A 54,949-nucleotide genomic window follows, 5' to 3' on the forward strand; every position below is an offset into this window, starting at 1 on the left:
AGCAGATGACGCAGCTGAGAAAGGCGTTCGGCCTGCTGGCCGCGGCCGTGGTGACCGCGAGCGGCCTGGTCGCCTTCGGCGCGACCGGCCAGGTCGCGGCGGCGGCCGGCGGTACGGGCACCGGGTACCTGCACACCAGCGGCAACAAGATCCTGGACAGCACGGGGGCGACGGTCCGGCTGACCGGCATCAACTGGTTCGGGATGGAGACCGACAACAGAACCTTCCACGGCCTGTGGTCCAGCCGCACCTGGCGCCAGCAGCTCGACCAGATGGCGCAGCTGGGCTACAACACCCTGCGCGTGCCGTTCTCCGACGACGCGCTGAAACCCGGCGCCACGGCCACCGGGATCAACGACTACACCAACCCCGACCTGATCGGGCTGTCCCCGCTGCAGATCCTCGACAAGGTGATCGGCTACGCGGGGACGAAGGGGATGCGCGTCATCCTCGACCGGCACCGGCCGACCAGCGCGGGGCAGACCGCGCTCTGGTACACCGCCGGCGTCCCGGAAAGCACCTGGATCAACGACTGGAAGACGCTCGCCCAGCACTACGCGGGCAACACCACGGTCATCGGCGCGGACCTGCACAACGAGCCGCACGCCGAGGGCACCAACCCGGCCGCGACCGGCGCGTGCTGGGGCTGCGGCGACACCGCCCGCGACTGGCGGCTGGCCGCCGAGCGCGCCGGCAACGCGATTCTCGGCGTGCAGCCGAACTGGCTGATCTTCGTCGAGGGCGTGAGCTGCCCCAGCGGCGGCCTGTCGAACGTGTGGGACGGCGACCCGTCCAACGACGAGGACTGCGGCTGGTGGGGCGGGAACCTGTCGAAGGCGGGCGAGTTCCCGGTGCGCCTGTCCGTGCCCGGCCGGCTGGTGTACTCCCCGCACGAGTACGCCACCTCGGTCTACAACCAGCCGTGGTTCAGCGCCCCCGACTACCCGGCGAACCTGACCGCGATCTGGGACCACTACTGGGGTTACCTGTACAAGCAGAACATCGCGCCGCTGATGATGGGCGAGTTCGGCACCACGCTGGCGAACCCGGTCGACAAGGTGTGGCTGGAAAAGCTGATGGCCTACACCGGCACGGGCGTCAACGGCATTTCGTTCACCTACTGGTCGTGGAACCCCAACTCCGGGGACACCGGCGGCATCCTCAACGACGACTGGACCACGGTCAACCAGGCGAAGCAGAGCATCCTCCAGCCCTACCTCATCCCGCCCGCCGGCGGCGGCACCGACCCGACGTCGACCACCCCGACGACCACGACGAGCGGCGGCGGCACCGGCGGGTGCACGACGGCGTGGAAACTGGACAATTCCTGGCAGGGCGGATTCCAGGGCACGCTGACCGTCACCAACACCGCGACGAGCGCCGCCAATCCGTGGACGGTCGTGTTCACCCTGCCCGCCGGGGCCACCGTCGCCAGCGGCTGGAACGGCACCTTCACCCAGTCGGGCACCACGGTGACGGTGAGCGCGCCGTCCTACAGCCCGTCCCTGGGCGCGGGAGCGGCGGTGTCGCTCGGTTTCACCGCCAACGGCCCGTCGGGCGCGCCTTCGGCCGTCAAGCTGGGCGCGGCGGCCTGCACCGCGTGACCGGCCCCTGGCTGCGGTGCACTGAGGGCACCGCAGCCAGGGCCGGGGCGCGGTGACGTTAGCGCTCGCTAACCTGCCGCTCTAAACTGACCGGATGCCGGCCAACCCCACCCCTCTCGTGAACGGCGAGAAGGCGAGCAGGCGCGAACAGATCCTGTCCGCGGCCGCCGAGCTGTTCGCCCATCACGGCTTCCACGGTGTCGGCATCGACGACATCGGCGCCGCGGTCGGCATCTCCGGGCCGGGGCTCTACCGGCACTTCCGCAGCAAGGACGCGATCCTCGGCGAGATGCTGAACTCGATCAGCCGCTACCTGCTCGACGGCGGCACGGCGCGGGCCGCCCGGCCGGGCGAGCCCGACGACACGCTGACCGGCCTGGTGCGCTTCCACGTCGATTTCGCGCTCGCGCACCCGGCGTTGATCACCGTTCAAGAGCGCAACCTCGCCAACCTCACCGACGCCGACCGCAAGCAGGTGCGCGCGCTCCAGCGCCAGTACGTCGAAGTGTGGGTGCGGGTGATCCGCGAAGCCGTGCCGGACCTGGGAGAACGGCAGGCGCGGTCGGCGGCACACGCCGTGTTCGGACTGATCAACTCGACCCCGTACAACCGCCATCTCGGTGACGACGAACTCGCCGAACTGCTCTGCCGGCTCGCGCTGGGTGCCCTTCGCGCGGCCGGATGACCCTCGGCGGATCAAGGTATCCCCACGAGCGCCGTGGTGGTGTTTGATGGGGCACGTGGACCCCGATTGGAGCGAGCAGGAGCGCCGGCTCGTCGAGAAGGCTCAGCGCGCGTTGACCGCGCTGAGCCTCGGCGACGACGCCGAAGCGCTGGGCGAGGTCGCCCCGTCGGCCGCCGAGCCGCAGGCCCGCGCGGACGAGACGAAGGCCCTCATGCTGCTGCTCTTCGGCGAGTGCAGCGCGATGGTCTCCACGCTCGGCGACGGCGGCAGCGCGCCGGTGAAGGTCCAGGTGTTCGACGAGGACGGCGAAGAGGTCTCGATCGACCAAGCCGACCCGCCGGTGCGGACCGCGGTCCGGACGCTGCTCGCGGAGGTCCACGGCAACACCGAAGCCGCGCAGGAGCAGGTCGAGATCGCCCTCGCCAACGCGGCCCCGGACGAGGTCGACAGCCTCGTCCTGCAGGCGCTGCGCTGGACCATCCGGCTGTCGGTGGAGTGCCTGGACCGCGACCTCCCGGTAGCCCCCTGGATCTCCGAGGCCGTCTCCGACTAGAGGCCGAGCAACTGCTTCACCAGGGCCGCGATCTGGCCGGTTTCGATGAGGAACGAGTCGTGCCCGTACGGCGACGTCACCACCGACGGCTCCGGCGCGCCCGGGATGCCCGCCGCGATCTCCGCCGACTGGTACAGCGGGTAGAGCCGGTCGCTGTCGACGCCGGCGATCACCGCCCGCGCCGTCACCCGGCCCAGTGCGGCCGCCACGCCGCCGCGGCCGCGGCCGATGTCGTGGGTGTTCATCGACTCCGTCAGCACCAGGTAGCTGTTGGCGTCGAAGCGGCGCGCCAGCTTGGCCGCGTGGTGGTCCAAATAGGACTCGACGGCGAACCGGCCGCCGCGCAGCGGATCTTCGCCCTCCTGCGGCGAACGGCCGAACCGCTCGGCCAGCTCCGGCTCGCTGCGGTAGGTGACGTGCGCGATCCGCCGGGCGATGCCGAGCCCGCGAACCGGCCCGTCCACGGCCGAGTAGTAGTCGCCGCCGTGGAAGAACGGGTCACTGCGGATCGCGTGCAGCTGCGGTGCGGCCCAGGCGATCTGCTCGGCCGACGCCCGCGCGGTCGACGCCAGGACCAGCACCGACGCCACCCGCGAGGGCAGCGTCACCGCCCACTCCAGCGCCCGCATCCCGCCCATCGACCCGCCGACGACGGCCGCCCAGCGCGCCACCCCCAGCGCGTCCGCCAGCGCCGCTTCGGCCGCGACCTGGTCCCGCACCGTCACCACCGGGAACCGGCTGCCCCACGGCCGCCCATCGGGTGAAAGCGACGACGGCCCGGTCGAGCCCTGGCAGCCGCCCAGCACGTTCGGGACCACGACGAAGAACTCGTTCGTGTCCACCGCCTTGCCCGGCCCGATCAGCCCGTCCCACCAGCCCGCGCTCGGGTGCCCCGGTCCGGCGGGCCCGGCCGCGTGGCTGTCGCCGGTCAGCGCGTGCTCGACGAGGATCGCGTTGGACGCGTCGGAGTTCAGCGTCCCCCACGTCTCGTAGGCGAGCGTGAACGAAGGCAGCACGCCACCGGCCTCGAGCGCGAGCGCGCCCGGGCCGGTGACGAACTTCCGGCGGCCCGGCGGGTCACCGACCCGCCAGGCGCCGGTCACCGTCACAGTTCCGCCTTGGCCGCCCGGAATCCGGCCTCGAGGTCGGCCTTGAGGTCCTCGATGCCCTCCAGCCCGACGGCCAGCCGGACCAGCCCCGGCGTGACACCGCTGGAGAGCTGCTCCTCCGGGTTCAGCTGGCTGTGCGTGGTCGACGCCGGGTGCACGATCAGGCTGCGGACGTCACCGATGTTCACCAGCTGGCTGTGCAGCTCGGTGCCGTCGACGAACTTCCGGCCCGCCTCCACGCCGCCGCGCAGGTCGAACGACAGGACCGCGCCCGCGCCGCGCGGCAGGTACTTCTGCGCGTTGGCGTGGTGCGGGCTCGACGGCAGGCCGGCGTAGTACACCTTTTCGACCTCGTCGCGCTGCTCCAGCCACTCGGCCAGCGCCTGCGCGTTCGAGACGTGCCGCTCGAGGCGCAGCGACAGCGTCTCGATGCCCTGCAGGATGAGGAAGCTGTTCAGCGGCGAGATCGCCGCGCCGGTGTCCCGCAGGATCTGGACGCGCGCCTTCGCCGCGTACGCGCCCGGGCCGAGCGCCTCCCAGTACTTGAGGCCGTGGTAGCTGGGGTCCGGCTCGTTGAAGCCCGGGAACTTCTCGGGGTTCTTGCCGAAGTCGAACGTGCCGCCGTCGACCAGCACGCCGGCCACCGTGGTCCCGTGGCCGCCGAGGTACTTCGTCGCGGAGTGCACGACGACGTCGGCGCCGTGCTCGATCGGGCGCAGCAGGTACGGCGTCGGCACGGTGTTGTCGACGACGAGCGGGACGCCGGCCTCGTGCGCGACGTCGGCGACACCGCGGATGTCGAGGACGTTGCTGCCCGGGTTGGCCAGCGTCTCGGCGAAGAACAGCTTCGTGTTCGGCCGGACGGCGGCGCGCCACTGCTCCAGGTCGTCCTGGTCCTCGATGAAGGTGACCTCGACGCCGAGCTTCGGCAGCGTGTAGTGGAAGAGGTTGTAGGTCCCGCCGTAGAGCGACGGGCTCGAGACGAAGTGGTCGCCCGCGCCCGCGAGGTTCAGGATCGCCGCCGTGGTCGCGGCCGAGCCGGACGCGAACGCCAGCGCCGCGACCCCGCCTTCGAGGGCGGCGAGCCGCTGCTCCAGCACGTCCTGGGTGGGGTTCATGATCCGCGTGTAGATGTTGCCGGGCTCGGCGAGGCTGAACAGGTCGGCGCCGTGCTGGCTGTCCCGGAAGACGTACGACGTCGTCTGGTAGATCGGCGTCGCTCGTGCCCCGGTGGCCGGGTCCGGCGCGGCGCCCGCGTGGATCTGCTTGGTCTCGAAGGACCACGCCGAAGTCTCGGTCATCGGTTTCTCCTTGCGGCTCAAGGGTTCGCGGAAGGGCTGCCGGGACGAAGCTACTTGCGCCGAACGGCCTACCCAACCCGTCCCAGCTCCTGGGAGCCGACTTGCCTTGCCAACCAAGTCTCTCTGTGTCTAAGATATCTACAAGGGAGATTCACAGGCAGGGAGATAGTTGTGGCGGAGCGGGTGCAGGTGCTGGTCGTGGGGGCCGGGCTGGGCGGGCTGTCGGCGTCGCTGTTCCTGGCGCAGGCCGGGGTGGACGTGCTGGCCGTCGAGCGGCACGCGGGGACGTCGGTCCATTCGCGCGCCGCCGGGCAGAGCTGGCGGACCATGGAGTTGTTCCACTGGGCGGGAATCGACCGCGAAGTGCTCGCGGCGAGCCCGCGGGCGTCGCAGGGGCTGCGGATCACCGTCGCGACCAGCCTGGCCGGCCGGGTGCTGCACCGGCTCGTCCAGGACGGCAGCGAGTTCGACGTCTCGGCGTCGACGACCCTGCCCGCGGGCATGGCGGGCCAGGACGTCGTGGAGCCGATCCTGCTGGCGCACGCGGAAAAGGCGGGCGCGCGGGTGCGGTTCCGGACCGAGCTGACCGGCCTGGAACCGGACGACGACGGCGTCACCGCGACGCTGCGCCACCGGGATTCCGGCGAGGAAACCGTGGTGCGCGCGGACTACGTCGTGGCCGCCGACGGCGGGCGCAGCGGGATCCGGCAGCGGCTGGGCATCGGGACCACGGGGATGGACGCGCTGAGCCACTGCCTCGGCGTGGTGTTCGACGCGGACCTCGGCGACCGCGTCCAGTCCGGCGTGTCCGACCTGTTCTACCTGCAGCACCCGGACTTCACCGCCGGGTTCGTCAACACGGACGTGCCGAACCGGTACGTGTTCGCGCCGGACTACTTCCCCGAGCGCGGCGAACGCCCGGCCGACTTCACCCACGACCGGCTGGTCGCGATGATCCGCGCCGCCACCGACCTGCCGGACCTGGAGCCGGAGATCGTCTGGACGGGCTCGTGGGAGGTCGCCGCGCGGCTCGCCGACCGGTTCCGCGCCGGGCGCGTGTTCCTGGTCGGCGACGCGGCGAAGGTGACCCCGCCGACCGGCGGGATGGGCGGCAACACGGCGGTCGGCGACGCCGCGGACATCGCGTGGAAGCTCGCCGCGGTGCTGCGCGGCGAAGCGGGCCCGGCGCTGCTCGACACCTACGAAGCCGAGCGGCGGCCGATCGCGCGGATGGTCATCGACACGTCGCTGCACAACATGAAGCAGCGCATGCACCCCGATCTCGACGTCTCCGGGCTGACGAAGGCCGAGGACCAGCTGGCGATCACGCTCGGCTTCCGCTACCGCTCGACGGCGGTCCTCTCGGAGGAGCCGGACGACGGCGAGCGCGTCGAGGACGTCCAGGCGCCGACCGGACGGCCCGGCTTCCGGGCGCCCGGCCTGAAGTCCACTGTGGACCTGCTCGGGCATTCGTGGGTGCTGCTGTGCGCGGGCGACGGTTCGCGGTGGCGGCCCGCCGCGGCGGACATCGCGGCGGAGCTGGGCGTCCGCCTCGACTGCCACGTGGTCGAGGACGACGTTTTCGCGGCACGCTACGGGCTTTCGGAAGGCGGCGCTTCGCTGGTGCGTCCCGACGGGATCGTCGCGTGGCGATCCCGCGAGCCGGCCGAGGACCCGGCCGGCGAGCTGTGGCGGGTCCTGACGGCGGTGCTCTCGCGCTAGTCACCGCTCAGCGCCTGCCGAGCGCCCAGTGTTCATCTGGGGCTTCGCCCCAGGCCGGGGGCTTCGCCACCCGGAACACCCTAAACCCAAAGTGGAAGGTCGCCGGGCCCTCCGGCTCCTCTTCGCGCGGCACGTGCAGCACCGAGTAGAACGTCGTCACGGCCGCGAAACTGCCGTCCGGAAAGGACAGTCCGGTCATGTCGCCGCGCCGGAACCGCGCGCCGGGGACGTTCCGCCGCGCCAGTGCCAGTTGTGCCTCGGAGAGGTCGACGCCGAGGACGTCGTGCCGTTCGGCGAGCGCCGCGGTGCTCGGCACCCCGGCGCCGCAGCCGAGGTCGAGCACCGGGGCGCCGTCGTCGAGGCGGCCGGTCAGCTCCGCGGCGAACCGCCGCCGCGGATCGTCCGGGATCCGCGCGCTCCACTCGAGGTACCGCTGGGCGATCCGGTCGTAACCGCTTTCCACGACCCGCCGGGCTTCACTCACCGCACCGACCCTACCGAGCCGTCCACGGGTTTCTCGGCGAGAATGCTCGGGTGGTTTCGGTGCGCAGCGTGGTCGACCGGGTGGGGCCGACGCTGCTGCACGCGCTCCAGGTGCCCGAAGACTCGCCCGCGGTCGCCGACGTCGTCATCGCCGAGCCCGGCGGCACCCTCACCCTGTCCGCGGGCGACCTGGTGCTCGGGGTCGCCACGACCGGCCCCGAAGATGCCGCCGAGCTGGTGAAGCAGAGCGCCGCGCAGGGCGCCGCCGCCGTGCTGCTCAAGCCGCCGCTGGCCGCGAAACCGGCGGTGAAGCGGGCCGCGAAGGCCAGCGGGATCGCGCTGATCCAGGTGCACGCGGCGACGTCGTGGGCGCAGCTGGTCTGGCTGCTGCGGACCGTCCTCGACGCCCTCGCCGACGAGTCCGAGGACCTCGACCCCGGTTCCGGTGACCTCTTCCGGCTGGCCGACGCCGTCGCGAGCGTCGTCGACGCGCCGGTGACCATCGAGGACACCAACTCGCGCGTGCTCGCCTACTCCGCGCGCCAGGACCTGACCGACCCCGCGCGCGTCGCCACGATCATGGGGCGGCGCATCCCCGACGACGTGCTCGCGCGGTTCCGGTCGCGCGGGGTGTTCCGCGAGCTGTCCCGCGGCCGGCAGACGATCTTCGTCCCGGCCCAGCGCGACGGCACGCTGCCGCGGCTGATCGTGCCGATCCGGATGGGCGGCGAGCTGCTCGGGTCGATGTGGGCGGTGGTCGCCGGGCCGGTGTCGGACGAGCGCGCGGCCGCCTTCGCCGACGCCGCCCCGGTCGTCGCGCTGCACCTGCTGCGGCGCCGCGCGCACACCGACGCGCAGCGCCGCGCGTCCGCCGAGCTGCTGCGCGCGGTGCTCGAAGGCAACGCGAACCCGCGCAAGGCGATGGCGGAGCTGGACCTGTCCGACGAGCCGCACCGGGTGGTCGTCATCGAGGTCACCGGCGGCGACGGCCGGGACGCCGAAGGGCTGCGGCTCGCCCTGCTCGAGCGGATTTCGCAGGGCATCGGCAGCCGCCCGGTGGCGACCGAGCTCGGCGGGCTGCTCTACGCCGTGGTGCCGGACCGCCCCGGGCCGGGCGGCTGGGCCGAGCTGCGGCAGGCACTGGCCGCGCAACCGGCGTCCCGGCGCGGCGGGGCCCCGCGCGCGGCGGCGGGCTCCCCCGGCGGGATCGGCGACCTCTCGGCGTCGCGCGCGCAGGCCGACGAAGCCCTCGGCCTGCTGCGCGCCGAAATCCTCACCGAGCGCGTGATCGCCTTCGACGAGGCCTGGACGGCGCTGACGCTGCACCGCGGCGCGACGGCGGCGTCCGCGGCGCGCGTCGCCGAGCTCGGCCCGCTGCGCACCCTGCGCGCGCACGACGAAACGGGCAAGGCCGGCTACGTCGAAACGCTTTACGAATGGCTGCGGCACCCGGGCGACCCGCGAGCGGCGGCGCGGGAGCTGCGGATCCACCCGAACACCCTGCGGTACCGGATGCGGAAGCTCCTGGAGCTGGTGCCGCTGGACCTCGACGACCCCGACGTCCGGCTGGCGCTGCTGACCCAGCTCGTCGCCTTGCGCTGGAGCTGATGGGCCATTCGGCCCAACGGAGGACTCATGCGTTAGGCCGCATGGATCGCGCCGATGGTACGGATTGTCTTTTCCAGCCGAAAGATGGTGGATAACGAAGATCGCGTGCCGCATTTTCTCCTCACCACCCCGGGTAGCCGGGTCGTTGCCAGAGGAGTTCCTCCATGAGCAGTTCGGAGCGGTTCGCTAAGGCCATCAAGCTGGGTGCGGTGTCCGCGCTCTCCCTGGTCGCCCTGGTCGTCCCGGCCGCAGGAGCCGGAAGCGCCGTCGCGGCGCCGAGCGGCGACTGCTTCACCCCCACCACGCCGCGGACCGCAGCAAGGACGGCCACGCCGACACGGTGTCCCCGGCCGAGGCGGCCCGCATCGAGGCGGACATGCAGAGCAAGCTGGCCGGCAAGCGCACGGCGCTGTCCGCCCAGGCGGCCGCGGTGTCGATCCCGGTGTACTTCCACGTGATCACCAGCGGCTCGGCCGGCAACCTGCCGTCGACGACGATCAGCAAGCAGATCTCGGTCCTGAACAGCGCCTACGCGTCGAGCGGCTTCAGCTTCTCGCTGGTCAGCACCGACTACACGAACAACTCGACCTGGTACAACGGCATCACCGACGGCACCTCGGCCGAGCGCAACATGAAGAACGCGCTGCGCAAGGGCGGCGCGAACGCGCTGAACATCTACACGGCCAAACTCGGCGACGACCTGCTCGGCTGGGCGACGTTCCCGTCCAACTACAAGTCGCAGCCGAAGCTGGACGGCGTGGTCATCCTCGACGAGTCCCTCCCGGGCCGCTCGGCGACGAACTACAACGAGGGCGACACGGCAACGCACGAGGTCGGCCACTGGATGGGCGTGTACCACACGTTCCAGGGCGGCTGCTCCGGTTCGGGCGACTACGTGTCGGACACCCCGGCCGAAGCCACGGCGACGTCGGGCTGCCCGGCGAGCAAGGACACCTGCTCGTCGGCGGGCGTGGACCCGGTGCACAACTTCATGGACTACAGCTACGACAGCTGCATGTACGAGTTCACCGCGGGGCAGACCTCGCGGATGAAGAGCGCGTGGTCGGCGTACCGCGCCTGAGTTGTCCGTCTTCCCGCGGCGGAACCCGTGAAGGCCTTCTCTCTCTTGAGGGGGCCTTCACGGCTTTCCGCTGCGTGGTGACTCGCTGTCGTCTTAGGGTCTGCTTCCGCTCGGTGGACCTGCCGATTTGGGGTTTCCCGACCACGGCAGGCCCGCCCCCAGGACGGGCCTGCCGCCGCACTCGCCCCCCGGTCACGCCCAGCCCGCCCCGCGACGACGATCCCCATCCGCATTCCCGAGCCAAGGCCCTTTCCCGCTGCACCGACCACGGCCACCCGCCCCGCCGACGGCGACCCTCGTCCACATTCCCGGGCCGAGGCTCTTCCCCATCCGCTGCACCGACCACGGCCAGCCCGCCCGCGACGGCGCCCCTCGTTCGCATTCCCGAGCCGAGGCCCCTCCCCATCCGCTGCACCGACCACGGCCAGCCCGCCCGCGACCGCGACCCTCGTCCACATTCCCGAGCCGAGGCCCCTCCCCATCCGACTGCGCCGACCCGGCTGTCCCGGCCGCCCCGGCTGTCCACAAACTCCGCCGCCTGTGGACAACCGCGACCCCAGCCCCTCGAATCGGCAGAACCGTCGGCACCGGGCGATAGACTGAGCGGGGCTCGTCCCCCAGGGATGGGTGGGGCGCGATGTCAGGCCCGGCCGCCCGGAAAACCCGCCTCGTAGCTCAGGTCCTTCATCACCAGCCGCGAAGGCCGCAGGTGAATCCAGACCGCCTCGACATCCCCGTGCAGGTACTCACGAAACCGCGGATCCCACCGCCCCTCATCACCCCCCAGGTACCGCACCAGCTTCCGCCGCCCCCGCGCCACGTCGAAGGGCCGCAGCTCCGCCTCCCCACGAGCCAGCACCTGCACGACTTCCCCGGTGGCGAGCTCGCACACATCCACCGTCAAGGCGATCCGCGGCCGCGCGCGAACGAGCCCCGGCAAGCGGGACCACGGCCCGCTGAGGATCCAGAACGCGCCGTCCTCCCACAGGTACCAGGTGGGCCGGACCGTCGGCCCGTCCGTCGCCACCCGCGCCGTGAGGGGGCGGGCCAGGAAGGCGTCGATCATACGACCAGCAACGTCTTCCCCACCGTCGCGCGCGACTCGATCGCCGCGTGGGCGTCCGCCGCCTTCTCCAGCGGGAAACGCTGGCCGATCACCGGCACCAGGCTCCCCGAAGCGGCCGCGGCCAGCGCGGACTCCGTGAACGACCGCATCTGCGCCGGTGACCCGATCGAGCGCACGAGCGAGACCCCGCGGGCCGCAGCGTCCTCTTCGGACACTTCGGCCCACGAACCCCCGGCCAGCCCGTACACCGCCATCCGCCCGCCCGGGCGCAGCAGCCCGAACGCCGCCGTGCCGATCGGCCCGCCCACGCCGTCGAACACGACGTCCACCGGGTCCACCGAAGCCGTCCAGTCCGGCCGCAGGTAATCGACCACCGCGTCCGCCCCCAGCACGCGTGCCACCTTCGCCGGCCCGCCCGCCGCGCCGATCACCGTGGCTCCCGCCGCCTTCGCCAGCTGGACCAGGAGGCCGCCGACGCCACCCGCCGCCGCCTCGACCAGGACTCGATCGCCCGGGCGCACGCTGGTCGCATGCACCAAGCCGGTCGCCGTCCGGCCGTCCGCGAGGAGCGCCACCGCCGCGTCGAGCGCCAGCGCGGGCGGCACCTCGAACACCGCCGCCGCGTCCACCGCGACGCGCTCGGCGTACCCGCCCGAGCCGCCCGTCGACGTGACCACCCGCTGCCCGGCCAGCCCCGGGTCCACCCCGGTGCCGACCGCGCTGATCACGCCGCCGACGCCGTTGCCCGGGATCACCGGCAGCGCCGCCCGGAACGGCCCCGGCGCCCCCGCCCGGAACTGCGTCTCGACGAACGTGGTGTTCGCGAACGCCACCTCGACCAGCACCTGCCCCGGCCCGGGCACCGGGTCCGGCGCCTCCCCCGGGATGAGGACTTCCGGACCACCGAACTCTCTCAACCACACCGCTCGCATGCCCCAACGCTGCAACTTCAAGTGAAGTCGAGGTCAAGGGCCTTGTCCGGACAGCACCACGAATACCGCTCAGAACTGTCCGGACAGCACGATGACACCGCCGTCCGGGTGGTTCACCGTGAGTGGCAACACCGCACCGATTCCGGACGCAGACCGACCCAGGAGGCCGACCGTGCGTATCGCCGTTCCCCGTGAGATCAAGAAGCACGAATACCGGGTCGCGCTGACCCCGGCCGGGGTGCACGAGCTGGCCGGCCGCGGGCACGACGTCTTCGTCGAGACCGGCGCCGGGGTGGGTTCGTCCATCACCGACGAGGAGTACGTCGCCGCCGGCGCGAAGATCCTCGCCACCGCCGACGAGACCTGGGCCGAGGGCGAGCTCGTCCTCAAGGTCAAGGAACCCATCGCCGAGGAGTACGGCCGGCTCCGGCGCGACCAGGTCCTCTTCACCTACCTGCACATCGCCGCCGACCGGCCGCTGACCGACGCGCTGCTCGCCGCGGGCACCACCGCGATCGCCTACGAGACGGTGCAGACCGCGAACGGCGCCCTCCCGCTGCTCGCCCCGATGTCCGAGGTCGCGGGCCGGCTGGCCCCGCAGGTCGGCGCGTTCTCGCTGATGAAGCCCAGCGGTGGCCGCGGGGTGCTGCCCGGCGGCATCCCCGGCGTGCACCCGGCCCGCGTGGTCGTCATCGGCGGCGGTGTCGCGGGCTTGAACGCCGCCCGCGTCGCGCTCGGCCTCGGCTCCGACGTCGAGATCCTGGACACCAACGTCGACCGCCTCCGCCAGATCGACAACGACTTCGGCGGCCGCATCCGCACGGTGACGTCGAACCGGCTCTCGGTCGAGGAGTCCGTGCTGCAGGCCGACCTGGTCATCGGCGCGGTGCTCGTGCCCGGCGCGAAGGCGCCGAAGCTGGTCTCGAACGACCTGGTCGCCCGCATGAAGCCGGGCAGCGTGCTCGTCGACATCGCGATCGACCAGGGCGGCTGCTTCGCCGACTCGCGCCCGACCACGCACGACGAGCCGACCTATACCGTGCACGAGTCGGTCTTCTACTGCGTCGCGAACATGCCGGGCGCGGTGCCCCGGACCTCGACCTACGGCCTCACGAACGTCACCCTGCCGTATGCGGTCCAGCTGGCCGAGCACGGCTGGAAGGCCGCGCTGCAGGCCGACGCCGCGCTGGCCAAGGGCCTCAACACGCACGACGGCGCCCTCACGAACGGCCCGGTCGCGGTGGCCCACGACCTGCCGCACACGCCGCTGGACACCGTCCTCGCCTGAGCTATTCCGCCCGAGCGGGCTCCTGTCGCACCGCGGCAGGGGCCCGCTCCCCTTTCTCCAGCAGCCGCCGCCCGAAGGCGATCGACGGCAGCTCCACCCACCGCCGCAGCCCGCAGGCGAAGAGCAGCGCGACGCCGGAGGTCGCGACGGCCTTGCCCAGTCCGGTCGGCAGGACCAGGCCGGTCACGCCCGCCGCTCCGGTCTGAGCCAGGTAGAGCGCGTACGACCGGTCACCGACGAACTTCAGCGGACGGCTCGAGAGCACCCGCCGGACCGGACCCTGCGCGAGCACCGCCACGAGCAGCAGCGCGGACCCCGCCGCGTAGACGGGGACGACGAACTGCCAGTGCCCGCCGAACCGCTGCCCGAGCGGCTTGACCGACAGCTGCAGCACGCCGAATCCGAGCGCCACCAGCACCGCCGCGGCCGGGCTGGTCAGCGGCCGGAACACGGCGAACCCGCGCGGGTGGTGCAGCGCCAGCCCGAGCAGGCAGCCGACGACCAGCGAGCAGTAGTGCACGCTGAGCTCGGCCCACCGCTGCGACGGCGCGAGCGGCAACGCTCCGAAGAGGACACCGGTCACCACACCCCCGGCGAGCAGCAGGCGCAGCGCGGTCCGGCCGGTGCGGGCGAACGACGTCAGCACGAGCAGGGCGGGCCAGACGAGGTAGAACTTCTCCTCCACGCCCAGCGACCACGACGTCGGGTACGGCGTGTTGTAGTCCACGAGCTCGTTGCCGAAGACCAGGTAGAACGGCATCGCGTCGGCGAGCCGGCTGCTCCGGTAAGCCCCGGCGAGCGTGACGGCCAGCGCCGTCAGGCCCAGCAGCAGGAAGTACACCGGCATGATCCGGAAGACGCGACGGACGTAGAAGCCACGCAGCGAAACCCGGCCGGCGGAGTCCTCTTCGCGCAGCGCCAGCGTGGTGATCAGGAAGCCGGACAGCACGAAGAACAGCTGGACGGCGATCCAGCCCTGCAGGCGGTCGACGACCGGGCCGCCGTAATGGAAGAACACGACGGCCAGCGCGGCGAGCGCACGCACGCCGGTCAGGCCGGGAAACCACGACGAGGCCCGGTATCCGGCGTGGTCGAGAGGCTGCCAGGAGATCTTCATGCCCGCAGCGTCGATCTTGGTCGCTGAACCGGGCCTGAAGCGGGCTTAAGACGTCTTCAGCTCCGGCAGCCGGACGACGAAACGGCTGCGGCCCTCGACCGCCGCCGTGCCGCCGTGGGCGCGGGCGATGTCGGCGACGATCGCCAGGCCCAGTCCGGAGCCGCCCTCGTCGCGGTCGCGGGCGTCGTCCAGCCGGACGAAGCGGTCGAAGACCCGCTCGCGGTCGGCTTCCGGGATGCCAGGGCCGTCGTCGTCGACCGTCAGCACCGCCTGTCCGTCCACAGCGGACACCGTGACGGCGACGCGGGCGACGGCGTGCCGCTGCGCGTTGTCGACCAGGTTGCGGACCAGCCGTTCCAGCCGCGACCGGTGGCCGCGCACCACGGGTGTTCCGGTCACCTCGATCTCCGCTCGGCCCGCCGCGACCGTGCGGACCACTTCGGACAGTGCGACCGGTTCGAGCCGGTCCGGCCCGGCGTGGTCGAGCTTGCCGAGCAGCACCAGGTCGGCGACGAGGTCCTGTAGCCGGGTGACGTCGAGCAGCGCGTTTTCGCAGGACTGCCGCCAGTCGAGCCGGTCGGGGTGGGCCAGGAGCACCTCGAGCTGGGTCCGCAGCGACGCGAGCGGGGTGCGCAGCTCGTGCGACGCGTCGGAGGTGAACCGGCTCTGCCGGGTGACGGCCTCCTCGAGCCGGGCGAGCATGGTGTTCATCGTCCCGGCCAGCCGCGCGATCTCGTCGCCGGTGCGCGGGTCCGGGACGCGGCGGCCGAGGTCGTGCGCGCCGATCTCGGCGACCTCGCCGCGGATGGCCTCCACCGGGCGCAGCGACCGGCGGACGGCGAGCCAGGCGATGACGCCGATGAGCAGCGCGACCGCGGGTACACCCAAGGTGAGCGCGGTGCGGACGGAATCGACCGCCGCCAGCCCCTCCGGATCGAGCTGAACACCGGCGAACACGTCGTACTTGCTGTCGCCGCTGACGTCGTGGACGACGTGCAGGGTCACGTCTTCGTCGAGCCCGCGCAGCTCGGGCGCGCAGCCGACGGACGCCGGTGCGGACCGGTCGTACTGGTAGGGCCGTAGGGTGACTTCGGTGTCGTAGGCGGCCAGCGTCGCTTCGCGCAGGACCGGGCAGGATGCGACCGACCTCCCGTACTTGTCCTTGATTTCGTAGATCGAGTCGCGGACGAGGAGGGCGAGGTCGGCGGGCCGGGCGCCGGTGTTCAGGAGCTGGACGATGGCGTCGGCGTGGGCGTCGGCGAGCTGGGTGGCGGTGTTCTCGAGGCGGCTGCGCGCCTGGAGGACGAACCACACGGACACCGCCCCGAGCGCCACGGCGGACGCGGCGAAGGCCGTGACGGCGACGCGGAACCGGGTGGAGCGCCGGAAGTCAGGCACCCGCGGTCACCACGTGGTAGCCGGCACCGCGGACGGTCCGGATGGTCTCGGCCCCGAACGGGACGTCGATCTTGCGCCGCAGCGCGCTGACGTGCACTTCCACCAGGTTGGCGGTCGCGGAAGCGGCGAAGTCCCAGAGGTTGTCGAGCAGTTCGGTCTTGGTGACGACCTGCCCTGGCCGTTGCATGAGGTAGGCGAGGAGGGCGAATTCCTTGCCGGTGAGGGTGATGTCGGCGGTGCCGCGCCGGCAGGTCCGGCTGGCCTGGTCGAGCTCGAGGTCCCCCAGTTTGAGGACGCCCGGACGGGTGGCGCCGCCACGCCGGATGAGTGCGCGCAGCCGGGAAAGCAGGACGCCGTAGGAGAAGGGCTTGGGCAGGAAGTCGTCGGCTCCGGTGTCGAGGGCCTCGATCTCGTCGTCCTCGCCGTCCTTGGCGGTGAGCATGAGGATGGGGGTGGTGTTCCCCCGGTCCCGTAGCCGCCGGCAGACGCGGTAGCCGTTCAGCCCGGGCAGCATGATGTCGAGCACAATGGCGGCGTAGGGATGTTCAGTGGCGTGCCAGAGCGCATCCCGCCCGTTGTGGGCAACATCGACGGCGTACCCCTCAGCACTCAGCCCGGCCCGCAGCGCCTCGGCCAGCCGCCGTTCATCTTCCACAAGCAAGATCCGCACCGCGCCACGATGCCACACCCCACCAGCCATAACCGGCCACGACCACAACACGGATCCCGCGCACCAGCCGGGACACCAGGCCGCGGCAGGGCTGGAAGCCGAGCAAGAGGCACCGTGGGGGTCCGGGGGGCTCGGCCCCCGGGAGATACGACGAAGTCGACATGAGCGGCGAAGCCGCGATGCAGAGACGAAGGGGCGACCCGCTCAACCAGCCTGGGGGTCACTGGGAGCGGGCCGCCGAGTCCTAGCTTAGAGGGCTTTGGTGGACTTGGCTGCACCGGGTCGGCAAGTCGAACGAATTCTTTACCAAGTTGATCTGGCGGGGGTCGCGAATCCTCTGGTCAGCGCCCCCGGAGCCGGTAGTGGCCGGTAGCGGAAAGTGACGAAGGTCGCTCTCGGGCGTTCCGTGCGCGCGAGCGCCGCCGGTAGGGCAGGATGACGCCGCATCAGCGGGGAACGTTAGGGGACGGTATGCACGACGGCAGTGGCCGGATTGTGGTGCAGAACCTGAGCAAGCAGTTCGGCGCCGTGAACGCCGTGCAGAACCTCAGCTTCACGGTCGAGCCGGGTTCGGTGACGGGCTTCCTCGGCCCGAACGGCGCCGGCAAGACGACGACGTTGCGCATGTTGCTCGGGTTGGTGACCCCCACATCGGGGATGGCGACGATCAACGGGCGGCCGCACTCGCAGCTGGGGAATCCGGCGCGGGTGGTGGGTTCGGTTCTGGAGAACGAGGGGTTCCACCCGGGCCGTACGGCGCGCAACCACCTGCGCGTGTACGCGGCGGCCATCGGGGTGCCGGACCGGCGCGCGGACGAGGTGCTCGGCCTGGTGGGCCTGGGCAGTGCCGCGGACCGGAAGGCGGGCGGGTTCTCGCTCGGCATGCGGCAGCGGCTGGCGCTGGCGACGGCGTTGCTGGGCGATCCGCAGGTGCTGGTGCTCGACGAGCCGACGAACGGCCTCGATCCCGAAGGCATCCTGTGGCTGCGCAACTTCCTGCGTTCCTACGCGCGGGAGCAGCGGCGGACGGTGCTGGTGTCGAGCCACTTGCTCAACGAGGTCGAGCAGCTGATCGACCAGGTGGTGATCATCAGCCAGGGTGTCACGCGGTACTACGGCCCGCTGGAGCAGCTGCGCAAGAGCCAGCAGTCCCGGGTGCTGGTGCAGCCGGCGGACCCGTCGGCGCTGGTGAAGGCGTTGCAGGACAACGGCATCACCGGGGTTTCGCCGACGCCGGACGGCCGGGTCGCGGTCGCCGGGTCGAGTGTCCAGCAGATCGGTGACATCGCGGCGAAGGCCGGGATCGCGGTCTACGGGATGCAGGAGGAGCACGCCGATCTGGAGCGGATGTTCTTCCAGCTGACGCAGGGCCAGTACACCGGCGGTGCTCCCGGGTACCCGCCGCAGCCTCCGCCGTACCAGGCCCAGTACCAGGGGCCGCCGCCCGGTTACCCGCCGCAGCAGCACTACCAGCAGGGCCCGCCTTCGGGCCCGCAGCAGCAACAGCAGTACTGGGGAGGACCGCAGCAGTGATGGGCAACCTGATCAAGGCGGAGTTCCGCAAGACGCTGTCGCTGAACACGTGGTGGGTGCTGCTGATCCCGCTGGCGCTGGTGGCGTTCTGGCTGACGTTCGCGTGGGGCAAGATCACGAACAACTTCGTGGACTACATCGGCAGCTCCGACGCCCGCGAGATCGCCAGGGCGGTCGGCCTGGAGGCGGGTGAGCTGCCGGTCGGGCTGCTGGCGTTCGCGCACGGCGTGAACATCGCGCAGCTGATCCCCGGCCTGTTCGGCGTGTTCGCGCTGGCCGGCGAGTACCGCAGCAAGACGATCACGACGACGTTCCTGACCGCACCGAACCGGGTGACGGCGCTGACCGCGAAGATGCTCACCTACGTGGGCTGGGGCGCCATCTACGGCGTGGTGAGCGCCGGTGTCTCGGCGATCGCGGTGATGGCCTCGGTCGATTCCAGCCGGTGGCCCAGCACGGGCCAGTGGCTGGCCGCGGTCGGCGGGACGATCCTGGCTTCGGTGCTGGTGACGTTGTTCGGCATCGGGTTCGGCGCGGTGCTGCGCAGCGTGCCGCTGGCGGTCGTGCTGTTCCTGGTGTGGTTCCTGATCGTCGAGAACGTGCTGGTCATTTCGCTCTGGGGACCGGCCGACATCCTGGGCGGGATCCTGCCGAACGGCACCGCCAACGGGATCGTGGGCGGGATCGCGGCGGACGCCTTCAAGATCAATTCGCTGAGCCTGCCCGGCGGGGTCGACCACTGGTCGGCGCTGGGCCTGCAGCTGGCCGCGGGCGCGCCCGGCGTGCTCTCGTGGTGGGCCTCGGCGCTGATCTTCTTCGCGTGGACGATGCTCTTCTTCGGCCTCGGCTGGGCGGGCAACCAGAAGCGCGACATCACGTAGTCCCGGACCCCGCGGAAGGCCACCTCGAGCTGCTCGAGGTGGCCTTCTCCGCATTCCGGGAAATATTTTGTCGGTGGTGGCGCTTACTGTCACAACGTGACCATCGCTCCGCCCCGCTCCCGTCAAGAGCTCCCACAGGCCGAGACAGCCGGCTGGATCCGGCGGCTGTCCGCCGCGGCCTGGGAGCACCGCGTGCTCGTCGTGCTGTCGCTGCTCGCCGCCGCGTTCGGCGTCGGGGTGCAGGCCGCGAGCCCGTTGCTGGTGCGCACGGCGGTCGACGACGCGGTGGCCGGGCAGACGGGCGGGCTGCCCGGGATCGCCGGGTTCCTGGTCGCGCTGCAGCTGGTCGCCTTCGGCACCGCGTTCGCGCGGCGCTACCTGGGCGGGAAGCTCGCCCTCGACGTGCAGCACGATCTGCGCCAGCGCGTCTTCAACGCGGTTTCGCGGCTGGACGGCGGCAAGCAGGACGCATTGCGCACCGGCCAGGTCGCCTCGCGCGCGATCTCCGACCTGCAGCTGGTCACCGGGATCCTGATGCAGGTCCCGCTGTCGTTCGGCTCGGTCGTCTTCGCGCTGCTGTCGTTCGTCGCGATGCTGTGGCTGTCCCCGGTGCTGACGCTGATCGCGCTGGTCGTCACGCCCGCGGTCGGCATCATCGTGACCCGCAGCCGCAAGCGCCTCTTCCCGGCGACGTGGTCGGCGCAGCAGCGCGCGGCCGATGTCGCGCAGCAGGTCGAAGAGACGGTCACCGGCGTCCGCGTGGTCAAGGGCTTCGGCCAGGAGACGCGGGAAGTCTCGAAGCTGGAAGCGACCGCGCGCAAGCTGTTCGGGGAGCGGCTCCGCGCGGCGAAGCTGTCGGCGGTCCCCACGGCGACCACCGCCGCGCTGCCCGCCGCCGGCCAGGTCGCCGTGCTCGGGATCGGCGGCGTCCTCGCGCTGAACGGGTCCATCACGCTCGGCACATTCCTCGCCTTCGCCACCTACCTCGCGACGCTGATCGGGCCGGCCCGGATGCTGTCCGGCCTGGTCGTGCAGGCCCAGCTGACCCGGGCCGGCGCCGAGCGGGTGTACGAGCTGATCGACGCGCAGCCGGAGGTGGTCGACGCGCCGGACGCGCGGCCGCTGCCGGAGGGGCCGCTGGGCGTGGAACTGGACGGCGTCCGGTTCGGCTACACGCGCAGCGAGCCGGTGCTCGACGGGCTGTCGGTCAGCGCGAACCCGGGCGAAACGCTCGCGCTGGTCGGCACCGCGGGCTCGGGGAAGTCGACGATCTCGTTGCTGCTGCCGCGGTTCTACGACGTCCACGAGGGTGCGGTGCGGGTCGGCGGCCTCGACGTCCGCGATGTCCCGCTGCGGCAGCTGCGGCAGGCGATCGGGGTGGTCTTCGAAGAGGCGTTCCTGTTCTCCTCGTCGATCCGGGACAACATCGCGTACGGCCGTCCGGACGCCACCGAGGAGGAGATCGTCGCGGCGGCCAGTGCGGCGGAGGCGGACGGCTTCATCCGCGCGCTGCCGGACGGCTACGACACGCTGGTCGGCGAGCGCGGGCTGACGCTCTCGGGCGGCCAGCGGCAACGGCTCGGGCTGGCCAGGGCGCTGATCACCGACCCGCGGATCCTCGTCCTCGACGACGCGACTTCGGCCATCGACACCGTCACCGAAGCGGCGATCCACGACACACTGCGGTCGGTCACCGCGACCCGGACCACCCTGCTCATCGCGCACCGGCGGTCCACGCTGGCCTTGGCCGACCGGATCGCGGTGCTCGACGAAGGCCGTGTCGTCGACGTCGGCACCGAAGCCGAGCTGCTGGCGCGCTGCCCGCTGTTCCGCGAGCTGGTGGCGGGCCCGGGCGACGACGTCGAGGAGAAGCACCGCTGCGAGGGCCTGGACTGCGGCCAGGACGGCGTCACGCCGTCGCTGTGGCCGCGGGACGAGAACCACGACGAAGTCGACGCACTGGCCGAAGCCGCGCGGATGCGCAGCGGCGACCCGAACAGCAGCGGGTTCGTAGGCGGGGGCGGCGGCCTCGACGTGCCGCCGACACCGGAGCTGATCGAGGGTGTGCGCAAGCTGCCGGCCGCCGTCGACGAACCACGGCTGCCGGGGGTGGACGTCACCGCGCCCGACCCGAGGTTCCGGCTCGCCGGGCTGCTGCGCCCGGTCCGCGGGCCCCTCTCCCTGGTGATCGCGCTGGTGGCGGCGGACGCGCTGGCGTCGATCGCGCTGCCGGGGCTGTACCAGTTCGGCGTCGACCACGGTGTCCGCGCCGGTGTCGAGTGGATGATCTGGCTGGCCGCCGGCATCGGTGCCGCGGTGATCGCGGCGGACTGGCTGGTGGTGTTCGCGCAGACGCGGCTGACGTCGCGGGTGGGCGAGACGGTGCTGTACGCGCTGCGCGTCCGCAGCTACGCGCACCTGCAGCGGCTCGGGCTGGACTACTACGAGCGGGAACTGTCCGGGAAGATCATGACCCGGATGACGACGGACGTCGACGCGCTCTCGACGTTCCTGCAGACCGGGCTCGCCACCGCGGTGGTGAGCGCGTTGACGCTGGCCGGGATCACGACCGCGCTGCTGGTCACCGACGCCGGGCTGGCGCTGTACGCGCTGGCGATGGTGCCGGTGCTGGCGGTGGCCACGGTGATCTTCCGGCGGTCGGCGTCGAAGGCGTACAACGAGGCCCGCGAGCGGGTCAGCGTCGTGAACGCGGACATGCAGGAGAACGTCAGCGGGCTGCGCGTCGCGCAGGCGTACACCCGCGAAGACCGCTCCGCGGAGGCGTTCGCTTCGCGCAGCGACGACTACCGGCGCTCGCGGCTGCGGGCCCAGCGGTACGTGGCGACGTACTTCCCGCTGGTCGCGCTGCTGTCGGACCTGGCGACGACGACGGTGCTGGTGGTGGGCGCGAACCGCGTCTCGGCGGGCACGCTGTCGGCCGGGGTGCTGCTCGCGTTCCTGCTGTACCTGCAGCAGTTCTTCTCGCCGATCCAGCAGCTGTCGGCGGTGTTCGACGGCTACCAGCAGGCGAGCGTCGGCCTGAACCGCATCGGCGACCTGCTGCGGACGCCGACGTCGGTGCCGGCGGCGGAGAACGCGGTCGCGGTGCCGTCCCGGCTGCGCGGCGAGGTGTCGTTCAAGGAGGTCGACTTCGCCTACTCCGGCGCGGAGGGCAAGGCGCTGGAGCAGTTCTCGCTGGACGTCGCGGCCGGCGAGACGATCGCGTTGGTCGGCGCGACCGGCGCGGGCAAGTCGACGGCGGTGAAGCTGGTGGCGCGCTACTACGACGTCACCGGCGGCGAGGTCCGGATCGACGGCACGGACGTCCGCGAGTACGAGCTGGCGGGGCTCCGCCGCCGGATGGGCGTGGTGCCGCAGGAGGCCCACCTGTTCTCGGGCACGGTGGCCGACAACGTCCGCTACGGCCGCCCGTCGGCCACGGACGCCGAGGTCGAGGCGGCGGTCCGCGCGGTGGGCGCGCTGGACGGCGTCGCGGCCCTGCCGTCGGGCTTCCTGCAGCCGGTGGGCGAGCGCGGCCGCTCGCTGTCGGCGGGCCAGCGCCAGCTGGTGGCCCTGGCCCGCGCGGAGCTGGTGGATCCGGACGTCCTCCTCCTCGACGAGGCCACCGCGGCCCTGGACCCGTCAACGGAGGCCGCGGTCCTGCGCGCCACGGAGACGGTCGCCCGCCGCCGCACGACGTTCGTGGTCGCCCACCGCCTGGCCACGGCCGCCCGCGCGGACCGCATCGTGGTCCTCGACCACGGCCGGATCGTCGAAACCGGAACCCACGCCGAGCTCCTGGCGGCCAACGGCCCCTACGCCCGCCTCTGGTCCCTCGGCTGACGTGCGGAAAGGGGCATCACCCGTGATCAGGAAGGCATCACCCGTGATTGAGAAGGCATCACGCCGATGCCCCTCCAATCACGCGTGATGCCCCTCCAATCACGCGTGATGCCCCTCCAATCACGGGCGATGCCTCTCGGATCACGCGTGATGCCTTCTTGCGCACGAAAAGTCCGTGGCCGGGTGACCCGGATCGCTGGGAGCATGGCGGGCATGTTCGAAGAGAGGCGGGTTCCCGACCGGCAGATCCGGGCCGTGCAGACCGAGACGACCCTCCGGGTCTACCAGGCCTACTCGCCCGAGATCGCCAACGCCGCGCTCGAGAAGCAGACCTTCGTCGCGCCGTTCAAGCGGGAGCGGATGACGTGGATCAAGCCCTCGTTCCGCTGGATGGCCTACCGCTGCGGCTACGGGCGCAAGCCGGGTCAGGAACGCGTCCTCGCCATCGACATCACCCGCGACGGTTTCGAATGGGCCCTCGCCAACGCCGCGCTCAGCAAACCGCGCCGCGGTCAGGACGCGGCCGCCTGGAAGCAGCAGCTCAAGACCAGCCCGGTCCGGATCCAGTGGGATCCCGAGCGAGACCTCGGCCACACGGCGCTGAACTTCCGCGCCATCCAAATCGGCCTGAGCGGCGAGGCCGTCGATCACTATGTCGACGAGTGGATCACCGCCATCACCGACGTCACCCCCGTCATGCGCGACATCGCCGGCCTCCTAGCCACCGACCGGCCGCACCTGGCCACTGAGCTCGTCCCCCACGAGCCCCCGTACCTACTAAGCCCCGGCCTCGCCGAAGCCATCGACGCGACCGGCTGAGGAAGCAGCACGAAAGTCCGTGGCCGGGTGGCCCGGGTCACTGGGAGCATGGCGGGCATGTTCGAAGAGAAGCGGGTTCCCGACCGGCAGGTCCGGGCGGCGCAGACCGACACGACCGTCCGGGTCTACCGGTCCTGCCCGCCCGCCGTCGCCGATGCCGCGCTCGAGGAGCAGCGGGGCGGGGCGGGGCCGGTCACGCCGTCGTTCCGGCTCGCCGCCTACGACAGCGAGAACGGCCGCAAGCCCGGCCACGAGCGCATCCTCGCCATCGACCTCACCCGCGAGGGCTTCGAACAGGCCCTCCAGGGGCACGTCGAATGGGTCCCGGAGCGAGATCTCGACCACACGCCGCTGAACTTCCAGGCCATCCGGCTGCACGACGAGCTCGCCGACGAGTGGATCACCGCCGTCACCGACGTCACCCCCGTCATGCGCGACATCGCCGGGCTCCTGGCCACCGACCAGCTGCACCTGGCCGTCAAGCTCGTCCCCCACGAGCCGCCGTACCCGACGCCCTAAGGCAGCGCCCGCCAGGCCAGCGACCCCAGCCCGGCCGCCTCGACGTCGGGCCGCGACGCCCACCGGACCGTCCCCGGCCGGACGTGCACCCCCGCCCCGACCAGCCAGTCCGGCTCACCCGGCTCGACCCACTCCATCTCTTCGAAGTCGGCCAGCGTGGGCCAGACGGCGGCGCACGAGTCGCACCGGAGCACGACCGCGCCGGACTCGGTGACCAGCGGCCGCACCAGCCCCTGGTCCCAGAACGACGGACATTCGACCAGCCACATCCGCCCAGCAGAACCCGCGCCGGTGAACGTCGGCCGGACGCGGAGCGAACCGGAAACCAAGAGGCCGAGAACCCTGTACCCGGTCCAGCGCTTAAGGTTCCCTTAGCACATCTTGATCGAGTCAGTGACCGATACCCTAGTGCGCCACGCCTCACACAGGCCGGTTCCATCACATCGCGGTCACCGAGGGGGTTAGCCTGGTAGGCGCATCAGCGGATTCAAGATCGAGATCGAGACGGATAGAGGCGAGCCCCAGCCGTGTCCAGCAGCAGCCCTGCGTCACAGTTCGGCCCCAACGAGTGGCTGGTCGAAGAGATGTACGACCAGTTCCTCGCCGACCCTTCCTCAGTCGATGCCGCCTGGCACGACTTCTTCGCGGACTTCAAGCCGACGCAGAGCGCGCAGGCCAAGGCGGACACCGCCCGGCAGCAGGCCGACGCCAAGCCCGCCACCAACGGCCAGGCCGCCCAGCCGTCGGCCAAGGCGGTGCAGAACGCGGAGTCGGCGGCCAAGCAGGCCAAGCAGGCAGCGCCCGCGAAGACCGAGCAGAAGGCGGCGCCCAAGCCGGAGCCGAAGGCGGCCCCGAAGCCCGCGGCCAAGGCCGCCGAGCCCAAGGCCGAGGCGAAGAAGGAAGAGCCGGAGTCGAAGCAGCTGCGCGGCGCCGCGGCGGCCATCGCCAAGAACATGGACGCCTCGCTGAGCGTCCCCACCGCGACCAGCGTGCGCGCGGTCCCGGCGAAGCTGATGGCGGACAACCGCATCGTCATCAACAACCACCTCAAGCGCACCCGCGGCGGCAAGATCTCCTTCACGCACCTCATCGGCTACGCCATGGTGCGGGCGTTGAAGGACTACCCGAACATGAACCGGCACTACCAGCAGATCGACGGCAAGCCGTTCGCGATCACGCCGGAGCACGTCAACTTCGGGCTCGCCATCGACATGAAGGGCAAGGACGGGTCGCGCAACCTCGTCGTGGCCTCGGTCAAGAACGTCGAGGACATGACGTTCCTGCAGTTCTGGCAGGCCTACGAGGACATCGTCAAGAAGGCCCGCAACAACAAGCTGACGGCCGACGACTTCTCCGGCACCACGATCTCGCTGACCAACCCGGGCGGCATCGGCACCAACCACTCGGTCCCGCGCCTGCAGGCCGGCCAGGGCGCCATCATCGGCGTCGGCGCCATGCAGTACCCGGCCGCGTTCGAGGGCACCAGCGAGAAGACGCTGGTCGACCTCGGCATCAGCAAGATCATGACGCTGACCTCGACCTACGACCACCGCATCATCCAGGGCGCGGAGTCCGGCGAGTTCCTCAAGCGCATCCACCAGCTGCTGCTCGGCGAAGACGGCTTCTACGACGACGTCTTCACCAGCCTGCGCCTGCCGTACGAGCCGATCCGCTGGGTCGCCGACATCCCGGACGGCCCGGTCGACAAGACCGCCCGCGTGATCGAGCTGATCGACGCGTTCCGGATGCGCGGCCACCTGATGGCCGACACCGACCCGCTGAACTACCGCCAGCGCAGCCACGCCGACCTGGACGTCCTGTCCCACGGCCTGACGCTCTGGGACCTCGACCGCGAGTTCCCGGTCGGCGGCTTCGCCGGCCAGGAGCGGATGAAGCTGCGCGACATCCTGGGCGTGCTGCGCAACTCCTACTGCCGCACGGTCGGCATCGAGTACACCCACATCCTCGACCCCGAGGAGCGGCGCTGGATCCAGGAGCGCGTCGAGATCCCGCACGAGAAGCCGGACCCCGCGGTCCAGAAGTACGTGCTCTCGAAGCTGAACGCCGCCGAAGCGTTCGAGACGTTCCTGCAGACCAAGTACGTCGGCCAGAAGCGCTTCTCGCTGGAGGGCGGCGAGACGGCGATCCCGCTGCTCGACACGCTGCTGGACAAGGCCGCCGAGCACGAGCTCGACGAGGTCGTCATCGGCATGCCGCACCGCGGCCGCCTCAACGTGCTGGCCAACATCGTCGGCAAGCCGATCAGCCAGATCTTCCAGGAGTTCGAGGGCAACCTCGACCCGGGCCAGGCCCACGGTTCCGGTGACGTGAAGTACCACCTCGGCGCCGAGGGCAAGTACTTCCGGATGTTCGGCGACGGCGAGACGAAGGTGTCGCTGACGGCGAACCCGTCGCACCTGGAGACCGTGGACCCGGTGCTCGAGGGCATCGTCCGCGCGAAGCAGGACCTCCTGGACAAGGGCGGCGAGGGCTACACCGTGCTGCCGGTCTTGATGCACGGCGACGCGGCCTTCGCGGGCCAGGGCGTCGTCGCCGAGACGCTGAACCTGGCGCTGCTGCGCGGGTACCGCACCGGCGGCACCGTGCACGTCATCGTCAACAACCAGGTCGGCTTCACGACCGCGCCGGAGCACTCGCGCTCGAGCCAGTACGCCACCGACGTCGCGAAGATGATCGGCTCGCCGATCTTCCACGTGAACGGCGACGACCCGGAGGCCGCGCACTGGGTGGCCAAGCTGGCCGTCGAGTACCGGCAGGCGTTCCACAAGGACGTCGTCATCGACCTGATCTGCTACCGCCGCCGCGGGCACAACGAGGGCGACGACCCGTCGATGACCCAGCCGGCGATGTACGACATCATCGACACGAAGCGTTCGGTGCGGAAGACCTACACCGAGTCGCTGATCGGCCGCGGCGACATCTCCGTCGAGGAGGCCGAGGCCGCGCTGCGCGACTTCTCGAGCCAGCTGGAGCACGTCTTCAACGAGGTCCGCGAGCTGGAGAAGCACCCGGCGAAGGCCAGCCCGTCGGTCGAGGAGGAGCAGCAGGTCCCGGCCAAGGTCAAGACGTCGGTCTCGAGCGAGGTCATCGAGCGCATCGGCGACGCGTTCGTCCAGGTGCCCGAAGGGTTCACGCCGCACCCGCGCGTCAAGCCGGTGATGGAGCGCCGCCACAAGATGTCCCGCGAAGGCGACATCGACTGGGCGTTCGGCGAGCTGCTGGCGTTCGGGTCGCTGGCGATGGAGGGCCGGCTGGTCCGGCTGTCCGGCCAGGACTCCCGCCGCGGCACGTTCACCCAGCGGCACTCGGTCTTCATCGACCGCAAGACCGGCCAGGAGTACGCGCCGCTGCAGAACCTGGCCGACGGCCAGGGTCGCGTGATGATCTACGACTCGGCGCTGTCGGAGTACGCGGCCGTCGGCTTCGAGTATGGCTACTCGGTGGCGAACTCCGAGGCGCTGGTGATGTGGGAAGCGCAGTTCGGCGACTTCGTCAACGGCGCCCAGACGGTCATCGACGAGTACATCTCCTCGGGCGAGGCCAAGTGGGGCCAGCGCTCCGACGTCGTGCTGCTGCTGCCGCACGGCCACGAGGGTCAGGGCCCGGACCACACCTCCGGCCGCATCGAGCGCTTCCTCTCGCTGTGCGCGGAGGGCTCGATGACGGTGGCGGTGCCGTCCACCCCGGCGAACTACTTCCACCTGCTGCGCCGCCACGCCCTCGACGGCATCCAGCGCCCGCTGGTCGTCTTCACGCCGAAGTCGATGCTGCGCAACAAGGCCGCGACGTCGGCGGTCGAGGACTTCACCGGCGAGAGCCGGTTCATGTCCGTCATCGACGACACCACGCCGGACCCGTCGAAGATCCGCAAGGTGCTGCTGACCTCCGGGAAGCTGTACTGGGAGCTGGTCGCGGAGCGGGCGAAGCGCGAGGCCGACGACGTCGCCATCGTGCGGATCGAGCAGTACTACCCGCTGCCGAAGAAGAAGCTGCTGGCGGCGCTGGAGCGGTACACGAACGCGGCGCAGGTCGCGTGGGTCCAGGAGGAGCCGGAAAACCAGGGTGCGTGGCCGTTCTTCGGCCTGAACCTGCCCCGGAAGTTCCCGGAGGTGCTCTCGGGCCTGCAGGTCGTCTCGCGCCGCCCGATGGCGGCCCCGTCGGCGGGTTCGTCGAAGGTGCACGAGGTCGAGCAGAAGGCGCTGATCGCGAAGGCGTTCGACTGATCATTCGCTGAAGTGGCGTGAAGGCCACCTCGCGGGCAGCACCCGCGAGGTGGCCCTCGTCGCGTCCGAGACTCTCGGCAGCACTTTCCCCAAGGACCAGGACCCAGCGGCCGGAGACCGCCGACAAGGTGCGGGTGATCCCGCAGGGCGTGCGGACCACTGACCGGGTCGCTCGGTTCGGTGACCGCGATCCGCGCCGGGGTGCCGCTCGCCGTGCACTTCGCCGCCATCGCGGCCGTGCTGTGCGTGCTCACCCTGGTCGCGGGGCGGCACGCGCTGCCCGACCGGTGGACGGCGTCCCGCCGCGCACCCGGCGCGCGGGCCGGCCTGTTCTCCGGGTGGACCCGCGCGGTGCTGGTGCTCGGCGGGCTCGGAGCGGCGGGCGCGTTGTGCGAGGGCACGGTGTCGAGCTGGTGCGGGGTGTTCCTGCACGAGCAGCGCGGTGCGGTGCCGGCCATCGCCTCGCTGGGCTATTTCGTGTTCGTCCTGGCGCAGACCGGCACCCGGATGTTCGGCGACCGGGCGCACCGCCTGCTCGGGCCGGTGGCGTTGCTGCGGTGGAGCATGGCGGCCACCGTGGCCGGGGTGCTGCTGGTGGTGCTGTCCCCGGATCCCTGGACCGGGCTGGCGGGGTTCGCCCTGCAGGGCTGCGGGCTCGCGGTGGTGATCCCGATCACCGCGGGCGCGGTCGGGCGGGAACACGAGCCTCGCCATCGCCCGCTACTCCACCCTGCACCAGGGCGGCGTGCTCGCCGGGCCCGCGTTGTTCGGCTGGCCGGCCCAGACGCTGGGCGTCGGCACGGCGCCGGCCCTGCTCGTGGTGCCGCTGGGCCTGATCGCGGCGCTCTCGTCGGCCGTCGCCACCGCGCAGGCCGGTGTCACCCAGGAGGAATCGGCGGAGCAGCCGCGCGCGGCCTGACGCCACGCCGGAAAACGATTTCGCCTCCGCGGCGTTCCCCGGCATGCTGGCGCCCATGCTGATCCGCCGCGAGACGCCGGCCGACCGGGCCGCGATCCACGCCCTCCACAGCGAAGCCTTCCGGCGCGAAGCGGGCGTCACCCCGGTCGAGGCGCCCCTCGTGGACGAACTGCGCGCCGACGGCGACCTGCTCGCTCCCCTCTCGCTGGTGGCCGTCCGCGACGGCGTCGTCGTCGGGCACGTCTGCTGCAGCCGGGCCCGTCTCGGCGGCGATCCGGCGGCCGCGGTCGGGCTGGGCCCGCTCGGCGTGCTGCCCGCGCACCAGGCGAGCGGCGTCGGCTCCGCGTTGATGCACGCCGTGCTCGGCGCGGCGGACGCCCTCGGCCACGGCCTGGTCGTCCTGCTCGGCAACCCGGCCTACTACACGCGATTCGGGTTCGGCACGGCGTCGGACCTCGCGATCACGGCCCCGGACCCGCAGTGGGGCCGGCACTTCCAGGCGCGGACGCTGGCCGCGTACGAACCCACCCAGGCGGGCGCCTTCGAGTACGCGCCCGCGTTCTCCCGGATCTGAACAGGAGCCGCGCGTGTACACACCGACCTCGTCCGTGGGAGTGCGGATCAACCGCGAGCAGCCGCCGGCCAAGCTGCGCGACCTCGCGCGCCAAGCCGAAGACGCAGGTGTCGACGAGCTCTGGCTGGTCGAGGACTGCTTCTGGGCGGCCGGCATCGCCACGGTCGCGACGGCGCTGGCGGTGACCTCGACGATCAAGGTGGGCATCGGCGTGCTGCCGGCGGTGGCGCGCAACCCGGCGATCGCGGCGATGGAGGTCGCGGCGCTGGCCGAGCTGCACCCGGACCGGCTCATCGCCGGGTTCGGCCACGGCGTCGCGTCGTGGATGCGGCAGATCGGCGCGTACCCGGCGTCCCCGCTGGCGGCGCTGGAGGAGACGCTCGTGGCGGTCCGGCGGCTGCTGGCGGGCGAGCGCGTGTCGATGGACGGCCGGCACGTCCACCTCGACGAGGTCGAGCTGGTCTTCCCGCCGTCCTCGCCGCCGCCGCTGCTGGCGGGCGTCCGCCGCCCGAAGTCCCTGGCGATCGCGGGCGCGGCGGCGGACGGCACGATCCTGGCCGAGCCGGCCGCACCGGAGTACGTCCGGACGGCGCTGGCGGGCATCGCCGCGACGGGCCCGCACGCCCTGGTGACGTACAACTGGCTCGCCCTCGGCGACCGTGAGCGGGCGCGGATGACGGTGGCGGAGTCACTGACCCCCGGATCGCGGGTCCAGGTGGAAGGTCTGCCGTTCGCTGCGGAGCTGCTGGCGCTACTGGATTCGGCGTCCACAGTGGACGAGCTGGCCGCGGGGCTGCGTCCGGAGTGGATCGACCGCCTGGCGATCTGCGGCGACCTGGACACCTGCGCGGCGGCGGTCCGCGCCCTGCACGAAGCGGGCAGCGGGTCGGTCGTGCTGCTGCCGTTGCCGGAGGAATCCCCGGAGAAGGCCATCGAGGACGCGGCCCGCGTGGCGGCGGCCGTGCGCGGCTGACCGGAAAAGGAGTTCGCGGGTCCCGGCCGGCGTGCCACGATGACGCCATGCCGGTCGACCCGCACCTCCTGCTGGCCTTCCTCGCCACCACCGCCGTCGCGATGGTGATGCCGGGGCCGGACATGCTCTTCGTCCTCGGCTGCGGCATGCGCGGCGGCCCGAAGGCCGGCCTGCTCGCCACCGCCGGGGTCGCCACCAGCGAAGCCATCCACGTCGCCGTGGCCGCGGCCGGGCTGGCCGCGCTCTTCGCCGCCGTGCCCGTCGCCTTCACCGTGGTCCGCGTCGCCGGAGCCGCTTACCTCATCTACCTCGGCGTGCAGGCCATCCGGAACCGCAAGCCGCTCGTCGAACGGAAGCCGGACCGCGCCTTCCTGTCCGGCCTGTTCACCAACCTGCTCAACCCCAAGATGGTCACCTTCACCATCGCCTTCCTCCCGCAGTTCGTCGACCCCGGCCGAGGGCACGTCTGGCTGCAGTTCGCCGTCCTCGGGGCGATCATGATCGTGTTCGAGTTCCTCGTCGACGGCACCGTCGGCGTCCTCGCCGGCCGCGTCGGCGGGTGGGTCCGGAAGAAGAAGAACCAGCGGCGGATCGAGGTCGCCACCGGCGGCATCTTCATCGGCCTCGGCCTCAAGCTGGCCGCCGACCGCTAGGCGCGCAGGCCGTCGACGATCACCGCCACGATCCGGGGCGCGCGCTGGTCCCAGTCGGCTTCGGGGATCCGCGACAGCGCCCCGAGGAGCAGGATGACGTCGGCGGCGTCGACGCGATCGCGGATTTCCCCGGCGGCCTTTCCCCGGTCCAGCAGCGTTTCGAGGGCGTCGTCGAGCCGGTGGTGCTGGCCGGCGTACAGGTCCTGCCACGCCGGTACCGCGATCCCCGCCATGACGCCGCGTTTGACCCGCGCGTACTCGATCAGCCGGTCCAGCCAGCGCGACAGCGCCTCCAGCGGGGAGTGTTGCGCCAGCAGCGGCGCCACGGTGGCGACGAGCTGGGTCAGCTCCGCCCGGTACACCTCCGCCAGCAGGTGCTCGCGGGTCGGGAAGTGCCGGTAGAGCGTGCCCTGCCCGACGCCCGCGGCCTTGGCGATTCGGTGCAGCTTCAGCTCCTCGGGCGCGCCGGTGGACTCGCTCAGCTCCGCCCGTGCGGCCTCGACGATCCGGTCGCGGTTGGCGACGGCGTCCGAACGCGGCACGACCACCTCCTCGCATAAGTGGACAACTGTCCGCTAAGCTTAAGCGGACAGTTGTCAGTTTAGCGGGAGGTGCCATGACGAACGGACTGGACAAGGTGGTCGCGATCACCGGCGCGAGCAGCGGGATCGGCGAGGCGACGGCGGTGGAGCTGGCGAGCCGTGGCGCGGCCGTCGTGCTGGGCGCCCGGCGCACCGACCGGCTGGAAGCGCTGGCCCGGAAGATCCGCGACGACGGCGGCCGCGCCGACCTGCTGGACGTCGACGTCACCCGCCGGGCCGACCTCGAGCGGCTCGTCGCCCTCGCCGTCGATCGCTTCGGCCGCCTCGACGTCCTGGTGGCCAACGCCGGCGTCGCCCGGATCGCGCCGGTGAGCGCGCTGGACGTCGACGACTGGGACGCGATGATCGACGTCAACCTCCGCGGCGTGCTGCACGGCATCGCCGCCGCGCTGCCGGTGTTCCGCGCGCAGGGCCGCGGGCACTTCGTCACGACGGTCTCGACGTCGGGGCTGAAGATCGTCCCGACGCAGGCGGTCTACGCGGGGACCAAGAACGCCGTGCGCACGCTGCTGGAGGCACTCCGGCAGGAGTCGACCGACGGCGTCCTGCGCACGACGTCGATCTCGCCGGGGTACGTGCGCACCGAGCTGGTCGACCACGTCGAGGACCCCGCGCAGCGCGCGCAGGTCCAGGAGGCGATGGCCGCGCTCGGCATCGGTCCCGAGGCCGTGGCGCGGGCGATCGCGTTCGCCATCGAGCAGCCCGACGACGTCGAGATCGGCGACCTCACCATCCGCCCCACCCGGCAGGGCTGAGGGGTGAGCACCGGCGAACGTGACTGGCGGGTGCTGCTGCTGGGCGGCGCGTCCGGCACCGGCAAGAGCAGGCTCAGCTACCCGCTTGCCCGGCGGTACCAGGTCCCGATCGTCGAGGTGGACGACCTCGTGCTCGCCGTGCAGCGGATGACCACTCCCGCGCAGCAACCGCTGTTGCACTACTGGGACACCCATCCGGACGCCGCCGGCCTGCCCGTATCGCGCATCGTGGAGTTGCAGACAGCCGTGGCCCAGGCGCTGCAGCCGGCCCTGGAGGCGGTGATCGGCAACCACCTGGAGACCGATACCCCGGTCGTCATCGAGGGCGACTACCTGCTGCCCGCGCTGGCCGCACAGGACTCGTTCGCCGGCCAGGCGGCCGACGGCCGGGTTCGCGCGGTGTTCCTGCACGAGCCCGATGTCGAGCGGCTGGTGGCCAACTACCGGCAGCGGGAACCGGACGAAGGGGAACAGCGCAGCCGGGCGCAGGTCAGCGCCCGCTACGGCGACTGGCTGGCCGAACGGGCCGCCGAACACGGTATCCCGGTGCTCACCGCGCGACCGTGGGCCACCACGCTGAGCCGGCTGTGCGCCCTGCTGGACGCCCCCGGTACGGGTTAAGCCCGCGAGAGGAAGTCCTCCGCGATGTCCAGGGGATTCCGCTTCTCCTCGGTGAACTCGACATTCAACCGCGTCAGCTGTTCGGTCGTCAGCGCCGCCGAGACGCGGTTCAACGCGGCCACCTCGGCGGGCGACAGCGTCCCCTTCGCCACCAGCGGCACGATGTTCTGCGCCGGGAACATGTTCTTGTCGTCGACCAGCGGCACGAACCCGTTCGCCGCGATCGTCGACGACGTGCTGAACAGGTCCGCCACCTGGACGTCACCGGACTTCAGGGCCGCCACCGTCACCGGGCCGCCGGTGTCCGTCGTGCGGATCTCCTTGAACTCGCAGCCGTACAACGCCTTGATCTTGTCTTTCCAGCGGCTGCTCCACTGGCCCGGGCCGCCGAAGACCAGCTCGCCGCAGCGCTTTCCCAGGTCGGAGAACGTCTTGATGCCCGAAGAAGCCAGTTGTGGTCCGACGACGAGCAGGTCCTTGTCCTCCGCCGGCGCCTGGTCCAGCACCTCGAACCCGGGCGGGATCTTCTGCCGCAGCTGCGCGTAGACGTCCTGGGACGTCGTCGCGGCGGTGTCCTTGTCGAAGTAGCGCAACAGGTTCCCGCTGTAGTCCGGCACGACCGAGAGCGATTTGTCCTGCAGGGCCTTGACGACGACCTCGCGGCTGCCGACCGGCGGCCGCACGGTCACGTTCGCCGCCCCCGCTTCGCGCAGCGCCCCGGCGTAGATCTGGGCCAGCAGCAGGCTTTCGCCGACGTCCGACGCCCCGATGATGATGTCGCCCGAAGCGCCCCCTTCACCGCCGCCCGCCAGCGGGTTCCCGCAGCCCGCGGCCAAGAACAGGACCGCGACGAAAGAGATCAGCCGCTTCACGACGTCACCTTCTTCACCGCCGCCGCGAGCCGGACACCCCGGGGCACCAGGGCCCGGTTCAGCAGCGCGAAGAGGAGATCCAGGACGATGGCCAGCAGCGTCGTCAGCAACGCGCCCGCGATTACCTCGGAATAGTCCAAAATGGCCAGTCCGTCGAGCAGGAACCGGCCCAGGCCACCGAGTCCGACGTAGGCGGCGACCGCGGCGGTCGCCACGAGCTGGAGCACGGCGTTGCGGATGCCGCCGAGCACGAGCGGCAGCGAAATCGGCACCTCCACCTTCCACAGCCGCTGCCAGCCGGTCATCCCGACGCCCTCGGCGGCGTCGACCACGCCGTGGTCGGTCGCCTGCAGCCCGGCGTACGTGCCGGCCAGGATCGGCGGCACGGCCAGCACCACGAGCCCGATGATCGTCGAGGTGACGCTCTCGGTGAAGAGCAGGAACAGGAACGTGACCAGGCCCAGCGTCGGCAGCGCGCGGATGGCGTTGCCGACGCTCACCAGCGCGACGCCGCCGCGGCCGGTGTGGCCGACGAACAGGCCCAGCGGCACCGCGATGACCAGCGCGATCACCAGCGACAACGCCGTGTAGCCCAGGTGTTCCAGCAGCCGCTGCGGGATGCCGTCCGGGCCGGACCAGTGCGCCGGGTCGCCGAACCAGCGGAGGAGGTCGGTGATCATGCGGCTCCCACCCGGGTCCACGGCGTCAGCAGGTTTCGCAAGCCGATCAGGACGAGGTCCACGACCAGCGCCAGCAGCAGCGTCAGCACGATGCCGACCACGATCGGCGAGAAGTACTCGCGCTGGAAGCCGTCGGTGAACAGCACGCCGAGGCCGCCGGTGCCGATCAGCGCGCCGACGCTGACCAGGCTGATGTTGCTGACCGACGCGACCCGCACGCCGGCCGCCAGCACCGGGACCGACAGCGGGAGTTCGACGGCGAAGAACCGCCGCACCGGCTTGTACCCGACGGCGGTCGCGGCGGCGACCACCGGCGGCGGCACCGCGTCGAGGGCGTCGAGCACCGGGCGGACCAGCAGCGCCGCGGTGTAGATCGTCAGCGCGACGACGACGTTGACACTGTCCAGGATCTTCGTCCCGATCAGGCCGGGGATGACGACGAACAGCGCGAGCGACGGGATCGTGTAGAGCAGGTTCGCGACCACCATCAGGACCTGCCGCGCGGGTGCCCAGCGGTGGCCGAGCCAGCCCGCCGCGACCGCCAGCACGATGCCGAGCACCAGCGGGAGCAGCGCGAGGTACACGTGGTCGCCCAGGTCACCGAGGATCTGGCCGCGGTTGTTCGCGCTGCCCAGGTAGCGCCCGAGCTCGTCGAAGAAGCTCATGACGCCTGGGGCGTGCCCTCGATGACGTCCAGGACCTGCCGCGCGACCACGGCGCCGAGGACCCGGTGCTCCTCGTCGACGACCACGCCGAGGCTGGCCGGTGACGACAGCGCCGCGTCGAGCGCGCCGCGGATCGGCGTCCCCCGCACCCACAGCGAACCCCCGGCCACGAGGGCGTCCTCGGTCAGTGGCCCGTCCACAATGGAGTTCGGCGGCAGCCAGCCGCGGGGCTGCTTCTCGGTGTTGACCGCGAGCCGCCAGCCGTCGCTCGCCGGCACGCCGGACCCGATTTCGACCAGCTCCAGCTCCTTGACCTCGACGCCTTCGGCGGAGAGGAACGACAGGCCGCGGTAGCCGCGATCCCGGCCGACGAAGGACGCGACGAAGTCGTCCACCGGGTGGCGCAGGACGTCCGCCGGCGTGCCGTACTGGGCCAGTTTGCCGCCGACTCGCATCACCGCCACCTTGTCGCCGAGCCGGACGGCCTCGTCGATGTCGTGCGTGACGAACACGATCGTCTTGCCCAGCTGCGACTGCAGCCGCAGCAGCTCGTTCTGCAGGTCCTCGCGCACGATCGGGTCGACCGCGGAGAACGGCTCGTCCATCAGCAGCACCGGCGAGTCCGCGGCGAGCGCGCGGGCGACGCCGACGCGCTGCTGCTGGCCGCCCGAGAGCTGGGCCGGGTACCGCTTGCCGAGCTCGACCGGCAGGCCGATGATCTCCAGCAGCTCGGCGGCCCGCTTGCGCGCTTTCGCCTTGTCCCAGCCCGAAAGCAGCGGCACGGTGGCGATGTTGTCCAGCACCGTCCGATGTGGAAAGAGGCCGGCGTGCTGGATGACGTAGCCGATGCCGCGGCGCAGCAGCGCCGGGTCGCCCTCGGCGACGTCCTTGCCGTCCAGCAGCACCTGGCCGGCGGTCGGCTCGACCATCCGGTTGATCATCCGCAGCGACGTGGTCTTGCCGCAGCCGGACGGGCCGACGAACACGGTGATCGTGCCGTCTTCGACCGTCAGGTTCAGCTCGTCGACGGCGACCGTCCCATCCGGATACTGCTTGGTCACGTCGCGGAATTCGATGGTCACTGCCACTCCCCATGTCCGGTGCAACCGACCGTAGCCGAGTACGCGGTGGTTGGCACGCTGTTCCGGCAGGTGGCCACTAGGCTCGGACTCCGTGAACGCCCTCGACGACGTCCTCGCCGCGCACGGCGTCGGCGTCCGCCCGCTGTACCGCGTCCTCGACCTGCTGCGCACCGGCGACCACGACCTCGGCGAGCTGGTCCGGCTGTCGACGGCCCCGCGGCGCAGCGTGGAAGCCGTCCTCACCGCCCTCGGCGACGACCTGGACCGCAGCGGCGACCGCCTGCGCATCGCCCCCGGCGTCGCGGCGTCGTACCTGCAGTACCGCGCACCCCGCTACGCCGACCCGCTCGACGAAGCCGTCGCAACGCACGAGCTGCTGCCCAAGATCGCCGAGTGGGTGGCCGAGGTGCCCTCGCCGCTGGCCGCGCTCGACCACGTGCAGGCCACGCCGGAGACCGTGCTGCGCCGCGCGCTCTGGCTGGACGCGCAGTACGACCTCGCGTCGGCACGCCTGCTGTTCCTCGGCGACCACGACCTGACGTCCCTGGCGGTGCGGGCGGTCTGCCCGTCGGCGTCCCTGACGGTCGTCGACCTGGACGAGCGGGTGCTCGCCTACCTGGACGACCGCGGCGGCCGGGAGATCCGGACCGTGCACGCGGACCTGCGGGTCGGCCTGCCGCCGTCCCTTTCCGGCGGATTCGACCTCGTGTTCAGCGATCCGCCGTACACGCCCGAAGGCATGGGGCTGTTCGCGGCGCGCGGGGTGCAGGCGTTGCGGGAGCCGAGCGAGGGACGGCTGCTGCTGGCGTACGGCTACAGCCCGCGCCACCCGGCGCTGGGCGCGCAGGTGCAGCGGTCGCTGGCCACGCTCGGGCTGACGTTCGAGGCGATCCTGCCGGGCTTCAACCGGTACTTCGGGGCGCAGGCGATCGGCAGCGCGGCGGACCTCTACGTCTGCCAGCCGACGGCGAAGGCCAAGAAGATGCGCAGCGGCAAGGCGATCTACACGCACGGGCCGCAGTCGGTCGAAGCGGCCGGGACGAAACCGGCGCTGCTGGAGAAGCTGAAGGAGATCGCGGGCGCTGGCGGCCTCGCGCTGGAGTCGCGGCCGGTGGACTGGTCGATCTCCGGCCCCGAGGGCGACGCCGTCGCGATGGACCTCTCGGCCGACCCGGGCCCGTGGCTGCTGCGGACACTGCTGGGCACGAACGCCCGGCGCCTGGCGCTGCTGGTCCCCAACGCCCACCCCGACCTGGGCGATCAGGCGGCCCAGGAGGCGCTCGCGTCACTCGTCCGGGGCAAGTACGCGCTGCGGTACCTGCGCAGCACGCCGGACAACCGCCACGCGGTCGTGGTCGCGGAGGCGGTGGAGCACCAGGACGAGATCCTCACGCGCGCCCACGCCCGCCTGGCGAACGTCGCCCTCGACGTCCCCGAAGACCTGGTGGACCTGCGCCTGGTCGACGTCCCCCGCCACCGCCTCCCCGACCTCCTGCGCTGACCCCGCCAAGAACGGCACTTTCATAGGGAAAGTGCCGTTCTCGGGGTCTCGGAGCGCCACTTTCTCAGGGAAAGTTGCGCTTCTGACAGTGACTGTCAGTCGGTGACGCCGTCCGCTTCGGCGGCCTTGGCGACCGCGGCCGCGACCTCGGGGGCCACGCGCGGGTCGAGCGGCGACGGGACGATCCGGTCCGGGCCCAGGTCGTCCATCGCCACCGACACGATCGCCTCGGCGGCCGCCAGCTTCATGTTCTCCGTGATGGCCCGCGCGCCCGAGTCGAGCGCGCCGCGGAAGACGCCCGGGAACGCCAGCACGTTGTTGATCTGGTTCGGGAAGTCGCTCCGGCCGGTGGCCACGATCGAGGCGTACCGCGCGGCCGCCACCGGGTGCACTTCCGGGTCCGGGTTGGACAGTGCGAACACGATGCCACCGCCCGCCATCCGGCCCAGCAGCGACTCGTCGATCGTCGCGCCCGACAGGCCGAGGAAGACGTCCGCGCCTTCGAGGGCCTCCGCCAGCCCGCCGCGCAGGCCCGCCTTGTTCGTCGTCGCGGCCAGGCGCTCCTTGACCGGGTTCAGGCCGTCGCGGCCGGCGTGGATGATGCCGCGGGAGTCGAGCACCGTGACGTCGCCGATGCCGGCTTCCTGGAGGATCTTCGCGCAGGCCACACCGGCCGCACCGGCGCCGGAGACGACCACGCGCTGGTCGGCGATCGCCCGGTCGAGGACCAGGTTGGCGCCCCGCAGCGCGGCCAGCGTCACGATCGCCGTGCCGTGCTGGTCGTCGTGCATGACCGGGCAGTCCAGGGCTTCCTTGAGCTTGTCCTCCAGCTCGAAGCACCGCGGCGCGGAAACGTCCTCCAGGTTGACGGCCCCGAACGACGGCCGCAGCCGGACCAGCGTCTCGACGATCTCGTCGACGTCGGTCGTGTCCAGCACCAGCGGGATCGAGTCGAGCCCGCCGAAGGTCTTGAAGAGCACCGACTTGCCCTCCATGACCGGCAGCGACGCGCTCGCGCCGATGTCGCCGAGGCCGAGCACCGCCGTCCCGTCGCTCACCACGACGACCAGCCGGTCCGCCCACGTGTAGTGCTTGGCCTTGGCGGCGTCCTCGGCGATCGCGCGGCTCACCTTCGCCACCCCCGGGGTGTACGCGATCGAAAGGTCACGCGGGCTGGAAATCGGGCGGGTGGCCGCCACCGAGAGCTTGCCGCCCTCGTGCCCGGTGAAGATCTCTTCGTCGGTGACCGGCGCGACGGCGCCGGTGGGGTCGGTCATGGGGTTTCCTGTCGTCGTTTCCGTCATTCCCCCAGTGGGAATGACGGAACTCGCGGTTCGGACTCGGGTCACTGGAATTTCTCCTGGGCATGCGGGCTGGGACCACGGTCGGCAGGGGAAACCGTGGGGGATCCCGGCACGGCAGCCCAGCGCGGTAGCGCCGGCCTGTCGGCGAGGCGTCACGTCGGCCATCGGTGCCGTGGGTCTGGCGATGGCCGCGGACGCGGCGGTTCGTTCATTGTGACAGGTCCTCCGCCGCCGGTGACCCCTCGGTGCGGTTGATGTCACATCGGACGCCCATTCCGGCAATTGCCAAGACGTCCGTTCGGTTTTTTAGCCGCCCGATAAGGTGAGGCCATGGAATTCCGCCGGCTGAGCGTCCCGGACGCCTTCGAGTTCTCCCCCCGGGCGTTCCCCGACACGCGGGGCCTGTTCGTCGCCCCCTTCCAGGAGGAGGTCCTGCGCGAGGCGGCCGGCCACCCGCTGCGGCTCGCGCAGGCGAACCACAGCGTGTCCCGGCGGGGCGCGATCCGCGGCATCCACTTCGCCGACACGCCTCCCGGGCAGGCGAAATACGTCTACTGCGCGCGCGGCTCGCTGCTCGACGTCGTCGTCGACATCCGCGTCGGCTCGCCGACTTTCGGCCACTGGGACGCCGTCCAGCTCGACTCCGCCCGGTACAACGCCGCCTACCTCGCCGAAGGCCTCGGGCACGGCTTCATCGCGCTCGAGGACGACACGGTGATGGCCTACCTGTGCTCCGAGCCGTACAACCCCAAGGGCGAGCACGGCATCACCCCGCTCGACCCGGCGCTCGGCCTGCCCTGGCCCGCGGACATCGAGCCGATCCTGTCGGAGAAGGACCGCGCCGCCCCCACCCTGGCCGAGGCGCTCGAGCAGGGCCTGCTGCCGTCCTACGAGGACTGCGTCGCCTACTACGACAAGCTGCGCTCGGCGAACTGACCACCACCGCCCGGCTCGTCGAGGCCGCTTGCACATTTAGTATGCGTGCATATAGTATGCCCGCATGGCACTTTATGAGTACGAGCACAGCGAGACGTCCACCGCCCCCGCCGCCGCGATCTGGCCGCTCTGGGCCGACACGGACCGCTGGCCGGAGTGGGACGCCGGCGTCCGGTCGGTGGTCCTCGACGGCCCGTTCGCCGCCGGGACGAGCGGCACGATGACGATGGACGGCATGCCGCCGATCCCGTTCACCCTCACCGAGGTCACCGAAGGCCGGGGCTTCACCGACGAGACGCGGCTGCCGGACGCGCACCTGCGGTTCGAGCACGTGCTGACCGACGTCGACGGCGGCACGCGGATCACCTACCGCGTCACCATCGACGGCCCGGAAGGGTTCGGCGAGCAGGTCACTTCGGACACTCCGGACGCCATGCGCGCGTTGGCCCGGCTCGCTGAGGCAAGCTCGCGAGTATGACCGCCCCCGAGTCCCGCCTGCCCGGCCCCGAGCGCAGCCCCGGCTTCCTGCTGTGGCGCGTGACGCTGGCCTGGCAGCGGGCGATGCGGGCCGCGCTGGCCCCGCACGACCTCACGCACGTCCAGTTCGTGCTGCTGACGACGACGTGGTGGCTCACCCGGGCGGGCGAGCCACCGACCCAGCGGCAGCTCGCCGACCAGGCGGGCACCGACACGATGATGACCAGCCAGGTCGTCCGCAAGCTCGCCGACCGCGGTCTCCTGGCCCGCGCCGACGACCCGGCCGACGCCCGCGCGAAACGCCTGGAAGTCACCCCGGCCGGCCTCGAACTGGTCGCGAAGGCACTGAAGGACGTCGAGGCCGCGGACGCCGAGTTCTTCGCGTCCGCCGACGACGGCTTCGTCGACGCATTGGCCCGGCTCGGCCCCTGACGAATCCCGGGGCTTCCCTGGGGACGATCCCGGATGTCCCGGCGTCACCACGCGGGCAGGCTCACCGCCATGAAACTTCTCGCACTGGGGGCGGCCGCGGCCGCACTGGCCTTGCTGCCGGGCACCGCGTCCGCGGACGAACTCCCGATGTTCGACTTCACCGACTGCCCGGCACCGCCGCCGAACGCCGACCCGGGCACGTGGCGCTGTGAAGCCTTTGTCTCGCAAGGAAAGCTGACGGTCGGCACCCAGGAGATCCCGTTGGGCGAAATGCGGCTGACGTTCAGCGAAGGCAAGGTGAACGGCCAGTACGCGCAGGTGTTCGGCGCGCTGCGGCACGAGCCGGTGCGCGTGCCCGGCCTGGCCGGCACGACGCTCCAGTTGCGCTACGGCGGCTATTCGGACTTCCAGGGCAACGACACCCGCCGCGGCGAGCTCGACGTCTACGCGGTGCTGCGGCACCCGTTGCTGCGCAAGGAATGCAGCATCGGCACGGCGGCCGCGCCGCTGCACACGGTCGTCCACGACGACCCGGCGATGCCGCCGACGGTGCTGTCCAAGAACCCGCCGACGTTCCACTTCGGCGTCGTCGACCCGGCCCTGGCGCTCCCGGCGACGCAGGGCTGCGGGCCGCTCGGCAAGCTCGTCGACCGGAAGCTGGGGCTGCCGTCGTCCTCGGAGTTCCACCAGACGACGTACGTGCAGTACAAGCAGCTCTAACGCTTCTTCGGCGTCACCCAGATGGTGATCGTCCCGGTGACCACCGGCCGGCCCTTCGCGTCCGAAATGGTCACCGGGACCTCGAGGTCGAAGCCTTCGTCGCCGAACTCCGGCAGCTCGGGCAGCGCCGCGACCGCGCGCAGGCCGGTTTCGGCCTTCGCGACGTACTGGACGTTCATGCCCTTCGGCAGCCACCGGTGCGTGGTGGGGACGGTCGCCTCGGCGAGCATGCCCATCGCGATCTCGGCCAGGTTGCAGGCGGCGATCGCGTGGAACGTGCCGATGTGGTTGTGGACACCCCACCACTTGGGTGCGGTGACCTCGCAGTGGCCGGGACGCAGCTCGCGCACCGAGGGCAGCACCGTGCGGAAGTACGGCACGCGCAGGCACATCGCGGCGCTGAACAGCTGTTTCCCGCCCGGCTTCCCGGCCAGCTTGTGCCACATCGCGAACGTCGGCGTCAGGGCCATGGGGGTCTCCTCGTACTAAGCTACCGTTCAGTAGCTAAGCAGACGGCCTGCTACCGCGCAAACGGCCGGGTATGTTCGGCCGGGTGACCAACCGTCTCTTCCTCCTCCGGCACGGGCAGACCGAATGGTCGCTGAACGGGCGGCACACCGGCCGCACGGACATCCCGCTGACCCCGGCGGGCGAAGGCCAGGCCCGCGCCGCGGGCGGCACCCTCCGGAGCCTGGTGGGCGGCCCGTCGCTGGTGCTCTCGAGCCCGCGCGCCCGGGCGCTGCGCACCGCCGCGCTGGCCGGGCTGCGCGTCGACGAAGTCACCGAGGACCTCGCCGAGTGGGACTACGGCGACTACGAAGGCGTCACCACGCCGCAGATCCGGGAGACCGTGCCGGGCTGGACGGTCTGGACCCACCCGAGCCCCGGCGGCGAAAGCGCTTCGGACGTCTCCGCCCGCGCGGACCGCGTGCTGGAGCGCGCGCGGCAAGCCTGCGAGGCCGGCGACGTGATCCTGGTGGGCCACGGGCACTTCAGCCGCGTGCTGGTGGCCCGCTGGCTCGGCCTGCCCGCCACCGCCGGCGTCCACTTCGGACTCGACGCGGCCGGCATCGCGGTGCTCGGCGACGAGCGCGGCGAACCCCAGATCGAACACCTCAACCTGCTGCCCGCGGAGGACTGACGTGCCCGACGACCGCATCCGCCGGATCCGCCCTTCGGACGTCGAAGCGGCGGTCGGCCTCGCCCACGAGCTGGCGGACTACGAGCGCGCGCCGGACGAGTGCCACCTCACGCAGGCGCAGCTGCACGAGGCGCTGTTCGGCGCATCGCCGAAGCTGTTCGGGCACGTGGCCGAAGTGGACGGCGAGGTCGTCGGCTTCGCGGTCTGGTTCCTGAACTACTCGACCTGGCGCGGTGTGCACGGGATCTACCTGGAGGACCTGTACGTCCGGGAGTCCCAGCGCGGGTCGGGCCTGGGCAAGGCCCTGCTGGCGGCGCTGGCGGCCGAGTGCGTCGCGAACGGCTACGCGCGGCTCGAGTGGTCGGTGCTGGACTGGAACCCGGCGACGGAGTTCTACAAGGCCCTCGGCGCGGTCGCGATGGACGAGTGGACGGTCAACCGCCTCACCGACGAGCCGCTGAAGGCGCTGGCCGCCCAGGCTTGACGTCTTGAATGACTCATTCCTGACCTCCGACGCCAGGAATGAGTCATTCACTGCGTCCGGGCGGTTGCGGGTCAGTCCTCTTCGTGGCCCTCTCGCTCGGCGCGGCGGCCCGCCAGCCCACCGCGTTCGGCGGCCTCCGTTTCCGTCTCGCCTTCGCGCAACCCCAGCGCCCACGCCCGCGACGGCCGCCGGAACAGCAGGGCCAGTGCCACGATGCCGAGCAGGGCGATCGGCACGCCCCACAGCGGCTCGCCGGACGGCCCGAGCAGGTACCAGCCGAGCCCGATCACGATCAGCGCGATCACCACGCCCGGCGAGCGCGCCCACGTCTGGCCGAGGACCAGCCCGGCCGACGCGGCCAGGAACGCCAGCGCCACCACGATGAACGTGCCCGACTCGACGAAGACGTTGTTGCCCGGCTGCGCGGGCGAGCCCAGTCCGTTCACCAGCACGACCACCCCGAACACCAGCAGGGCGAGCGACGGCACCGCGGTGACCACGCCGGCCAGCCGGACCTCACGGGGAGCGGGCGAGAGCTTCACTGCGGCGGCCTTCCGGTCTTCGGCGAACACGGGTTTCGCGAGAAGCACAGTGGACCCGGCCAGGGCGAGTCACCGTGCGTGAGCTCTTTCGATCGTATGCCACCCGGTCGGCCGTTTTCGCGAGACCGCCCCGGCGTCGAAAATCAAGATGTCGTCGATGAGCGGGCGGTCGGCCCGGGTGCACTTGTCACGACGAGCGGACACTCGCACGTGAAGGAGGACCGCCCGGCACAGGGTCTCGAAGGTGCTGTTCCCCGGGGTTGCGCCCGTCACCATGCGGCGCCGGAAGGTTCTCGGGCCGCCGGAAGTCACTTAGTCTGCGGTAATGCGCGCAATCCTCGTGGTGAACCCCCAGGCCACCTCGACCACCGCGGGTGGCCGGGACGTCCTGGCGCACGCGCTCGCCAGCCAGGTCAAGCTGGACGTGGTCGAGACGGACTACCGCGGCCACGCGATGGCCGTCGCGCGCTCGGCGGCGCGGGACGGCATCGACCTGGTCGTGGCGCACGGCGGTGACGGCACGGTCAACGAGGTCGTCAACGGCCTGCTGGCCGACGCCGACGGCGACCCCACCGCAATCGGCCACGTCCCCGCACTTGGTGTCGTGCCCGGCGGCTCGGCCAACGTCTTCGCGCGCGCCCTCGGCATCTCCGCCGACTCCTTCGAGGCCACCCACCAGCTGCTCAACGCGCTGGAGAACGACCGCTCGCGCCGGGTCGGGCTGGGCCTGGCCGACGGCCACTGGTTCACCTTCAACGCCGGCCTCGGCTGGGACGCCGACGTCGTCGGCCGGGTCGCCAAGCGCCGCGGCAAGCAGACGACCGCCGGCCTGTACCTGCGGGCCGCCGTCCGCTCCTACTTCCGGCCGCCGCTGGGCCGGCCGGCCCTGACCATCCGCATCCCCGGCGAGGACCCGGTCGAGGCGTTGACCGCTTTCGTGTCGAACACCGATCCGTGGAGCTACCTGGGTGAGCGTGCCGTCCACCTCAACCCGGGTTGCTCGTTCGAGACGGGATTGGGCCTGTTCGCGCTGAGCGGTCTGGGGTTGCCCACCGTGTTCAAGCATGTACGCCAAGCTTTGGTCACGAAGAGCAACCAGCGAGGACGACGTCTCGTGCGTCACGATGACCTGCCGATGGTCCGCATCGACGCAGCTGAACCGGTAAACTTCCAGGTGGACGGCGACCTCGTCGGCCAGCGGACTCGAGTGGAATTCTTCAGCGTCCCGAATGCACTCACGGTAATCGTGTGACGACGGGACCGCTGATCGCCTGCGGATAAGTACCAGGTGCCGTTCGTCGACGGAGAAGCTCCACTCAGCGCATCAGCCTTCCCTTCCGGCGGCTGTTTCAGAGAGAAACCGCAGGTCAGAGGGGTCGCTCGGCCGGGTGACCTGACTCACCGATCTTCCGGAAACCCTTGTCGAAAGCGGTGCTTCGTGAAAGCATTCACAAGCACCCAAGAACACGACCGCCATTGACGACTGTGGCGCGGCCCTCCCGCGCCATATGAAGGAGCTCACGAACATGGACTGGCGCCACGACGCGGCCTGCCGAGACGAGGACCCCGAGCTGTTCTTCCCGGTGGGAACCAGCGGTCCTGCTCTGTCGCAGGTTGCTCAGGCGAAGGCCGTGTGCCACCGCTGCCCCTCCGCTTCCGACTGCTTGGCCTGGGCTCTGGCCAGCGGCCAGGACGCCGGCGTGTGGGGCGGCATGAGCGAGGACGAGCGACGCGCGCTCAAGCGCCGCCGTACGCACATCGGCACGCGTACCAACGCCTGAGTTTCTCGAGATCCACCCAGGCCAGGCAGAATTTCACCCGGCGGGCATTTGTCGTGCCCACGCCGTCTGGGGTGATACCTACCCGGCTTGAGCTTAACAACCGAGGCGAAACCACCTGGCAACGGGTGCGCTGAAACCTCACCGGGACTTCAAGTCCTCCGCAAGCGCTGAACGGCCCGGCACCACGCACCTGGTGCCGGGCCTTCACGCGTTGATGCCCCACCAATCCCCCGTGTGATGCCTCCCCAATCACGAGTGATGCCCCTCCAATCACGCGAGATGCCTCCCCAATCACGCGAGATCCGCCCCCAATCACGCGAGTCCCGCCCCGGATCACGCGAGATCCGCCTCCAACCACGCGAGATCCGTACCCGATCACGCGCCGAGCCGGGCCTTGCCCGTGCGCGAATGGGCATCACCCGTGATTGAGCGGGCATCAAGCGTGATTGAAGGGGCATCACGCGGCTGGAGATCGTCAGAGGCGGCGGGACAGCGGGATGCGCAGCGCGGCTTCCGTCCCCGTCACCCGGGGGGACGACGCCTCCGTCCGCACCTTCCGCAGCGACAGCGAGCCCCGCAGCTCCGACTCCACGAGTGTCCGCACGATCTGCAGCCCCAGCCCGTCCGACCGCTCCAGCGAGAACCCCGACGGCAGGCCGCGCCCGTTGTCGCGGATCACGACGTCCAGCCAGCGGGCCGAACGCTCCACGATCAGCTCGACCTTGCCCGACCGGCCGGCCGGGAACGCGTGCTCGACGGCGTTCTGCACCAGCTCGGCCAGCACCATCACCAGCGGCGTCGCGATCTCCGCGACCACCACCCCGAACGAGCCCTTCCGCGACAGCCCGACCTGCGACTCCGCCGTGGCGACCTCGCCGACCATCGGCAGCACGTTGTCCAGCAGCTTGTCGAGGTCGACGCGCTCGTCCACCGAAATCGACAGCGCCTCGTGCACCAGCGCGATCGACGTCACCCGGCGGACCGACTCGGCCAGGGCGAGCCGCGCCTCCTCCGACGTCGTCCGCCGGGACTGCAGCCGCAGCAGCGCGGCCACCGTCTGCAGGTTGTTCTTCACCCGATGGTGGATCTCCCGGATCGTCGCGTCCTTCGACAGCAGCGCCCGGTCCCGCCGCTTCACCTCGGTGACGTCGCGGACGAGCACCAGCGCGCCCGCGGCCTGGCCGGCCGGCCGCAGCGGCAGCGCGCGGAACAGCACCACGGCGCCGCGCCGCGAGTCGGCCTCCGTGCGGCTCGACGGCTTCCCGTCGAGGGCCTCGATGATCCGGTGGGACACCTCGGTCGCGTCGAAGGGGTCGCGGATCAGCGACCGCGTCAACGGCGCCAGCCGCGTCCCGACCAGGTCGGACTCGTGCCCCATCCGGTGGTACGCGGACAACCCGTTCGGGCTCGCGAACACGACCGTGCCGCTCGAGTCCAGCCGGATCAGCCCGTCCCCGACGCGCGGTGACGTGTGCGTGTCGGTCGCGTTCGAGCCGTTCGGCGGGAACGTGCCGTCCACGATCATCTGGCACAGGTCGCCGGCGCTGCCCAGGTAGGCGATCTCCAACGGCGACGGCACCCGCGGCGCGGCCAGGTTCGTCTCGCGGCTCATCACGGCGATGACCTCGTCGTGGAACCGCACCGGGATGGCCTCGCGCCGCATCGGCAGGTCGCGGTACCAGTGCGGGTCCTCCTCGCGGCAGATCCGCACCTCGCGCATGGCCTTCGCCAGCTGCGGGTGCTCCTGCACGGTGAACCGCGTGCCGACGACGTCCTCGGGGTGCGCGGTCGGCGCCGTCGTCGGCCGGGCGTGCGCGACGCAGACGAAGTCGCCGCCGTCCGGCTGCAGTTCCTCGGTCACCGGGACCCAGAGCAGGAAGTCCGCGAAGGACAGGTCGGCGAGCAGCTGCCACTCGGCGACCACGGTCTGCAGGTGGTCCGCGGCCTCCCCGGGGAGGCCGGTGTTGTCGGCGAGCAGTTCGGCGAGCGTGGACACGCACCCCATCCAACCAGAGCAGGCCGCCATGACACACTTGACCAGCAACCTTGACGACGAGGAGTGAACATGTCGAAGCGCGCCCGCAAGCGTCGCGACCGGAAGAAGAACGGCGCGAACCACGGCAAGAAGCCCAACGCCTGATTCCCGGCGTCGGCATGACGAAGGCCCCCACGCACCGGCGCGGGGGCCTTCGTCGTGCTCGGGCGCTACTCGGAGCGCTGCTCGAGGGTGATCTCGGTGCGTTCCACGGTGACGCCGCCGCGGGTGGCGACGGTCTGGCGGATCGACGCGCGCAGCCGGCTCTTCAGCTCGGCCGGGGCGAGGTCGCCGCCGCACTTGCGGGCCAGCAGCTGCTTGATGTGCTCGTCGATGCCGTACTCCTCGAGGCACGGCGGGCAGTCCTCGATGTGCGCGCGCAAGGCGGCGTCACGCTCGGGGCTGCACTCGCGGTCGAGCAGCAGGTAGATGTCGGCGAGCGCCTCTTCGCAGCGGACCTTGTCGGACGCGCCCTCGCACATGTCGTTCATCGCCCCGCCACCTCCTCCTTGGCGCCCCGGATGAAGCCGCGCTCGCGCGCCACGTCGGCGAGCAGGTCGCGCAGCTGGGCGCGGCCGCGGTGCAGACGGGACATCACGGTGCCGATGGGCGTGTCCATGATCTCGGCGATCTCCTTGTACGCGAAGCCCTCGACATCGGCCAGGTAGACGGCGAGCCGGAACTCCTCGGGCAGCTTCTGCAGGGCGGCCTTGACGTCGGTGTCGGGCAGGTTGTCCATCGCCTCGACCTCGGCCGAGCGCAGCCCGCTGGAGGTGTGGCTCTCCGCCTTGGCGATCTGCCAGTCGGTGATCTCCTCGGTGGGCGCCTGCACCGGCTGCCGCTGGCGCTTGCGGTAGCCGTTGATGTAGGTGTTGGTCAGGATGCGGTACATCCAGGCCTTGAGGTTCGTGCCGGCCTTGAAGGACGCGAAGGCGGCGTACGCCTTCAGGTAGGTCTCCTGGACCAGGTCCTCGGCATCGGCGGGGTTGCGGGTCATCCGCATCGCGGCCGAGTACAGCTGGTCGAGCAGCGGCATCGCGTCCCGCTCGAAGCGCTCGGCGCGCTCGGCCTCGGTCGCTTCTTCCGGCGCTGAGTTCTGCGTGCTCGGCAAACCGTTCCCTTCCCGCTCGGCGTCGATGCGCGTGCGCGCATACGGCGGACCCGAGTTTACGCGGGGACCGGGCACGCCGCGGTTCGCCGGTGCCTCGGGACGGCGGCGGCTGCGTGAGCGTGTGGTGGCGAGCGTTGTGGTCACGTCCCGTACAACCGATCGGGGTGAGCGGGCATTCCCTAGACTTCCGCCATGGCTGGCAAGGGCACCCCGGCGACGGCGTTGCTGTCGAAGCAAAAAGTGGCGCACACGCTGCACGCCTACGACCACGACCCGCGGGCGGAGTCGTACGGGCTGGAGGCGGTGGAAGCGCTGGGCCTGGACCGGGCGCGCGTGTTCAAGACGCTGGTGGCGGAGGTGGACGGCCGGCTCGTGGTGGGTGTGGTACCGGTCACCGGCCAGCTGGACCTGAAGGCCTTGGCGGCCGCGGCGGGCGGCAAGAAGGCGAAGATGGCGGACCCGGCGGCGGCCCAGCGGGCGACGGGGTACGTGCTGGGCGGGATCTCGCCGCTGGGCCACCGGAGCCGGCTGCCGGTGGTGATCGACGCCACGGCTTCGACGTTCGAGACGGTGTTCTGCTCGGCCGGGCGACGGGGGCTGGAAGTGGAACTGGCCCCGGACGAGCTGATCCGGCTGACCGGCGCGGTCGTGGCCCCGATCGGGGCCTGAGTCAGGCCAGCGGCCGCAGCACCCGCGACAGCCACTCGGTCGCCGCACGGGAGATCGTCTCCAGGTCCTTGCCGAGGGTGTGGTCGCCGTCGACCAGGACCAGCTCCTGGTGCGGTCCCGGCTTCGGCCGCCCGAAGGGATCCCGCTCGCCCTGGATCACCAGCGTCGGGACCTCGACCGCGTCGAACTCCGGCTGGCGCGTCTTCTCCGGCTTGCCCGGCGGGTGCTCCGGGAACGCCAGGCACAGCACCGCCACCGCCTGCCCGGCCGACGCCGTCCGGCAGGCCACCCGCGCCCCGGACGAGCGGCCGCCGAACACGAACGGCAGGCCGTCGAAGCGCGCCGACAGGTCGTCCGCCACCGTCAGCCACGCCGTGTCCAGCTGGTTCGCCGGGGCCGGCGCGCGGCGGCCCGCCACCCGGTACGGCTGCTCCACCAGGGCCACGTGCACCCCCGCCGCCTGGGCCGCGCGCGTCACCGCCACCAGGTCCTTCGCCCCGAAGCCGCCGCCCGCGCCGTGGCCGAGCATGAGCACCGCTTCGCCCTCCTCGGCGCAGTGCAGGTACACCCGCGCCGGGCCGTAGGCGGTCTCGATCGGGATGGCCGTCATGACTTCGGCGCGTCGAACAAGGCGCCCTCCTGCGCCGGATCGACCCGCTCCAGCAGCTCGGGCCCGTTGTTGCGGACGTTGTTCACCTTGCTCGAGATCGGCCGCAGCTCCAGCGACGCCACGATGTCCTCGGGCGTCGGCACCAGCAGGTCGGTGACGTCTTCGCGGTCCGGGTCCAGCCAGCCGTCCCAGTGCGACTTCGGGACGATCAGCGGCATCCGGTGGTGGACGTCGGTGAGCTGGCCCGCCGCGTCGGTCGTGATGATCGAGAACGTGATCAGCGGCGAGGCCTTGTCGTCGTCCTTCGGCCGCCAGCTCTCCCAGATCCCGCCGAACGCGATCGAGGAACCGTCGGGCGCCGTCATGTAGAACGGCTCCTTCTCCTTGCCCGTGCGGCGCCACTCGTACCAGCCGTCGGCGGGCACCAGGCAGCGGCGCGACACGAGCGCGCGGCGGAACGCGGGCTTCTCGGCGGCCGTTTCGACACGCGTGTTGATCATCCGCGAGCCGACCGACGGGTCCTTGGCCCAGAACGGCACGAGGCCCCACTTCATCATCCGCAGCGAACGTTCGGCGGGCTCGTCCTCGAGCACCTGGCCGTCTTCGTCACGCGGGTGCCGCTGCACGACCGTGACCACGTTCTTCGTCGGCGCCACGTTGTGGTCGGCGCGTGCGTGGCCCTCGGTGAGGTCGATCGCGTCGAACTCCTCGATCAGTTTCGCCGGGTCCTTCGTGGCGGCGTAGCGCCCGCACATGACCAACCTCCTCCTCCGGAAAGAGTCATCGTTACACGCAGGCCAGGGCCCTGGCGAGCGGCGTGGGATCATTCGGGTGGGCACCGGCACACGAGAGGACGACGGGTTTGGCGCGCAACGACTGGAGCAGGCTGGACGAATCCGACGTCCGCGTGCGTCCGGGCAAGGGCAGCCGGCCCCGCAGCAAGCGCCGTCCCGAGCACGCCGACGCCGTCACGGCCATGGTCATCGGCAAGGACCGCGGCCGCTGGACCTGCGCGATCGACGCCGACCCGGCCCGCGTGGTCACCGCGATGCGGGCCCGCGAGCTGGGCCGGACCCCGGTGGTCGTCGGCGACCGGGTCGGCATCGTCGGGGACGTCTCCGGCAAGCCGGACACGCTCGCGCGGATCGTCCGGGTCGACGACCGCACCAGCTCCCTGCTGCGCACGGCCGACGACACCGACCCGTACGAGCGGCTGGTCGTGGCGAACGCCGAACGCCTGCTGATCGTCACCGCCCTGGCCGATCCGCCGCCGCGCACCGGCTTCATCGACCGCTGCCTCGTCGCCTGCTACGCGGGCGGCGTCGAACCGGTCCTGTGCCTCACGAAGGCCGATCTGGCCAGCCCGGACGAGCTCCTGTCGGGGTACGCGGGCCTCGACGTCCCGGCGATCGTGACCCGCTTCGACGAGGAGCCTGAGGGCCTCGCCGACATGCTGAAGGACCGCGTGACGGCCCTGGTCGGCCACTCCGGTGTCGGCAAGTCGACATTGGTCAACCGGATGGTCCCGGACGCCGCACTGGCCACCGGCGTGGTGAGCGCCGTCGGCAAGGGGCGGCACACGTCCGTCGCAGCCGTGGCGCTGCCGCTGCCGGACGGCGGCTGGGTGATCGACACCCCCGGCGTGCGGTCGTTCGGGCTGGCCCACGTCACCGCGGACGACATCGTGGACGCCTTCGAGGAGTTCGCCGAGGCCGCCGAAGAGTGCCCGTCCGGCTGCGGGCACCTGGGTGCGCCCGAGGACCCGGACTGCGCCCTCGACGACGTCGTCACCGAAGAGAAGGCGAGCCCCGAGCGGCTGGCGTCGCTGCGGCGCCTGCTGGCGTCACGGGGTGGCCACGATGTGACCCGCCCCACCGAGTCCTGAGGCAACCGGGAACCGATCGCCGATCGTCACCGTCACATCGGTAACCATTCGCCCGTTCGGGCGATATGCCGAGCGGAAGATCCGATCCTGAGGGGAACTCGATGCGCAAGACCACCCTGATCGCCGCGGGCGCCGCGCTGGTGCTCACGCTGACCGCGTGCAGCGGCAACTCCGCCACCGGCACCGCCGAACCGGCCGCCGCGGGCGGCCAGAGCCAGACCGACGGCCTCGCTTCGCCCTTCACCGACGCGATCAAGCTGGCGTCGGAGGCCAAGCAGGGCACCGAGAAGTCCAAGTCGGCGAAGTTCACCATGGAGGGCTCCGCCGCCGGCCAGACCATGACGGCCAGCGGCGCGATGGCCTTCGACGGCGCGAACACGAAGTTCTCGATGACGAGCACCGCGGCCGGTCAGACCACCGAGATGCGCATGGTCGACAAGGTCATGTACATCAAGCTGCCCGCCGAAGAGCAGAAGCAGATGGGCACGGACAAGCCGTGGGCCAAGATCTCGGCCGACGGCACCGACCCGTTCTCGCAGGCGATCGGCGGCGCGCTATCCAAGTCGGCCGAGCAGAGCGACCCGAGCAAGATGCTCGAGCAGATCTCCAAGACGGGCCGGATCATCTCGTCCGACCAGACCGAGCTGAACGGCCAGAAGGTCAACCACTACAAGGTGGAGCTCGACGTCGCCAAGGCGCTCGACCAGTTCACCGACCAGGTCCCGGCCGCGTCGCGTGACCAGCTCACCGAGAAGCTCAAGGGCAAGGACCTCAAGCTCCCGGCCGAGCTGTGGCTCGACAAGAACAACCTGCCGGTGCAGGTCACCATGGACCAGGGCCCGATGATGCAGGCGCTGGGCGCGCCGGCCGGCGACGCCAAGTTCACGATGAAGTACAGCGACTGGGGCACCCAGGTCGACGTGGCGGCCCCGCCCGCCGACCAGGTCGTCGACTTCGGCGAGCTGATGAAGAAGGCCGGTCGCTGACCCCGGACGACGCTGAGTAGCGGCGGCTCCCCCGAACGAGATCGGGGGAGCCGCTGTGTTTTTGTGGGCGCCATGCGCAAAGCCGCCGTGGTGCTGCTGTTCGCCCTGCTCGCCGGTGCGTGCTCCGACCCGCCCCGCCGTCCGGCGTTCGAAGACGCCCGAGCACTGGCCGACGCCGCAGCGGCGGCCACGACGAGCGGCGGCTCGGCCAAGTTCGGCACGGACGTCGCGGTCGGCGCGGTCCGCTCGAAGGGGCAGGGCCAGGCCCGGTTCGGCGCAGGCGGGACGGCCCAGGTGATGACGACGGACTTCCTCGGCGAGCCTGCGGAGCTGCGGCTGGTGGCCGGGAAGCTGTACGCGAAGGTGCCGGAAGGCTCGCGCGACGAGGTCGGCACCGGCAAGCCGTGGGTGGTGGTCGCGGCGGACGGCACGGACCCGTTTTCCCAGGTCCTCGGCACCGGCTTGACGCAACTGGCGGCGCAGAACGACCCGGCGCACACGCTCGGCGAGATCCGGGCGGCGGGCACGATCGTCGCGGCGGAGCGCACCAGCCTGGGTGGCGTGGCGGCGGAGCACTACCGCGTCGAGCTGGACCTGGCCCGCCTGGGCACCGACCTCCCGGCAGGACTGCCCGCGGACGCGGCCGGCCGGGTGGGCGGCAAGTTCCCGGTGGAGCTGTGGCTGGACGAGGTACACCGGCCGCTGCAGATCGTGCTGGACCTTTCGCCGATCCTGCAGGGCTCGGAGGCGCGGATCACCACGCGGTATTCGGAGTGGGGGGTGCCGGTGGACGTCCAGCCGCCGCCGGCGGGCGAGGTGGGGTAGTCGCCGGTGCCGTGAATGACTCATTCGGGACGTCGGAGGTCAGGAATGAGTCATTCATGACGTTCTGCCCGTGGCTGCACGGCGGCTGCTCGGGCCGCCCCGGTCAGGACAACTCAGAGCAGCTCCAGCAGGAACGGCAGCTCCTGCGGCGCATACCAAGCCAGCTCGTGATCCTCGGCATCCCCCAGCGTGAACTCCGCGTCCGGGTCACCCAGGTCGGCCGCGTCGATCACCGCCGCCGCCGCGGCCACTGCCTCCGCCGCCTCCGGGGCGTCCACGTGGATCGCCGCCACCGCCGACAGCGGAATCGGGCCGCCGATGCGGACCACCGGGGCGTCCAAGTCCGGCCGCAACGTCACCCCCTCGACGTCCGCCGACACCACCACCCGGCGCGGCTCGCCCTTCTCCTCCGCCGCGATCAAGCGCAACGAGGCCCGGGCCGCGTCCAGCAGCGCCGCGTACTCCAGCTCCTCGTCCGACCCGCTCACGTACGCCTCGCGCAACGCGGGCGTCAGCGCGAACGCCGTTCCGCTTCGGGCGCGGAACTCCCCCGATGTCTCGAGGTCGCGAAGCATCGCGATGGTCGCAGGCAGATAGACCCTCACCAGTGCGCACCCTTCAGCTCTTCCAGGGACTCTTCGATCATCCCGGCCACCAG

The 54,949-nt window shown here is 71.4% G+C and carries 58 protein-coding genes (1 of these 58 only partly in view); 33 read left to right on the forward strand and 25 right to left on the reverse strand.

Features of this window, described 5'->3' with window-relative positions; translation table 11 throughout:
• The first annotated feature begins 5 nt into the window (after window positions 1–5).
• The 3 genes from ACFPLC_RS05890 to ACFPLC_RS05900 all read left to right on the forward strand — a co-directional run bounded on the left by ACFPLC_RS05890 (window position 6) and on the right by ACFPLC_RS05900 (window position 2,842).
• Window positions 6–1,604: a cellulase family glycosylhydrolase gene (locus tag ACFPLC_RS05890; protein WP_378188921.1), complete on the forward strand. Its 1,599-nt coding sequence runs from the start codon at window positions 6–8 to the stop codon at window positions 1,602–1,604.
• 94 nt (window positions 1,605–1,698) lie between these two features.
• Entirely contained in the window at window positions 1,699–2,289 is a 591-nt protein-coding gene (locus ACFPLC_RS05895) for an SACE_7040 family transcriptional regulator (protein WP_191312841.1), read from the forward strand.
• Between the two features lie 46 nt (window positions 2,290–2,335).
• A complete protein-coding gene (locus ACFPLC_RS05900) occupies window positions 2,336–2,842 on the forward strand; it encodes a hypothetical protein (RefSeq protein WP_013229665.1) in 507 nt (168 codons plus the stop codon).
• Here ACFPLC_RS05900 and metX read toward each other — a convergent pair.
• Window positions 2,839–3,951 (reverse strand): homoserine O-acetyltransferase MetX, encoded by a 1,113-nt coding sequence (gene metX / locus ACFPLC_RS05905; RefSeq protein WP_378188922.1) that lies wholly within the window; start codon window positions 3,949–3,951, stop codon window positions 2,839–2,841. The two genes, ACFPLC_RS05900 and metX, sit on opposite strands and share 4 nt — an antisense overlap.
• On the reverse strand, window positions 3,948–5,252 hold the full coding sequence (locus ACFPLC_RS05910; RefSeq protein ID WP_378188925.1) for a bifunctional o-acetylhomoserine/o-acetylserine sulfhydrylase: 1,305 nt from the start codon (window positions 5,250–5,252) through the stop codon (window positions 3,948–3,950). The genes metX and ACFPLC_RS05910 overlap by 4 nt, the downstream gene beginning before the upstream one ends.
• A 171-nt stretch (window positions 5,253–5,423) precedes the next feature.
• Here ACFPLC_RS05910 and rdmE point away from each other — a divergent pair, with 171 nt between their 5' ends.
• Entirely contained in the window at window positions 5,424–6,974 is a 1,551-nt protein-coding gene (gene rdmE, locus ACFPLC_RS05915) for an aklavinone 12-hydroxylase RdmE (RefSeq protein ID WP_378188926.1), read from the forward strand.
• A gap of 7 nt (window positions 6,975–6,981) precedes the next feature.
• Here rdmE and ACFPLC_RS05920 read toward each other — a convergent pair whose 3' ends face one another.
• Window positions 6,982–7,458, reverse strand: coding sequence for a class I SAM-dependent methyltransferase (locus ACFPLC_RS05920; RefSeq protein WP_378188927.1), 477 nt, complete (start codon window positions 7,456–7,458; stop codon window positions 6,982–6,984).
• Between the two features lie 50 nt (window positions 7,459–7,508).
• On the opposite strand from ACFPLC_RS05920, the gene ACFPLC_RS05925 reads away from it, so the two are divergent.
• Window positions 7,509–9,065, forward strand: a complete 1,557-nt coding sequence (locus ACFPLC_RS05925) for a PucR family transcriptional regulator (RefSeq protein ID WP_378188928.1) — start codon at window positions 7,509–7,511, stop codon at window positions 9,063–9,065.
• 121 nt (window positions 9,066–9,186) lie between these two features.
• On the opposite strand, the gene ACFPLC_RS05930 is transcribed toward ACFPLC_RS05925, so the two are convergent.
• A complete protein-coding gene (locus ACFPLC_RS05930) occupies window positions 9,187–9,396 on the reverse strand; it encodes a hypothetical protein (protein ID WP_378188929.1) in 210 nt (69 codons plus the stop codon).
• 9 nt (window positions 9,397–9,405) lie between these two features.
• On the opposite strand from ACFPLC_RS05930, the gene ACFPLC_RS05935 reads away from it, so the two are divergent.
• The gene (locus ACFPLC_RS05935) at window positions 9,406–10,146 is read left to right on the forward strand and encodes a zinc metalloprotease (protein ID WP_378188930.1); all 741 of its coding nucleotides are present in this window, start codon (window positions 9,406–9,408) and stop codon (window positions 10,144–10,146) included.
• Between the two features lie 640 nt (window positions 10,147–10,786).
• Here the strand turns inward: ACFPLC_RS05935 and ACFPLC_RS05940 are convergent.
• Window positions 10,787–11,212, reverse strand: coding sequence for a pyridoxamine 5'-phosphate oxidase family protein (locus ACFPLC_RS05940; RefSeq protein WP_378188931.1), 426 nt, complete (start codon window positions 11,210–11,212; stop codon window positions 10,787–10,789).
• Window positions 11,209–12,144: a zinc-binding dehydrogenase gene (locus ACFPLC_RS05945; protein ID WP_378188932.1), complete on the reverse strand. Its 936-nt coding sequence runs from the start codon at window positions 12,142–12,144 to the stop codon at window positions 11,209–11,211. The genes ACFPLC_RS05940 and ACFPLC_RS05945 overlap by 4 nt, the downstream gene beginning before the upstream one ends.
• A gap of 172 nt (window positions 12,145–12,316) precedes the next feature.
• Here ACFPLC_RS05945 and ald point away from each other — a divergent pair, with 172 nt between their 5' ends.
• Complete coding sequence (gene ald, locus ACFPLC_RS05950) at window positions 12,317–13,432, forward strand: alanine dehydrogenase (protein WP_191315161.1); 1,116 nt, start codon at window positions 12,317–12,319, stop codon at window positions 13,430–13,432.
• Between the two features lies 1 nt (window position 13,433).
• On the opposite strand, the gene ACFPLC_RS05955 is transcribed toward ald, so the two are convergent.
• The 3 genes from ACFPLC_RS05955 to ACFPLC_RS05965 are packed head-to-tail and all read right to left on the reverse strand — an operon-like array spanning window position 13,434 to window position 16,617.
• A complete protein-coding gene (locus tag ACFPLC_RS05955; RefSeq protein ID WP_378188933.1) occupies window positions 13,434–14,549 on the reverse strand; it encodes an acyltransferase family protein in 1,116 nt (371 codons plus the stop codon).
• A 45-nt stretch (window positions 14,550–14,594) separates the two neighbouring features.
• Entirely contained in the window at window positions 14,595–15,947 is a 1,353-nt protein-coding gene (locus tag ACFPLC_RS05960; protein WP_378188934.1) for a sensor histidine kinase, read from the reverse strand.
• Window positions 15,940–16,617: a response regulator transcription factor gene (locus ACFPLC_RS05965; RefSeq protein WP_378188935.1), complete on the reverse strand. Its 678-nt coding sequence runs from the start codon at window positions 16,615–16,617 to the stop codon at window positions 15,940–15,942. Before ACFPLC_RS05965 ends, ACFPLC_RS05960 begins: the two co-directional genes overlap by 8 nt.
• A gap of 471 nt (window positions 16,618–17,088) precedes the next feature.
• Between ACFPLC_RS05965 and ACFPLC_RS05970 the strand changes: the two genes are divergently transcribed.
• The 5 genes from ACFPLC_RS05970 (at window position 17,089) to ACFPLC_RS05990 (ending at window position 24,212) form a co-directional block, all read left to right on the forward strand.
• A complete protein-coding gene (locus ACFPLC_RS05970; RefSeq protein ID WP_378188937.1) occupies window positions 17,089–18,150 on the forward strand; it encodes an ABC transporter ATP-binding protein in 1,062 nt (353 codons plus the stop codon).
• Window positions 18,150–19,031 (forward strand): ABC transporter permease, encoded by an 882-nt coding sequence (locus tag ACFPLC_RS05975; RefSeq protein WP_378188938.1) that lies wholly within the window; start codon window positions 18,150–18,152, stop codon window positions 19,029–19,031. The genes ACFPLC_RS05970 and ACFPLC_RS05975 overlap by 1 nt, the downstream gene beginning before the upstream one ends.
• 96 nt (window positions 19,032–19,127) lie before the next feature.
• The gene (locus ACFPLC_RS05980; protein ID WP_378188939.1) at window positions 19,128–22,874 is read left to right on the forward strand and encodes an ABC transporter ATP-binding protein; all 3,747 of its coding nucleotides are present in this window, start codon (window positions 19,128–19,130) and stop codon (window positions 22,872–22,874) included.
• A gap of 213 nt (window positions 22,875–23,087) precedes the next feature.
• Complete coding sequence (locus ACFPLC_RS05985; protein ID WP_378188940.1) at window positions 23,088–23,693, forward strand: DUF4291 domain-containing protein; 606 nt, start codon at window positions 23,088–23,090, stop codon at window positions 23,691–23,693.
• 57 nt (window positions 23,694–23,750) lie between these two features.
• Window positions 23,751–24,212: a DUF4291 family protein gene (locus tag ACFPLC_RS05990; protein WP_378188942.1), complete on the forward strand. Its 462-nt coding sequence runs from the start codon at window positions 23,751–23,753 to the stop codon at window positions 24,210–24,212.
• On the opposite strand, the gene ACFPLC_RS05995 is transcribed toward ACFPLC_RS05990, so the two are convergent.
• Window positions 24,209–24,541, reverse strand: coding sequence for a hypothetical protein (locus ACFPLC_RS05995; RefSeq protein WP_378235726.1), 333 nt, complete (start codon window positions 24,539–24,541; stop codon window positions 24,209–24,211). The genes ACFPLC_RS05990 and ACFPLC_RS05995 overlap by 4 nt on opposite strands.
• Before the next feature lie 198 nt (window positions 24,542–24,739).
• Here ACFPLC_RS05995 and ACFPLC_RS06000 point away from each other — a divergent pair, with 198 nt between their 5' ends.
• The 5 genes from ACFPLC_RS06000 (at window position 24,740) to ACFPLC_RS06020 (ending at window position 31,575) form a co-directional block, all read left to right on the forward strand.
• On the forward strand, window positions 24,740–28,456 hold the full coding sequence (locus ACFPLC_RS06000; RefSeq protein ID WP_378188945.1) for a multifunctional oxoglutarate decarboxylase/oxoglutarate dehydrogenase thiamine pyrophosphate-binding subunit/dihydrolipoyllysine-residue succinyltransferase subunit: 3,717 nt from the start codon (window positions 24,740–24,742) through the stop codon (window positions 28,454–28,456).
• Between the two features lie 180 nt (window positions 28,457–28,636).
• Complete coding sequence (locus ACFPLC_RS06005) at window positions 28,637–29,437, forward strand: MFS transporter (RefSeq protein ID WP_378188946.1); 801 nt, start codon at window positions 28,637–28,639, stop codon at window positions 29,435–29,437.
• Window positions 29,431–29,949 (forward strand): GNAT family N-acetyltransferase, encoded by a 519-nt coding sequence (locus ACFPLC_RS06010; protein ID WP_378188948.1) that lies wholly within the window; start codon window positions 29,431–29,433, stop codon window positions 29,947–29,949. Before ACFPLC_RS06005 ends, ACFPLC_RS06010 begins: the two co-directional genes overlap by 7 nt.
• Before the next feature lie 13 nt (window positions 29,950–29,962).
• Window positions 29,963–30,922: an LLM class flavin-dependent oxidoreductase gene (locus tag ACFPLC_RS06015; RefSeq protein WP_378188949.1), complete on the forward strand. Its 960-nt coding sequence runs from the start codon at window positions 29,963–29,965 to the stop codon at window positions 30,920–30,922.
• A gap of 47 nt (window positions 30,923–30,969) precedes the next feature.
• Window positions 30,970–31,575, forward strand: coding sequence for a LysE family translocator (locus ACFPLC_RS06020; protein ID WP_378188950.1), 606 nt, complete (start codon window positions 30,970–30,972; stop codon window positions 31,573–31,575).
• On the opposite strand, the gene ACFPLC_RS06025 is transcribed toward ACFPLC_RS06020, so the two are convergent.
• Window positions 31,572–32,117 (reverse strand): TetR/AcrR family transcriptional regulator, encoded by a 546-nt coding sequence (locus ACFPLC_RS06025; RefSeq protein ID WP_378188951.1) that lies wholly within the window; start codon window positions 32,115–32,117, stop codon window positions 31,572–31,574. The genes ACFPLC_RS06020 and ACFPLC_RS06025 overlap by 4 nt on opposite strands.
• A gap of 74 nt (window positions 32,118–32,191) precedes the next feature.
• Here ACFPLC_RS06025 and ACFPLC_RS06030 point away from each other — a divergent pair, with 74 nt between their 5' ends.
• Entirely contained in the window at window positions 32,192–32,932 is a 741-nt protein-coding gene (locus ACFPLC_RS06030) for an SDR family oxidoreductase (protein ID WP_378188952.1), read from the forward strand.
• A 3-nt stretch (window positions 32,933–32,935) separates the two neighbouring features.
• The gene (locus ACFPLC_RS06035; protein WP_378188953.1) at window positions 32,936–33,553 is read left to right on the forward strand and encodes a hypothetical protein; all 618 of its coding nucleotides are present in this window, start codon (window positions 32,936–32,938) and stop codon (window positions 33,551–33,553) included.
• Here ACFPLC_RS06035 and ACFPLC_RS06040 read toward each other — a convergent pair.
• From ACFPLC_RS06040 to ACFPLC_RS06055, 4 genes are read right to left on the reverse strand one after another with little or no spacing between them, the layout of a single operon-like run.
• Window positions 33,550–34,425, reverse strand: coding sequence for an ABC transporter substrate-binding protein (locus ACFPLC_RS06040; RefSeq protein WP_378188954.1), 876 nt, complete (start codon window positions 34,423–34,425; stop codon window positions 33,550–33,552). The two genes, ACFPLC_RS06035 and ACFPLC_RS06040, sit on opposite strands and share 4 nt — an antisense overlap.
• Window positions 34,422–35,105, reverse strand: a complete 684-nt coding sequence (locus tag ACFPLC_RS06045) for an ABC transporter permease (protein WP_378188955.1) — start codon at window positions 35,103–35,105, stop codon at window positions 34,422–34,424. The genes ACFPLC_RS06040 and ACFPLC_RS06045 overlap by 4 nt, the downstream gene beginning before the upstream one ends.
• The gene (locus ACFPLC_RS06050) at window positions 35,102–35,770 is read right to left on the reverse strand and encodes an ABC transporter permease (protein ID WP_378188957.1); all 669 of its coding nucleotides are present in this window, start codon (window positions 35,768–35,770) and stop codon (window positions 35,102–35,104) included. The genes ACFPLC_RS06045 and ACFPLC_RS06050 overlap by 4 nt, the downstream gene beginning before the upstream one ends.
• Window positions 35,767–36,852: an ABC transporter ATP-binding protein gene (locus tag ACFPLC_RS06055; RefSeq protein WP_378188958.1), complete on the reverse strand. Its 1,086-nt coding sequence runs from the start codon at window positions 36,850–36,852 to the stop codon at window positions 35,767–35,769. Before ACFPLC_RS06055 ends, ACFPLC_RS06050 begins: the two co-directional genes overlap by 4 nt.
• 91 nt (window positions 36,853–36,943) lie before the next feature.
• Between ACFPLC_RS06055 and ACFPLC_RS06060 the strand changes: the two genes are divergently transcribed.
• On the forward strand, window positions 36,944–38,353 hold the full coding sequence (locus tag ACFPLC_RS06060; protein WP_378188959.1) for a bis-aminopropyl spermidine synthase family protein: 1,410 nt from the start codon (window positions 36,944–36,946) through the stop codon (window positions 38,351–38,353).
• Window positions 38,354–38,448: 95 nt separating this feature from the next.
• Here ACFPLC_RS06060 and ACFPLC_RS06065 read toward each other — a convergent pair whose 3' ends face one another.
• Window positions 38,449–39,630 (reverse strand): NAD(P)-dependent malic enzyme, encoded by a 1,182-nt coding sequence (locus tag ACFPLC_RS06065; protein WP_191315182.1) that lies wholly within the window; start codon window positions 39,628–39,630, stop codon window positions 38,449–38,451.
• A gap of 357 nt (window positions 39,631–39,987) precedes the next feature.
• Between ACFPLC_RS06065 and ACFPLC_RS06070 the strand changes: the two genes are divergently transcribed.
• The 4 genes from ACFPLC_RS06070 (at window position 39,988) to ACFPLC_RS06085 (ending at window position 42,222) form a co-directional block, all read left to right on the forward strand.
• Entirely contained in the window at window positions 39,988–40,593 is a 606-nt protein-coding gene (locus ACFPLC_RS06070; RefSeq protein WP_378188960.1) for a dTDP-4-dehydrorhamnose 3,5-epimerase family protein, read from the forward strand.
• Window positions 40,594–40,657: 64 nt separating this feature from the next.
• Window positions 40,658–41,071, forward strand: a complete 414-nt coding sequence (locus ACFPLC_RS06075; protein ID WP_378188961.1) for an SRPBCC family protein — start codon at window positions 40,658–40,660, stop codon at window positions 41,069–41,071.
• Entirely contained in the window at window positions 41,068–41,502 is a 435-nt protein-coding gene (locus tag ACFPLC_RS06080) for a MarR family winged helix-turn-helix transcriptional regulator (RefSeq protein ID WP_378188963.1), read from the forward strand. The genes ACFPLC_RS06075 and ACFPLC_RS06080 overlap by 4 nt, the downstream gene beginning before the upstream one ends.
• Window positions 41,503–41,571: 69 nt before the next feature.
• The gene (locus ACFPLC_RS06085; RefSeq protein ID WP_378188964.1) at window positions 41,572–42,222 is read left to right on the forward strand and encodes a hypothetical protein; all 651 of its coding nucleotides are present in this window, start codon (window positions 41,572–41,574) and stop codon (window positions 42,220–42,222) included.
• On the opposite strand, the gene ACFPLC_RS06090 is transcribed toward ACFPLC_RS06085, so the two are convergent.
• Window positions 42,219–42,692: a hotdog fold domain-containing protein gene (locus ACFPLC_RS06090; protein ID WP_378188965.1), complete on the reverse strand. Its 474-nt coding sequence runs from the start codon at window positions 42,690–42,692 to the stop codon at window positions 42,219–42,221. The two genes, ACFPLC_RS06085 and ACFPLC_RS06090, sit on opposite strands and share 4 nt — an antisense overlap.
• Window positions 42,693–42,775: 83 nt before the next feature.
• On the opposite strand from ACFPLC_RS06090, the gene ACFPLC_RS06095 reads away from it, so the two are divergent.
• A complete protein-coding gene (locus ACFPLC_RS06095; RefSeq protein ID WP_191315187.1) occupies window positions 42,776–43,363 on the forward strand; it encodes an acid phosphatase in 588 nt (195 codons plus the stop codon).
• 1 nt (window position 43,364) lies between these two features.
• Entirely contained in the window at window positions 43,365–43,847 is a 483-nt protein-coding gene (locus tag ACFPLC_RS06100) for a GNAT family N-acetyltransferase (RefSeq protein ID WP_378188966.1), read from the forward strand.
• Window positions 43,848–43,918: 71 nt separating this feature from the next.
• On the opposite strand, the gene ACFPLC_RS06105 is transcribed toward ACFPLC_RS06100, so the two are convergent.
• Window positions 43,919–44,389: a hypothetical protein gene (locus ACFPLC_RS06105; RefSeq protein WP_191315189.1), complete on the reverse strand. Its 471-nt coding sequence runs from the start codon at window positions 44,387–44,389 to the stop codon at window positions 43,919–43,921.
• A 325-nt stretch (window positions 44,390–44,714) separates the two neighbouring features.
• Here ACFPLC_RS06105 and ACFPLC_RS06110 point away from each other — a divergent pair, with 325 nt between their 5' ends.
• Both ACFPLC_RS06110 and ACFPLC_RS06115 read left to right on the forward strand, forming a co-directional pair.
• A complete protein-coding gene (locus tag ACFPLC_RS06110; protein ID WP_378188967.1) occupies window positions 44,715–45,641 on the forward strand; it encodes a diacylglycerol/lipid kinase family protein in 927 nt (308 codons plus the stop codon).
• A gap of 274 nt (window positions 45,642–45,915) precedes the next feature.
• Complete coding sequence (locus ACFPLC_RS06115; RefSeq protein WP_043777259.1) at window positions 45,916–46,170, forward strand: WhiB family transcriptional regulator; 255 nt, start codon at window positions 45,916–45,918, stop codon at window positions 46,168–46,170.
• 475 nt (window positions 46,171–46,645) lie between these two features.
• Here the strand turns inward: ACFPLC_RS06115 and ACFPLC_RS06120 are convergent, their stop codons facing one another.
• Entirely contained in the window at window positions 46,646–48,166 is a 1,521-nt protein-coding gene (locus ACFPLC_RS06120) for a sensor histidine kinase (protein ID WP_378188968.1), read from the reverse strand.
• A 69-nt stretch (window positions 48,167–48,235) separates the two neighbouring features.
• On the opposite strand from ACFPLC_RS06120, the gene ACFPLC_RS06125 reads away from it, so the two are divergent.
• Window positions 48,236–48,310: a 50S ribosomal protein bL37 gene (locus tag ACFPLC_RS06125; RefSeq protein ID WP_098515123.1), complete on the forward strand. Its 75-nt coding sequence runs from the start codon at window positions 48,236–48,238 to the stop codon at window positions 48,308–48,310.
• Between the two features lie 65 nt (window positions 48,311–48,375).
• On the opposite strand, the gene rsrA is transcribed toward ACFPLC_RS06125, so the two are convergent.
• The gene (gene rsrA, locus ACFPLC_RS06130) at window positions 48,376–48,696 is read right to left on the reverse strand and encodes a mycothiol system anti-sigma-R factor (protein ID WP_378188969.1); all 321 of its coding nucleotides are present in this window, start codon (window positions 48,694–48,696) and stop codon (window positions 48,376–48,378) included.
• Entirely contained in the window at window positions 48,693–49,316 is a 624-nt protein-coding gene (locus ACFPLC_RS06135) for a sigma-70 family RNA polymerase sigma factor (RefSeq protein WP_003059778.1), read from the reverse strand. Before ACFPLC_RS06135 ends, rsrA begins: the two co-directional genes overlap by 4 nt.
• A gap of 192 nt (window positions 49,317–49,508) precedes the next feature.
• On the opposite strand from ACFPLC_RS06135, the gene ybaK reads away from it, so the two are divergent.
• Window positions 49,509–49,985: a Cys-tRNA(Pro) deacylase gene (gene ybaK / locus ACFPLC_RS06140; RefSeq protein WP_378188970.1), complete on the forward strand. Its 477-nt coding sequence runs from the start codon at window positions 49,509–49,511 to the stop codon at window positions 49,983–49,985.
• 1 nt (window position 49,986) lies between these two features.
• Here ybaK and ACFPLC_RS06145 read toward each other — a convergent pair whose 3' ends face one another.
• Entirely contained in the window at window positions 49,987–50,595 is a 609-nt protein-coding gene (locus ACFPLC_RS06145; RefSeq protein WP_378188971.1) for an alpha/beta hydrolase family protein, read from the reverse strand.
• Entirely contained in the window at window positions 50,592–51,350 is a 759-nt protein-coding gene (locus tag ACFPLC_RS06150) for an SOS response-associated peptidase (RefSeq protein WP_378188972.1), read from the reverse strand. Before ACFPLC_RS06150 ends, ACFPLC_RS06145 begins: the two co-directional genes overlap by 4 nt.
• A 107-nt stretch (window positions 51,351–51,457) precedes the next feature.
• Here ACFPLC_RS06150 and rsgA point away from each other — a divergent pair, with 107 nt between their 5' ends.
• The 3 genes from rsgA to ACFPLC_RS06165 all read left to right on the forward strand — a co-directional run bounded on the left by rsgA (window position 51,458) and on the right by ACFPLC_RS06165 (window position 54,291).
• Window positions 51,458–52,480 (forward strand): ribosome small subunit-dependent GTPase A, encoded by a 1,023-nt coding sequence (gene rsgA / locus ACFPLC_RS06155; RefSeq protein WP_378188973.1) that lies wholly within the window; start codon window positions 51,458–51,460, stop codon window positions 52,478–52,480.
• A 101-nt stretch (window positions 52,481–52,581) separates the two neighbouring features.
• Window positions 52,582–53,466, forward strand: a complete 885-nt coding sequence (locus ACFPLC_RS06160; protein ID WP_378188974.1) for an SCO4651 family lipoprotein — start codon at window positions 52,582–52,584, stop codon at window positions 53,464–53,466.
• Between the two features lie 72 nt (window positions 53,467–53,538).
• A complete protein-coding gene (locus ACFPLC_RS06165) occupies window positions 53,539–54,291 on the forward strand; it encodes an SCO4651 family lipoprotein (RefSeq protein ID WP_378188976.1) in 753 nt (250 codons plus the stop codon).
• Between the two features lie 113 nt (window positions 54,292–54,404).
• Here ACFPLC_RS06165 and ACFPLC_RS06170 read toward each other — a convergent pair whose 3' ends face one another.
• Complete coding sequence (locus ACFPLC_RS06170; RefSeq protein ID WP_378188977.1) at window positions 54,405–54,896, reverse strand: DUF6912 family protein; 492 nt, start codon at window positions 54,894–54,896, stop codon at window positions 54,405–54,407.
• Window positions 54,893–54,949, reverse strand: the 3' portion of a protein-coding gene (locus ACFPLC_RS06175) for a WS/DGAT/MGAT family O-acyltransferase (RefSeq protein WP_378188979.1). 1,350 nt of this gene lie beyond the right edge of the window; 57 of the gene's 1,407 nt are visible here — the last part of the coding sequence; the start codon falls outside the window, past its right edge — the gene reads right to left on this strand; the stop codon is at window positions 54,893–54,895. The genes ACFPLC_RS06170 and ACFPLC_RS06175 overlap by 4 nt, the downstream gene beginning before the upstream one ends.

The sequence above is a fragment of the Amycolatopsis plumensis genome, from assembly GCF_042652605.1.
Classification (GTDB): domain Bacteria; phylum Actinomycetota; class Actinomycetes; order Mycobacteriales; family Pseudonocardiaceae; genus Amycolatopsis; species Amycolatopsis plumensis.

Bases quoted from the DNA above. Each gene is read 5' to 3' on its own strand.
- ACFPLC_RS06065 (WP_191315182.1), bottom strand. From the start codon at position 39,630: ATGACCGACCCCACCGGCGCCGTCGCGCCGGTCACCGACGAAGAGATC.
- rsrA (WP_378188969.1), bottom strand. From the start codon at position 48,696: ATGAACGACATGTGCGAGGGCGCGTCCGACAAGGTCCGCTGCGAAGAG.
- ACFPLC_RS05940 (WP_378188931.1), bottom strand. From the start codon at position 11,212: ATGATCGACGCCTTCCTGGCCCGCCCCCTCACGGCGCGGGTGGCGACG.
- ACFPLC_RS06085 (WP_378188964.1), top strand. From the start codon at position 41,572: ATGAAACTTCTCGCACTGGGGGCGGCCGCGGCCGCACTGGCCTTGCTG.
- ACFPLC_RS06070 (WP_378188960.1), top strand. From the start codon at position 39,988: ATGGAATTCCGCCGGCTGAGCGTCCCGGACGCCTTCGAGTTCTCCCCC.
- ACFPLC_RS05945 (WP_378188932.1), bottom strand. From the start codon at position 12,144: ATGCGAGCGGTGTGGTTGAGAGAGTTCGGTGGTCCGGAAGTCCTCATC.
- ACFPLC_RS06145 (WP_378188971.1), bottom strand. From the start codon at position 50,595: ATGACGGCCATCCCGATCGAGACCGCCTACGGCCCGGCGCGGGTGTAC.
- ACFPLC_RS05900 (WP_013229665.1), top strand. From the start codon at position 2,336: ATGGGGCACGTGGACCCCGATTGGAGCGAGCAGGAGCGCCGGCTCGTC.
- ACFPLC_RS06050 (WP_378188957.1), bottom strand. From the start codon at position 35,770: ATGAGCTTCTTCGACGAGCTCGGGCGCTACCTGGGCAGCGCGAACAAC.
- ACFPLC_RS06115 (WP_043777259.1), top strand. From the start codon at position 45,916: ATGGACTGGCGCCACGACGCGGCCTGCCGAGACGAGGACCCCGAGCTG.
- ACFPLC_RS06045 (WP_378188955.1), bottom strand. From the start codon at position 35,105: ATGATCACCGACCTCCTCCGCTGGTTCGGCGACCCGGCGCACTGGTCC.
- ACFPLC_RS05990 (WP_378188942.1), top strand. From the start codon at position 23,751: ATGTTCGAAGAGAAGCGGGTTCCCGACCGGCAGGTCCGGGCGGCGCAG.
- ACFPLC_RS05975 (WP_378188938.1), top strand. From the start codon at position 18,150: ATGGGCAACCTGATCAAGGCGGAGTTCCGCAAGACGCTGTCGCTGAAC.
- ybaK (WP_378188970.1), top strand. From the start codon at position 49,509: ATGGCTGGCAAGGGCACCCCGGCGACGGCGTTGCTGTCGAAGCAAAAA.
- ACFPLC_RS06080 (WP_378188963.1), top strand. From the start codon at position 41,068: ATGACCGCCCCCGAGTCCCGCCTGCCCGGCCCCGAGCGCAGCCCCGGC.
- ACFPLC_RS06020 (WP_378188950.1), top strand. From the start codon at position 30,970: ATGCCGGTCGACCCGCACCTCCTGCTGGCCTTCCTCGCCACCACCGCC.
- ACFPLC_RS06150 (WP_378188972.1), bottom strand. From the start codon at position 51,350: ATGTGCGGGCGCTACGCCGCCACGAAGGACCCGGCGAAACTGATCGAG.
- ACFPLC_RS06110 (WP_378188967.1), top strand. From the start codon at position 44,715: ATGCGCGCAATCCTCGTGGTGAACCCCCAGGCCACCTCGACCACCGCG.
- ACFPLC_RS05955 (WP_378188933.1), bottom strand. From the start codon at position 14,549: ATGAAGATCTCCTGGCAGCCTCTCGACCACGCCGGATACCGGGCCTCG.
- ACFPLC_RS05890 (WP_378188921.1), top strand. From the start codon at position 6: ATGACGCAGCTGAGAAAGGCGTTCGGCCTGCTGGCCGCGGCCGTGGTG.
- ACFPLC_RS06160 (WP_378188974.1), top strand. From the start codon at position 52,582: ATGCGCAAGACCACCCTGATCGCCGCGGGCGCCGCGCTGGTGCTCACG.
- ACFPLC_RS06010 (WP_378188948.1), top strand. From the start codon at position 29,431: ATGCTGATCCGCCGCGAGACGCCGGCCGACCGGGCCGCGATCCACGCC.
- ACFPLC_RS05970 (WP_378188937.1), top strand. From the start codon at position 17,089: ATGCACGACGGCAGTGGCCGGATTGTGGTGCAGAACCTGAGCAAGCAG.
- ACFPLC_RS06090 (WP_378188965.1), bottom strand. From the start codon at position 42,692: ATGGCCCTGACGCCGACGTTCGCGATGTGGCACAAGCTGGCCGGGAAG.
- ACFPLC_RS05985 (WP_378188940.1), top strand. From the start codon at position 23,088: ATGTTCGAAGAGAGGCGGGTTCCCGACCGGCAGATCCGGGCCGTGCAG.
- ACFPLC_RS06075 (WP_378188961.1), top strand. From the start codon at position 40,658: ATGGCACTTTATGAGTACGAGCACAGCGAGACGTCCACCGCCCCCGCC.
- ACFPLC_RS06165 (WP_378188976.1), top strand. From the start codon at position 53,539: ATGCGCAAAGCCGCCGTGGTGCTGCTGTTCGCCCTGCTCGCCGGTGCG.
- ACFPLC_RS06030 (WP_378188952.1), top strand. From the start codon at position 32,192: ATGACGAACGGACTGGACAAGGTGGTCGCGATCACCGGCGCGAGCAGC.
- ACFPLC_RS05895 (WP_191312841.1), top strand. From the start codon at position 1,699: ATGCCGGCCAACCCCACCCCTCTCGTGAACGGCGAGAAGGCGAGCAGG.
- ACFPLC_RS05910 (WP_378188925.1), bottom strand. From the start codon at position 5,252: ATGACCGAGACTTCGGCGTGGTCCTTCGAGACCAAGCAGATCCACGCG.